The organism is Streptomyces sp. NPDC059994 (genome assembly GCF_042737755.1).
GTDB lineage: Bacteria > Actinomycetota > Actinomycetes > Streptomycetales > Streptomycetaceae > Streptomyces.
Genome location: NZ_JBHWUR010000057.1, coordinates 1 through 47,553, shown reverse-complemented (window position 1 = coordinate 47,553; position 47,553 = coordinate 1). Strand labels below are relative to the sequence as shown.

Here is a 47,553-nt window from a genome sequence, read left to right as displayed (position 1 = left end):
TTGAGACTTCGAACGCCTCCCTCAACGGCGCGGGAGCCCTGTGCGTTGCGCGACCGCCTGCATCACCCGATCAGTGGGCACACTGAAAACGCTCAGTGGGCCGAGAGCGCATCAATACGCGGTTCCCTGAATTCCTCGACCAACGCGGACCAAACCGTTGGGTATCGGTCGGGACGGTGAGTCGCTTGAGCCTGCGGTGGCGCTGAGGACAGATATGGCGGCGGCATGCGGCTCGATGCACCTCCCTGCAAGGCGTGGGCAGGTCCAGCAGGGCCGAGGACGGTACTGGCCATCGGTCGTCTCCGCTATCGGTCGCCTACGGGAGGGAACATCGTACGTGGCTCGCCGTTGCACTGTCAGGCGGATGACGGCCAACAACCGCTCGGGGAAGGGACTTTGACCGGCGCGCGGCGTCGACCTCGCCACTCCTCCTGCTCACCAGCCGTGGGCAGCGAGCGACCAGCCCGCCGACCGCACGCGCGCCGCGAGCGTGCATGCACCCCGTCTGCGAGGTCACCTCATCGGCGTTTCGACCGCCGGAACGCCGGCGATCACGACTGCACCGTAGTCAGGGCTCCGGCTCGGGGGTTCCGGCTCGGGGGTTCCGGCTCGGGGGTTCCGGCTCGGGGGTTCCGGCTCGCGGCTGCCCCTCAATGACCCAACGGCCGGCACAGACAAGGGCCCCGGCCTCCATACGGAGACCGGGGCCCTTGTTCATCGAGCGCTGGGCAGGCCTTGCACCTACATCTCCCCACAGGAAGTGGGGCGCCTTTCCTTGGACCACCAACGCCGGGCCCGCAACCGCTGATCGCGACCGCAAGCTCAAGATCCACTATACCGCACCCGGGCGGCGTACCGCACCCGCGCGGCCCGTGGAACGCGTGATCTGAGTACGCGTACTCACAAGCCCCCGTTCCCCTCCTTGTAGCCTGGCGGCGGCGGAAGACCGGAGTGACGTACGAAACAGGTGGGACCAAAGGGGGAACGGGTGGGTTCGTTCGCTGAGGAGTGGGCTCAGCTCAAGGGTGGTCCCGCGGGCGGGGGCGGGATGCGGCTGGCCGGCACGGGCGACAGCGGTGGCGGCGGCAAGGGAGACGTGCAGTCCAGCAAAGCCGCCTGGACGGCGGCGGGCAGTGCCGTCGGCGGACTGGGCGGCGACGTCAAGAAGGCGCTGACCGCCCTTGAGACGGGCCAGCAGGGGCTGGGCACCGGCGGCGGAGTGGAGAGCGCGGCGGCGCAGTCCGAGGTCTACCAGAGCTGGAAGACGTACCTGGACAAGCTGTCCGGACGGTGCACCGCACTCCAGGGCAACCTGGAGCGGGCGGGCAACGACCTGCTCCTGACCGACGACAACATCAGGGGACTCTTCGTGGAGCTGGGGAAGCAGTACCAGGACACCCCGGCCGTCGGTGGCGAGGGAAAGTGACCTGAGCCATGGACATCGAGGCGCTGAAGACGCTCAAGCTGCACGAGTTCGAGGAAGCCGCGGCCGGATACCGCTCGTCCAGCGACATGGCGAGCTCGGCGAAGGACGCGCTGGAGCAGCGGATCACCGTGCAGATGCAGAAGGTGCTCAAGGGAGAGACGGCCGACGCCGCGGTCGGCCAACTGCGGGAGGTGACCAAGGACTTCCATTACGTCCAGGTCGAGTGCGGCCTGATCGCGACGGCCCTGAAGGCGTTCGCCGCGGACCTGCGACCGGCGCAGGACAAGCTGAAGCGGGCGCTGTCGGAGGCGGCCGAGCACAAGTTCACGGTGGGCGCGGACGGCGCGGTGGCGTATCCGGCGGCTGGTGAGAACCCGGGCGGTTCCCCGCCGGGACCCGGTAGCGCGAGTTACGTCTCGGACAAGGGCGCCCAGGGGCTTCAGGAACAGGCGGCCCGCTTCAACCCGAATCCGAACTACGCGATCGCCCAGGGCATCGCCAACCGCATCGCGGAGGCCCTCAAGGAGGCCACGGACGCGGACCAGAAGTGGGCGCCGCAACTGCGCAAGCTCAAGGCGGACGACGACCTGGTCGTCTCCGACGGGGACTGGGCGGACGTCGCGAAGGACACGGAGGGTGTGCGCGGGGCGGCCCGGCACTACCTGGACTCCCTGCCGCAGCCCCCGAAGGACGGCAGCCCGAAGGCCAACGCGGACTGGTGGAAGGGCCTGGACCCCGACCAGCAGGCCGCCTGGACCGCGCTGCGTCCCGATACGGTCGGTGGCCTCGACGGCCTCCCGGCCACGGCCCGGGACGAGGCCAACCGCATGGTCCTCGACGAACGGCGGGGCCAGTACCGGACGGAGCTGAACGGCATCCCCAAGCCGCCCGCCAACGAATGGACGTGGATAACCGCCGGTACGTTCCCCTCCAAGGTGCACACCGACGAGTGGATGGAGTGGGACAAGAAGTACGGGGACCGGTACCGGCACCTGGAGTCGTCCCTCAAGGGCATGAGCGCCATCCAGACCCGGTTCGACCAGACCAGCAAGGACGGGCTGCCCGAGGCGTATCTGCTCGGCTTCAGCCCCGAGGGCCACGGCCGGGCCATCCTGGCCAACGGCAACCCGGACACCGCTCAGCACCAGGCCGTGTACGTGCCCGGCACCACGTCGAACCTGAGCGGCTTCGGGGGCAGCATCGACCGGACGACCGAGCTGTGGCGCCAGACCCAGCAGGCGGCGCCGGGCGCCGACGTATCGACCATCGCCTGGCTCGGTTACGACGCCCCTCAGGACATCGTCAAAGACGCCCCGTTCGAGCACTACGCCTATGACGGTGCGCCCGCCTACCGGAAGTTCATGGACGGTCTCGACGCTTCGTACAGTGGTTCCGGTGAGCCGCACCGCACGGCCATCGGGCACTCCTACGGCACCACCCTGATCGGGGCGGCGGCCGAGACGGGCGACCTCAACGCGGATGACGTGATCTTCGCGGGGAGCCCGGGGGTCAAGGTCGGCTCGGCCGGCGAGATGGACGTCCCGAAGGGGCACGTGTGGAACGAGGAAGCGGACGGCGACAAGGTCCCGGACATCGGCCGCTGGGGCCACGGCGGCAGCCAGTGGAAGATGGGCGGCGGCGTGTTCCTCATCCCCAGCGACGAGGCCTTCGGCGCGAACCAGATGAACACGCGTCCCGAGGGCAGCGGCCCCTCGGCGACGGCGGGATCGCACGGCCACAGTGAGTACTGGAACAGAGACACGACAGCCCTGAAGAACCAGGCGCAGGTCGTGGTAGGCCAGTACGGCAACGTCACCGCTCCCCGGTGACGCGCCTCGTCCAGGCCGCACCGGCACCAGCACCAGCACCAGCACTCGCACCCACCGAACCGTCAGCGACCCTCCCGACCCCACCACCAAGGACCCGCATGCTCCGCGCACCGCTCCCCGCCGCTCGTCGGCGCCGCCCGGGCAGCGCCCTGTTTCCCCTCGTACTGACCGGCCTTCTTCTGAGTGGATGTGGCATGAGCGACGACGACACCTCGAAGATTCCCCTCGCGGGCACAGCCAGCACCGATGACGCGGTCGCCGCCGTGAAAGCGGTCTCCAGCCAGATCTACGAATTCACCGGGGTACCCGGCAAAGCCTCGGAGCCCGGGCCCGGTGTGAAGGCATGCCCGGGCAGGGACCCGGAGAAGTACTTCCAGGTCTATCACCCGTGGAACTTCGCGCCGACGTCCGGTGCCGACAACGACGTCGCCATGCGGCACCTCAAGGAGAAGCTCAGCACGGGCGGTTGGGTGCTCAAGGATGAGTACCGCGACAACAGCCCGAACAAGAACCTCAATCTCGTCGCCGACAACGACGCCAAGAAGATGAGCGTCTGGATCGTTGCGTACAACAAGAACGCCACCCCCAGCATCGGCATCGACGTCACCTCGGGCTGCTACCGGGCCCCCGACGGCCAGACGATCAACCACTCCTAGCAGCGGCTTCCCTGGGAGGCCCGGCGGCGCCACGGGCTACGCGCCGGGCCGGGGGGCCGGCCGCCCGGCCGCCGATCGCAATGGTGCCTCCGGGCCGGGCCGGGCCGGCGGACAGCGGCGCTAGCCCTCGGTCGCGTTCGTGACCATGCGGTGGGCCGCGAGCAGGGTGAGGTCGGGTACGGCCTTGCGGAGGGCTTTCACTCGGGCAACGTGACCGCTTCGGGAATCGAGGCCGGCGTCGGCCAGAATGTCTCGGACCCATTGGCCGAGAAGGTCGTCATCGGTTCGCCCGCAGTGCGCCTCGACGAGTGCGACAGCCCGTTCCAGCCCGGCTTGCTCGCCGGGTGCCGCCTCGGACAGGGCTGCTCGTACGGCCTGGAGGATGTCGGGACCGTCCCGAAGAACGAGTACGGATGTCTTTTCGGACGGCATGACTTCTCCTCGGGGGATGGCGGCGTCGGGTGGTACGACGACGGGCGCGCGCCGTCAGCGGCGGCGCGTAAGACGGCTCGCGGTGAAGCTCCCCGTCATCCCCGCGTGGGCGTGCAGCGACCTCACCTCACTGCGTACCCGGGTGGCCTCCAGGCGCGCCTGCCGCTCGATCAGCAAACCCTCCGCGTACTCGGCCGGGCCACTGCGCCCCCGCCGGGCCACCATGACCACCAGCCCCACGACAACGACGCCCAGTCCCACGAACAAACCCGCCAACGCGCCCATCGCTCCCCCGTCCCCCCGGTCCCCGATCAAGAAGCCCAACCCTACGCAAGATCCTTGCCCAGGAACATGCTCGGCTCTCACCGCGACGGGCGGAACAGTGTGCAGGCACTTGGCGTCCCCGGCCCGCGCGGCCCGGTGATCAACGGGGCGTCGTCGGACCGGCGCGCCTCCAGCCGGTCCAGCGCCACGTCGAAACGCTCCCTCGTTCAACAGGGCGGTTATCACGGCGTGATGGGTGCGTCCTGCGTTCGACCGCCGACCGGTCGGCATCGCGCCCGGATACGAAACGCCCCGAGCGGGGCCCCGTTGGAGCGACCGAGAGCGACCGAGAGCGACCGAGCATCCTGAATCACCGCACCCCGCGTCCGGGGCCGCACCAGGCATTGCCCCCGCGGCTACACCTCGATGTACGCGACGACCACCACGGTGCGCAGCGCGGTCAGGTAGTACAGGATCCGAACCGCTTCGATCTCGTCCGCGTACTGGCGCAGCTCGGGCCGGGAGGCGTTGCCGGGGATCGGGTCGCCGCTCTCGGGGTTGACGGAGAGGGCGACCAAGGCGCGGTCCAGGGCGTGGATCTCACGCTCGGTGGTGAGCTCTTCGAGCTGCTTGGCCGCGGAGTCGCTGAACGCGACCCGGGCGCGCCGGGGGGCGTGGCCGGATGCCATCAGGCGACGGCCGGGCGCTGGGCGACGAGGCGGTCGAGGTGCTGCTCGCGCAGTTCCTCCCAGGGGGTGCACTCCTCCGCCGACGGCAGGCCGTGGGTGGCGATGTCCTCCAGGACGCCGGCGAGCCGGTCGGCGTTCTCACGGGTCCTGGCAGCGTAGGCGCGGACCGCGTCGGCGGCCGCGGGCTCCAGCTGCTGCCGCGCGGCGGCGGGGGCCGACTGTTCGCTCATCGGGGGCTCCTGGGCAGTCATTCGGCGTACCCCTTCACGGTATCGCCGGGACCGGCCCACCGGACCCCATGCGGACGAACCAGACCCGACCCCGCCGCCGCCCAACTCCCCGACGGTGTTCCCTCCCACGCGATCGCCGCTGTGAACTGACGCCCTGCGCCTCCCCGGTCACAGCGACGGACACGCCAGCATGGCACATGGCCGGAAAGCGCCCCCCTACTCCCGGCTTACGCGTTCGCGAGCGCCACCAGTTCGAAGGCCGTCTTGCCGTCGAGGGACTCGCGGATGATGTCCGCGTGCCCGCTGTGCCGGCCGATCTCCTCGATCAGGTGCAGCAGCATCCAGCGCATCGAGACCCGGCCCTCCTTGGGGAACCACGGCGCGTCCGGCAGCGGGAAGGTGTCGTTCAGGGACGGCACGGAGTGGACGAACTCCTCGGTCTCCTTGGCGACCGCGTCCCAGAACGCCAGCGTCTGCGGCACCGTCTCGTCGCCGACCAGCACAAAGCTCTCGTGCCACGTCGACTCCTCGCGCTGCTTCTCGTTCGGCCGCTGCTGGGCCAGCCGCAGCCAGCTCAGCTCGCACTCCGCCACGTGCTTGAGCAGCCCGGACAACGAGAGCTCGCTGGCGCTGGGGCGGCCGGCGGCCTGCTCCTCGGTGAGGCCGAGCAGCGCACGCCGCAGCCCGCCGCGCTGGGCCTCGATGAACGCCAGGAGCGCGCCGCGCTCGTCGCCGTGTGCCTCTGCGGGTACGTGAGTGACCATGATGTCCGCCCTCTGATCCGGTCCGGGAGGCCCTGCGCCTCCCTGCCTTCCGACGACACCCAAGTTACGCAGTATCTAGGTCAGATCGTGTCCTCCATGCAGAGCGGAAAGTGAACTCGCGCAGCAGCGGGATCGCTGTCCCGAGAACCGCAGGACATTTGCCAGGGGCAGGGGCAGGGGCAGCGGCAGGGGCAGGGGCAGGGGCCGCTAGGCCTGCGCCGTGGGGCGTACGACCATGTCGCCCACGTCCACACTCGCCGGCTGCTCGACCGCGAACGCGATGGCCCGCGCGATGGCCTCCGGCGGGATCGCGATCTCGCCCATGCTGTCGAGGATCCGGGCCTTCATCTCCGGCGCCATGGGGTCCGTGAACTCCGTACGCGTCACCCCCGGGGACACCACGGTCACACGCACGGTGGCGCCCGCTTCCTGGCGCAGGCCCTCGGAGAGGGTGCGTACGGCGTTCTTGGTCGCGGCGTACACCCCTTGCAGCGGTACGACCCGGAGCCCGGCCGTGGAGACGGTGTTGACGAAGTGTCCGAAGCCCTGGCGGCGGAAGACGGGCAGGGCTGCCGCGATCCCGTACAGGACGCCCTTGAAGTTGACGTCGATCATCTCTTCCCAGTCCTCGACGCGCAGGTCGTCGATGGGCGAGATCAGGCCGACCCCGGCGTTGCTGACGAGGACGTCGAGCCTGCCGTAACGGGTGCGGGCCAGGTCGACCAGGGCGGTCAGGTCCGCGCGGCGCTTCACGTCCGTACGGGCCCAGACGGCCTGGCCGCCGGCCTTCTCGATACGGGCGGCCAGCGCCTCCAGGCGGTCCGGGCGGCGGGCGCCGAGGACGACCTTCGCGCCGCGCTCGGCGAGCAGCAGGGCCGTGGCCTCGCCGATCCCGCTGCTGGCACCGGTGATCGCGACGACCTTGCCCGCGATCCCCTCGATGCCGTCTATGCCCTCGATCTGCGACACGGGTGATCCTTCCAGGGCGGGGGGAGAGGACGGCGGCGCGTGGCATACCGTAGAAACGGAGGCACCGCCGGTTACCCGGCCTGGCATCACCGTAAGTGGAGGCGCCTCCACTTAGCAAGCGACAGAATCCAGGAGACCGAGCCGCCCATGACACCGGAACGGGATACGCAGGCCCCGCAGCGCCCCCTGCGGGCCGACGCGCAGCGCAACCGGGACAGGATCCTGGCCGCCGCCGTGCGCGTGTTCACCGAGGAGGGGCTGAACGCCCACTTCGAGCGCATCGCGAAAGAGGCGGGCGTGGGCACCGGCACGCTGTACCGCAACTTCCCGACCCGGGAAGCCCTGATCGAGGCGGCGTACCGCAACGAGGTGGCCCGGCTGTGCGACGCCGTCCCCGAACTGCTGGCGGCCGCGCCCCCGCGCGAGGCACTGCGTACGTGGATGGGCCGCTTCGTCGACTACGCCACCGCCAAGCTCGGCATGGCCGACGCCCTGCGCGCCGTCGTCGCCTCGGGAAGCGACCCGTACGGGCGCAGCCGCGACATGATCCAGGACGCCCTCACCACGCTCATGGAGGCGGGTACCGCAGCCGGCGCCTTCCGCTCCGACATCCGGCCCGGCGACATGTTCGCCGCGCTCGCCGGGATCGCCCTCACCTCTGCGGCCCCGGACCAGCGCGAGCAGGCCGAACGGCTCCTGGACCTCACCCTGGACGGCCTGACCCGCTTTCCGCCCCCGTCAGGGTGAGCCGGTCGTCCCGTCGGACGGCCCGTCGCTCGGCCCGTCGTCCCTCTCGGCCGCCGCGCGCCGGTACCCCGCGTTGATCCGCTGCGCCTCCTCCAGCTGGTCTTCCAGGATGACGATGCGGCAGGCGGCCTCGACGGGGGTGCCCTGGTCGACGAGTTCGCGGGCGCGGGCGGCGATGCGGAGCTGGTAGCGGGAGTAGCGGCGGTGGCCGCCCTCCGAGCGGAGGGGGGTGATCAGGCGCGCCTCCCCCAGGGCCCGCAGGAAGGCGGGGGTGGTGCCGAGCATTTCGGCGGCCCGGCCCATGGTGTAGGCCGGGTAGTCGTCGTCGTCCAGACGGTCGCCGAGCGGATTTTCTGCTGTCACTGTCACCTCGTCGTGCGGCATGTAGCTGTGGGCTCGGTGAATTCAACAGCATCGGCCGGGCCCACTGTCACACCGGGACACGCATAAGGGCCCTGCCGACGCGCGTCGGCAGGGCCCTTATGCGTATCTCGGTGCGTTACGCGGGGGTGGACGCGCCCAGCAGCGCCGACGCCGTCTGGAGCGGCGTCAGCTCGCGGGCGGGCATCGCCTCGGGGAGAGCGCGGCACGTGAAACCGAGGAGGGTCATGGCGCGGGTGACCTCCTGGGCGGTGAAGTCGCGGCGGTCCTGGCGCGTGACGACCTCGCCGACCTGCTTGACGGGGTAGCGGCGGCGGCCGATGAGCACGGACTCGCCTTCGACGGGCTGGGGCTTGACGCCCTTCATCGAGGCCTCCACCCCGCTCTTGGTGAGGTCGAACGGGAAACGGGCGATGACGCAACGCATGGTGCCTCCAGAAAGGAAAAGGAGAGGAGTGGGGAGAAGGAGCTCGTTCGGGCCCGGGCCGTTTCCGGCTCGGCCCCTGCCTCCGTTTAGGCCGCCGCCTCCGCGCCGGGCCTGCGCTGCCCCGCCCCCGTACCGCGTACGCCGCGCTCCTGGCCCGTACGGCCTCGGCGGCCGCGGGACGAGGCCGTCGCGCTGCGGCGCGGGCGCTCCGCCACCGGGGCGGTGATCGTGACCGGGATGCCCGAGGGGGCCTGGGCGCCGGTGATGCGGGTCAGCTCCGCGTCCCCGGAGCGCACCTGGGTGGTCTGGGGAACGATCCCGGCCGTCACCATCAGGCGGCTCATGTCGCGGCGCTGGTTGGGGGTCACCAGGGTCACGACGCTGCCGGAGGCACCTGCGCGGGCGGTGCGGCCGCCGCGGTGCAGGTAGTCCTTGTGGTCGGAGGGCGGGTCGACGTTGACGACCAGGTCGAGGTCGTCGACGTGGATGCCGCGGGCCGCGACGTTGGTGGCCACCAGCACCGTCACATGGCCGGTCTTGAACCGGGCCAGGGTCCGGGTGCGCTGGGGCTGGGACTTGCCGCCGTGCAGCGCGGCCGCCCGTACGCCGCTGCTGAGCAGGTGCTCGGTCAGCCGGTCGACGGCGTGCTTGGTGTCCAGGAACATCAGCACCCGGCCGTCGCGGGCGGCGATCTCGGTGGTCGCCTGGTGCTTGTCGGCGCCGTGGACGTGGAGCACGTGGTGCTCCATCGTGGTGACCGCACCCGCCGACGGGTCGACGGAGTGGACCACCGGGTCCGTGAGGTAGCGGCGGACCAGCAGGTCCACGTTGCGGTCCAGGGTGGCCGAGAACAGCATCCGCTGGCCCTCGGGGCGCACCTGGTCCAGGAGCGCGGTCACCTGGGGCATGAAGCCCATGTCGGCCATCTGGTCGGCCTCGTCCAGGACGGTGATGCCGACCTGGTTCAGCCGGCAGTCGCCGCGCTCGATGAGGTCCTTGAGACGTCCGGGCGTCGCCACGACGACCTCGGCGCCCGAGCGCAGCGCCCCGGCCTGCTTGCCGATCGACATCCCGCCGACGACCGTGGCCAGGCGCAGCTTCAGCGACCGGGCGTACGGGGTGAGCGCGTCGGTGACCTGCTGCGCGAGCTCGCGGGTCGGGACGAGCACCAGCGCCAGCGGCTGGCGGGGCTCGGCGCGCTGTCCTGCCGTACGGGCCAGCAGCGCGAGGCCGAAGGCGAGGGTCTTGCCCGAGCCGGTGCGGCCCCGGCCGAGTACGTCACGGCCCGCGAGCGAGTTCGGCAGCGTGGCCGCCTGGATCGGGAACGGCACGGTGACGCCCTGGGAGCCGAGCGCCGCCAGGAGCGGGCGGGGCAGGGCCAGGTCGGCGAAGGCCTCGACGGCCGGGAGTGCGGGGGTGAGCGTCACCGGGGGCGCGAACTCGCCCTGCGGGGCGGAGGGGCGGCGGCCGTAGCCGGAGCGCGGGCCGCTGCGCGTCGGGGAGTGCGTACCGGTGCGTGCGCGGGTGAAACGGTCGTTCGTGCGTGTGCTGCGGTTCAAGAGGAACCTTCCTTGATGCTGCTTGCTTCGGCACGTATCAAGGAATTCCCGGGGAACACGGGTGGCACGGGGAATCGCAAGAACGAGCCAATCAGATGCGTGATGCGCGGGAGCGGACCGGGCCGGGAGGCGTTTCTCGCGGCGCGGCGCTGAAATACGGGCCGGACCGGGGCCCGGAGACAAAACGAGCTGGGGCCCGCACCCCAAGGTGCGGGCCCCAGCTACGACGGACGCGTGTGCGTCTGCGTCAAGATCAGGCGGGAACGATGTTCTCGGCCGTCGGGCCCTTCTGGCCCTGCGCGATGTCGAACGTCACCTTCTGGCCTTCCTGAAGCTCACGGAAGCCCTGGGCGGCGATGTTGGAGTAGTGGGCGAACACGTCCGGGCCGCCACCCTCCTGCTCGATGAAGCCGAAGCCCTTTTCCGCGTTGAACCACTTCACGGTGCCAGCAGCCATGTCAATCTCCTTCGGGGCATTTCCCGGAACCCGCACTGTGCGGACTCCGCGTCACTGCGATGATTACCCCGCCCGGAGAAAAACCGGGACATACAAAAATGCTCCCACCTTGCCCTGGAGTGCAGGACGGCGGCGAGGGCACTTGAAGTTTTCGGGAACCACAACTGCAACTGAGATCGACAGTAGCACGGCATACCGGGACCCGCACGGCTGAATAATTCGCTTCCGCCCGTCGCACAAGAAATTCTGAGCGCGCTTCTCGCCAAATTCTTCTACGGCGGGAACAGATTTTTATTCACTCGCCGAACGAGGTTTTTCGCCGCCCACGGCCCCGACAGCCCCGCCCCGGTGCGGTCAGCGCAGCACACCCTCCAGGAAGTCGCTGCCGAGGCGGGCGACCACGGTCAGGTCCAGCTGGTGGTGTACGTAACGGCCGCGCCGGCGGGTCGTGATCAGGCCGGCCTTCTTCAGGGCCGCGATGTGCCGGGAGACCTCGGGCGCGCTGATGTCGTGGGCGGCCGCGAGCTCGGTCGTGGTGTACGCGGAGCGGGCCAGGTAGCGGCACATCCGGATGCGCATCGGGTGGGCCAGGGCCTCCATGCGCAGCTCCAGCAGGTCCAGGGAGCCGGGTCCTGGCACGTGGGGCGCGGCGGCCGGGTAGTGGATCACCGGGCGCCAGCGCGGCGCGTGCAGCACCCACAGGTGGGGCCAGCCCAGCGAGGACGGGACGAAGGTGACGCCGGGTCCCACGGCCGGGTCGAGCGCCTGCGTACGGCCGCTGCTCAGTTTGTCCACGCTGATACGGGACCCGTCGTCCGCCAGCGTGAGGGCGGGCGAGACCTCGGCCAGCGCCTCGGCCAGGCCCTTGTGGCGCAGCACCTGCGTCTTGTGCCGGGCGTCGGCGGCGAGCTCGACGCGTACGCGCTGCCAGACGTCGTCGAAGAACGCCTCGGCGCAGTCCTCGAAGAGGCGGCGCGTCCAGGCCCGCAGGGCGGGCGGGTCCTCCAGGAGGCGGGTGGCGAAGTCGAGTTGCCGGGGTCCCCGGGCGGCGGCGCGTTCCAGGGCGTGGGCGCGGGCCTTGGCGTCGCCGAGCGGGGAGGGGCCGCCGCGGCCGTAGTTGCTGGTGCAGGAGATCTCCAGGGCGGCGTCGACGAACACGTCGTCGTCGAGCCGGTCGAGCATGTCCAGGTCCTCGGCGAGGGTGGCGCCCGGGCGGCCGTGCGAGTCGGGCAGCGCGGCGAACGGCAGCGAGATGTCGGAGAACGAGGACGTCCACAGGAAGTTCGCCTCGCACAACCGGTCCGCGAGGTCGGGCTTGAGGGCGGCGTTCGTCGCGGTCGTCCACCCGTGAAGCCCCGGGTGGTGCCCCGGCTCGGCCAGGGCGTGCAGCGCGGCGCACAGCTCGGCCAGCGGCGCGGGGCTGAACACGAGGCGCTCGGGCGGCAGTCCGGCGATGTCGATGATCACGCTCATGGGGTTATGGTGCCGGACTCTGCGCAGGTGGGGAGCGTAATTTGACGGTTCTCGTCAATCGTCCGTCCGCCCCCGACCGCGGGGGCCGCGGGCCGCCGCGTGGCGTACGAGGGCGGCCGCCGCCCGCCGGGTGCCGCCGTGACCGAAGCGGTCGGTGAGCGCCCGGGCACGGCCCGGGGCGGGGCCGAGGCCGGCGGTGGACTTGGCGATACGGGCGGTGAGCAGTTCGCGCAGGGCGGGGGTGGCCGAGGTCCGGCGGACGGCGGCGCCGACGGCGGCCAGGAAGTCCGGGGTGGGTGCGGCGCTGTCGATGGCCTGGCCGAGGTCCGCCCAGTCCAGGTGGGCGTCGCAGTAGCCGTGGGCGGCGAGTTGGCGGGCCTGGGCGGGGTGGGTCTCGTTGACGGAGGGCAGCCACAGCGTGGGGACGCCGGTGGCGGCGGCGTCGTAGATGTGGCCCAGGCCCGGGGTCATACAGGCGTACGCGGCGCTGCCCATGAGGTCGAGCACGTCGGCGTGGTCGTACGTGCCCACGGCCGGATCGGCCAGCTCGGCGGCGACGCGGCGGCTCGCGGTGGCGACGACGGGCCGCGCGACCGGTTGCGCGGCCCGGACGGCCTCCAGCATCAGGCGCGCGTACGCGACGGCGTCGGACGTCTGCCAGTAGGGGTTGTGCAGTCCCCCGAGGTTGACCAGGACGTGCCGCCCGGGGCGCCAGGCGCGGCGTGGCGGGATGAGCGGCGGGACGACGAGGGCGCGCGAGCGCAGCGCGGGATCCGCCGCGAGCCTCTCACGTACGCCGAAGAAGTCCTGGGCGAGGTACAGCCCGGTGTCGTGGGCCACGGCGGGGATCTCGGGCCAGAACCAGGTGAGCGCGTCGTAGACGGCCACGTCGAGTCCGGCGCGGCGGGCGAGGGCGGCGGCGGGGAAGTCCATCGCGGTGACGAACAGGTCGTAGTGGGGCGCCCGTTGACGTAATCGGGCCAGCCGTTCGCCCTCGGACAGGTCCGTCCAGTCGTGGATCGCGCGGTAGGGCGGGGTGCGCTGGAGGTCGAGGGTGTGCCCCTCGCCGACGTAGTCGGGTACGCAGCCGAGCAGGGCCAGCTCCTCGGCGAGAACGGCGGCCGCCGCGGCCGGGCCGAAGCCGAAGGCCTGGGCGTTGAGCAGCAGACGGGGGCCGGGGGCGGGGAGGCGGTCGGCCATGTCGGCTGCTCCGGAGGGGAGTTGGGGGGCGGAGCCGGTGGGGTGCGGCGCGGGGCGCCCTGGCGGACGATACCTCGGATCGCTACGATGAGTCACGTTCCGTGACGCAGGGGCGTATCGCGCAGCACTTGCGCAGCACGCAACCCGTCCATGCCGTCTGCCACTTCCCCCTTGGAGCGCAAGCGCTATGGACCCGCTGGAGACGGAGACGGAGACGGAATCCGAAACGGAGACGGGGATGGGGGCGGGGACGGGGGCGGGGACGGGGACGGAAACCGAGCCCTGGACCCGGCCCGAGGTCGGCGCGCTCGCCGTGCCGGGGGCGACCCTGCACTACGAAGTACGCGGCGCCGGGCCCCTGTTGCTGCTCCTCGGCGGCGGCAACTCCGACGCCGCCGTCTTCGAACGGCTCGGCGCCGTGCTCGCGGCGGACCACCGCGTGGTGACCGTCGACCCGAGGGGCAACTCCCGCAGTACGCTCGACGGCCCGCCCGTCGACCAGCGCATCGAGGTGCACGCCGACGACGCGTACCGCCTGCTTGAACGGCTGTCGCCGGGCGGCGGGCCGGTGCGGGTGTTCGGCAGCTGCTCGGGCGGGCTGACCGCGCTCGAACTCGCCCGGCGCCACCCGGAGCGGATCGCCGCGCTGGTGGTGCACGAGCCGCCCGCGTTCGGGCTGCTGCCGGACGCGGCGGAGCGGCTCGCGTTCATCGACGGCGTGTACGGGACGTTCCGCCGGGAAGGCACCGCGGCGGCCATGGCCGAGTTCAGCGCGCTCTTCGGCGGCCGCCCGGCCCCGGAGCTGCCGGAGGCGCACGACAACACGGCGTTATTCCTGGCCCACATGCTGCGCCCGTCGACCCGCTTCCTCCCCGACGTCGCCGCCCTCGCCCCGCTGGCGGGCCGTATCGCCGTCGCCGGGGGCCGCGACTCCCGCACCCAGACCGTGCACCGCCCGGCGGAGGTCCTGGCCGAACGGCTCGGGCGGCGGCTCCTGGAGTTCCCCGGCGGGCATGTCGGCTACGTGAGGTGGCCGGAGGAGTTCGCGGGGGTGCTGCGCGGGGCGCTGGCCGGGGTGTGGGAAAGGGGCGGCGCGCCATCGGGCCGCCCGCTCACCCGTCCCGGCGGCCGCGCCGCCGAGGGTGGGTGAGCGGGGGACACGCGCGGTGGCGTCAGCCGACGCGCATCCAGTGCTGGTCGCTGTGGCCGTTGCAGTCCCAGATGACGACCGGCGCATCATCGCCGCTGCCACCCTTGTACTGAGCGAGGCACTTGTTGCCGTCGCCGTTGGCCCGGGCGGCGTGGTTGCGGATCGCGGAGTACCGCGGGTCGCTGGAGATGGTGTCGAAGTACCACAGCTGGTCCGGGTTCCCGTTGCAGTCCCAGCCGACGACGCTCGTGCCGTTCCCGGTCGCGCCCTCCCACGTACCGAGACACTGGCCGTAGCCGTTCTTGATCTCGTAGTAGTCCCCGCCGCTGTCGCTGCCCTTGTAGTCGGCGCGGTACCACTGCTGGTCGGGGTTGTGGTTGCAGGTCCACATGATCGCGAGGTTCTGGTACTCCTTGGCCATGTCGATGGCCAGGCAGTGGTTCCCGTTCTCGTTGACGAACTCGTTCGTCGGCGAGGCCGAGGCCGTCGCCGAGGACGACAGCGTCATCCCGGCGGCCATGGCGAGGGCTGATGCCGTCATCAGGGCTGTCTTGAGCAATTTCATGGGTCCCCCGTTGTCGAGTGGGTGGGATGCGGGTCGTCTGCGACCCGGGGGAATCGTCACAGCCGCCTCCAACAGGCTGCTAACAGCGCTCCAACGCGGTCGCGGGCACGCGGTTGGTACTGGCCCTGCGGCGGTGCGTCGAGGGGCTCGCGTGGAGGCCAGGCCTCGGCCGCCCCTCGCCGGACCAGCCGGGTCGTTCGTCTCGACGCCTTCAGGGGCCCGTTGAAGGAGAGTCGGACAGAGGGGTCGTCCGAGGGCTCGGAAGGTCCGGCCAGTCTTGCGCCAGGTGTCGGCGTTGAGCGTCCGCTCACGCATTCAGGGCATGTACCGGCCTGTTCGGCTGCACCCAGACTTGCTACCTGATCCAGGTTCCGGCGGCGCTTCCCTGCCGAACTCAAGGCATGGTCGGCTGGCCGTCCCGCAGAAACCGCGGTCGTCCTGTGACGATGGCAGCAATGGCGGCATCGAACCTGCGGCTCAGCCTGTCCCGAAGCCAAACGCCGGCCCGGCACGGGTGTACGAAGGCCAGCTCGGACAGTTCCTCGTCCTGGGGGTTTACGGCGGCGACCTGGTCGTGGTCGAGGGTTCCGCCGTCGAAGATGAACGCGATCTGGTCGTCCCAGGGGCCGTGGGGCGGTACCCGGTCGACGACGAGCAGCCCCTGGAGGGGAAGGTCGAGGCCGAGTTCCTCCCTGAGTTCGCGGCGGGCCGCGTCGTCGGGGGCTTCGTTGTCTTCGGCCATGCCGCCGGGGAGGTCCCAGCCGGGTTTGCAGGTGGGCTTGACCAGGAGGATGTCGCCATCGGCGTTACGAAGGATGACGTCGGCGGCGACGCGTTTGCGGGCCTGGGTGGCGTTGCCTTCGGCGAGGTAGGCATTCCAGGCTTCGGGGTCGGCGGGGGTGGGCCTCATCGTGCGGTGCCTTCCCTGGGCGTCGGGACGATGTCGGCGAGCAACAGCATTCCGGCCCGTCGTACGTCGGCGGCCTGCACGTCGACAACTGGGACAAGCTGCCATACCCGACGAAGCACACCGGCCGCCGGCGGCTCTGCCTCGACCTCGGCCCCGGCACCCGCTACCTGCTCCTCGGCGACCTGGACATCCGCACCATCTGCAAAGCCCTCCACCCCGACGACTTCGACCTGCGATACCCGCACACAGACGACTTGCGCCACTACGTCGACGACGGACACCTCGTCCTCTGCTTCCGGCTCCGCCTGGACCCGGGGGAGGGCTACATCGCTCCCACCGAACTCTCCCCGCACGACGGCTCCACGCAAGATCAACGGACCCCGTCCAACTCCGCATTCTGGCTCGGCAACTGGCCCCGAGGCGTCCTGCCCTCGCTGGTCCAGGGCCTATCACATCGGCGGCGACTCCGCCGCGGGGTGCCCCTTGATGACCGAGGGCGGCGAGGAGGCCGCGGAATCCTCGACGGGGGCCGCCGCTTCACACCCGGCTTCGCCACCGCCGGTCAGCTGAGCGCACGGCGCAGCGCCTGGACCACGTCCACCTGCGGGAACACCCGGGGAATCTCCTCGGCCGCTTGCTCGATGAGCAGTTCCAGCACGCCGGGCGCTGCGCTGTGCATCACCTCGTACAGGTACGCATCGAGGGCAGCTGGGCTGTCCGGCAGCGTCAGCTCCACCGTGAACGGGGTGCCGTCGGTCTTGTACCGGCCCGGCGGCAGCCCCACCTTGTGCGGGTGCACGCACACCGGGACGCCGACCGCTGTGTACCGGTGGCCATCGACGGGACTGAACGGCGCCTCCGCGCAGGGCGCTCGATCACGTCGAACTCGCCGAGCGGGTAGCGACGTGAGGGGCAGATGCCACATGACGGGTGCTCGCCACCGGTGACGAAAGCGTCAGCCATGCGCGGCAGCGTAGCGCCCTCCCCGTATACGGAACGGTCAACCTGAACAGTGAGGCCCCCACTCCCCACCCAAGATCACAAGTCCCAGGAACTCAACCGCACTCCGCGCCGACTACTGGAACCGGGCGGCAGAGGTCCGCCCGCGTACCAAGTGGACCTGGAGAGTTTCGATGCGTTCTCGCGTGTGGTGGCCTACGACGGCCGTGGTGCTCGGCCTCCTCGCGGCGGGGTGCGGCGACGGGGACGGGGACAAGGGCGCCGACAAGGACAAGGCGGCCGCCGCCGGGGCCTCCGTCTCCGGCTCCGGTTACCCCGTCGGCGTCACCGACTGCATGGGCGCCAAGACCACCTTCGCCGCCGCCCCGAAGAAGATCGTCACCAGTAACGCGGCGGGACTTGAGCTGCTGCTCCGCCTCGGCGCCGGGGACAAGGTGACCGGCACCGGCTTCCCGCCCGGCAAGGGCACCCTGCCCGCCGAGCTCGACGCGCAGGCGCAGAAGGTCAAGGTCCTCGGCAAGATGGTCATCCCGAAGGAGAAGCTCCTCGGGTCCGGCGCCGATCTGTACATCGACACCTTCGCCTCGATGGGCGGCATGGGTGGGGGCATGGGAGATACCCCCACCGACGCCGAGTACAAGGCCGCCGGGATCAAGCACATCTATCTGAAGTCCACCGCCTGCGCGTCCAACCGCAAGAGCCCGGTGACCGACCTCTCCGCCGTCGAGGACGACATCACCTCCCTCGGCGCCGTCACGGGTACGTCCGCCAAGGCGAAGGAGCTCGTCTCGGGGATGAAGAAGACCGTCGATGCCGTGCAGTCTGTCGTGGGATCAACCCCGCAGGGCTCTCGGCCCACCTACTTCTTCTTCGACTACGACGCCGGCACCAAGCAGCCCTCCGTCGTCTGCAACCGGCAGGTCGCCCACGCGGTGATCACCCTCGCGGGCGCCCGCAACGCCTTCGCCGACTGCGACGGCGACTTCAAGCAGGTCGGCTGGGAAGACGTCATCGCCAAGAACCCGGACTGGATCCAGCTCGGCGTACGCGACCGGGGCAGCGAGTCCGCCAACAAGGCGGCGTTCGACGAGGCGCAGAAGTGGCTCCAGGACAACGCCGCCACCAAGGGCCTGAAGGCCGTCAAGGAAGGCCACTTCGTACGCATCGGCTCCGAGCGGACCACCATCGCGGGTGTCAGCAACGCCGACACCGTCCGGGAGATCGCCAAGACGCTCCATCCCGGCAAGGTCGGCTGAGTCGTGGTCTCCCTGGTGTCCGCGCGTAAGAACGACCCCCCGCACTCGCGCACCCGTACACTCTCCGCCCCCGCCCTCGCCGCCGTCCTCTCCCTCGCCCTCCTCGCGGCCCTCACCGCCGCCGTGTCCTGGGGCTCGACCTCCATCCCGCCCGGCGAGGTGTGGGGCGTGGTGTGGCGCAGGCTGTCCGGCGACGCGCCCCGGCCGGGCACCGACGACCTGATCGTGTGGCAGCTGCGGGTGCCGCGCGCGCTGCTCGCCGCGTTCGTCGGCGCGGGGCTCGGCGTCGTCGGTACGGCGGTCCAGGCCCTCGTACGCAATCCGCTCGCCGACCCGTACCTCCTCGGCATCTCCAACGGCGCCTCGCTCGGCGCGGTCGCCGCCATCGTGCTGGGGGCGGGGGCGGGCGGGGCGCTCGGGCTCGGGCTTTCGGGCGCGGCGTTCGCGGGCGCGCTCGTGACGTTCGCGCTGGTGTGGGCCGTGGCCCGGCGCGGCGGCGGGTTCGCGCCGCTCAGGCTCGTCCTGGCCGGGGTGGCCATCGGGCAGTTCCTGTCCGGCTTCACCAGCTACCTCGTGCTGCAAGCCGGGGACGAACAGCAGACCCGCAGCGTGCTGTTCTGGCTCATGGGGAGTCTGAGCGGGGCGACCTGGCCGCTGCTCGCCGTGCCCGCGATCGCCGTTCCCCTCGCGCTGCTGGTGCTCCAGGCCCGCGCCCGGGGCCTGAACGCGCTGCTGATGGGCGACGAGACGGCGGCCGGGCTCGGCATCGACGTCGTACGGCTGCGACGCGAACTGTTCCTGGTCACCAGTGTGCTGACCGGCGTCCTGGTGGCCGTCTCGGGGGCCATCGCCTTCGTCGGGCTGATGGTCCCGCACGTGTGCCGACTGCTCGTCGGCGGCGACCACCGGCGGCTGCTGCCGCTGTCGGCGCTGCTCGGCGCGCTGCTCCTGGTGGTCGTGGACACCGTGTGCCGTACGGCCATGGACGCGCAGGAGCTGCCCGTCGGCGTCGTCACCTCACTGATCGGCGCTCCGGCGCTGCTGTATCTGCTGGACCGGCGGCTGGGGAGTGAGAGTTGAGTACGGGTACGAGTACGGGTACGGGTACGGGTGGGGAGCCTCAGCTGAGGATCGACATCGAGGATCTGCACGTCGCCTATGGCGGCCGTACCGTCGTCTCCGGCGCGCATCTGCTCGCCGCCGAGGGCGAGATCACCGGCCTGGTCGGGCCGAACGGCAGCGGCAAGTCGACGCTGCTGCGGACCGTCTACCGGCATCTGAAGCCGTCCGCCGGGCGGGTGCTCCTGTCCGGCACCGATCTGCGCGAGCTGAGCCCCGTGCAGGCGGCCCGGCACATCGCCGCGCTGCCGCAGGAGCGCGGCGGCGACTTCGAGCTGAGCGTGCGCGAGGTCGTCGCCATGGGACGCACCCCGTACAAGCGGGCCTTCGCCGCAGAGGACACCACCGACGCGGACATCGTCGCGCGCGCCCTCGCCGACGTCGGCATGGACGGCCACGCGGGCCGCCGCTTCACCGAGCTGTCCGGCGGCGAGCGCCAGCGCGTGCTGCTTGCCCGCGCCTTCGCCCAGCAGCCGGACGTCCTGGTCCTGGACGAGCCGACCAACCACCTCGACGTACGCCACCAGGTCGAGCTCCTCGCGTTGCTGCGGGCCCAGGGGCGTACCACCCTCGTCTCGCTCCACGACCTCAACGCCGCCGCCTCGGTCTGCGACCGGCTGCACGTGCTGCACGCGGGGCGCGTCGTCGCCTCCGGCGCGCCCCGCGAGGTGCTGACGCCCGCGCTGATGGCCGAGGTGTTCGGGGTGCGCGCGGCCGTGGTGGACCATCCGCTGACCGGCGACCCGCTGATCGCCTTCGACCACCGGACCCCGGCGGACGTGGACGTGGACGTGGACGCGGACGTAGACGCGGACGTGGACGCGGACGTGGACGCGGACGTAGAGGTGGAGGTGACGGTATGAGCAGCACACCCGATACCCAGGACCGCTGGTCCCTCGTCGCCGTCGCCGGCCTGCTCTCCTTCGTCGCGATGCTCGACATGAACATCGTCAACGTGGCCCTCGCGGACATCTCCAGTGGCCTCGACGTGTCCGCCGCCACCGCCCAGTGGGCGGTTCTCGGCTACCAACTCCCCGTCGTCGCCCTGCTGTTGCCCGTCGGCCGCTGGCTCGACAGTGTCGGACCGCGCCCCGCCCTGCTGACCGCGACCTCCGGGTTCGCGGTGTGCAGCGCGCTCGCCGCACTCTCGCCGTGGGCGGCCTGGCTGATCGCCGCCCGGGTCGGGCAGGGGGCGTTCGGGGCGGTGCTGTTCGTACTGATGCCCGTGCTCGCGATGCGGTCGGTACGGCCCGAGCTGCGCGCGCGGGCGATGAGCGTGCCCGCGACGCTGGGCCCGCTCGGCGCGGTGACCGGGCCCGCGCTCGGCGGGCTGCTCCTGGACCATCTGGGCTGGCGGGCGGTGTTCCTCGTCAAGATCCCCGTCTGCGTACTGGCGCTGGCCGTCGCGTACAAGGCGATGCCGAAGGACGGGCGTCTGCACCGGCCCGACCGGCGCTCGGCCGCCGACGCGCTGCTCGTCGGCACGGGAGTCACCGTCCTCCTGCTCACCCTGACCCTGGCCGCCTCGCACGGCTCGTGGTGGCTGGCGGGCGCGCTCGCCGCCGTACCGCCCCTGTGGTGGTGGCTGCGCGGGCCCGGCGGGCGGCCGGTGACCGGCGCGCTGCGGGCCTCGGGGCTGTACCGGGCGCACGGCGCGGTCCTGGCCCTCGCGGCCGGATTCGCCGCCATGCACTACGTGGTCGCCCTGCACCTCCAGCGCGACGACGGCTTCAGCGCCACCTCCACCGGGCTCACCGTGCTCGCCTTCCCGCTGGGCATGGGCCTCGCCGGACCGCTCGGCGGACGCCTCGCCGACAAGTACGGCGCCCGGCCCGTCGCCACCGCGGGCGCCCTGCTCACCGCCGCCGGTCTGCTGCTGCTCGTCCCGCTGGGCGACAACTGGTCCGCGCCGGACGTGGCCTGGCGCCTCGCGCTCGCGGGCCTCGGCATGGGCCTGAACGGCGGTCCCACGCAGGCGCTGGTCATGGGCGCCGCCGTGCCCGAGCGGGCCGCCACCGTCGGCTCGGCCGTGCAGCTCGCCCGCAGCCTCGGCTTCACCCTCGGCCCGGCCCTGGCCACCGCCGCGTGGGGGCTTGCCGGGGACGGCGAGGGCGTGCGGGCCGGGCTCGCGCTCGCCGCCGTCGCCGCCTGCCTCGCCGTGCCCCTGCTGGCCGTGCCCGTCCGGCTCCCCCTGAAGGCGCAGAGCACCGACCCGGTGCCCGCCGCCCAACCCCAACCCTGACCCTGACCCTGACCCTGGAGCTTGCCCCATGTGCGGAATCACCGGCTGGGTGTCCTTCCGTCCTGACGCCCGAGATTCCCGAGACGCTCGCGACACCCGCGACGCCCGCGACCGGGCCCGCGTCATCGAGGCCATGACCGCGGCGCTCACCCCGCGCGGCCCCGACGCGGGCGGCGTCTGGCTCGACGAGCACGCCGCGATCGGCCACCGGCGTCTGTCCGTCATCGACCTGGCGGGCGGCGTCCAGCCGATGCCCGACCGGCCCGACGCCCCCACCGCCGTCCTCTCCTACAGCGGCGAGGTCTACAACCACCACCAACTGCGCGCGCGACTAAGTCAGTTGGGGCACACCTTCCACACCCGCAGCGACACCGAGGTGGTGCTGCGCGCCTACGCCCAGTGGGGCGAGTCGCTGGCCGACCACCTGGACGGCATGTTCGCCTTCGCCGTCTGGGACGCGCGCGAGCAGCGCCTGCTCCTCGTCCGCGACCGGCTCGGCGTCAAACCCCTGTTCTGGGCCGCCGTCGACGGCGGCCTGGCCTTCGCCTCCGAACCCAAGTCGCTCTTCTCCCACCCGGAGATACACCCCCGGGTGGACGCCGACGGCCTGCGCGAGGCGTACAGCCTGCTCTTCAACACCGGCCCCACGGTGTGGTCGGGCGTACGGGAGGTCGAGCCCGGCGGCCTCCTCGTCCTCGACCGGGGCGGTATCCGCGAGCGCCGCTACTGGCAGCTGGAAGCCGGGGTGCACGGCGACGACCGGGACACCGCCGTCGACCGCGTCCACCACCTGGTGAGCGGGGCCGCGCGCGCCCAGCTGGAGGCCGACGTCCCGCTGTGCAGCCTGCTGTCCGGCGGCATCGACTCCACCGTCCTGACCGCCCTGCTCGCCGACGAACTGCGGCTGCGCGAGGGCCCGGACGCCCGTATCCGCTCGTATGCCGTCGACTACAGCGACCAGGCCGAGCAGTTCACCGGCGATGTGCTGCGCACCGGCCACGACACCCCGTACGCCATCGAGGCGGGCGCCCACATCGGCACCGACCACAGCACGGTCGTCCTCGACCCGCGCACCCTGCTCGACCCCGAGCACCGCACGGCGGTCGTGGTCGCCCGCGACTCGCCCATCGGCGTCGGCGACATGGACACCTCGCTGTATCTCCTCTTCGGGGAGATACGCCGCCACTCCACCGTCGCCCTGTCGGGGGAGGCCGCCGACGAGGTGTTCGGCGGCTACCCCTGGTTCCACAACCCCAAGGCGCTCGCCGCCGACACCTTCCCCTGGCTCCTGGTCACCGGCGACGAGGCCGCGATGCCGCTCAACCCGGACCTCGGCCTGCGCATCGGGGAGTTCCGCGACGATACGTATCGCGCCGCGCTGGCGGCCGTACCGCACGCCGACGGCGAGAGCCCCGAGGAGCACCGCCAGCGCGAGATGCAGCACCTGTCGCTGACCCGCTGGCTTCGCCAGCTCCTGCACCGCAAGGACCGGCTCAGCATGGCGCAGGGCCTGGAGGTGCGGGTGCCCTACTGCGACCACCGCCTCGTCGAGTACGCCTTCGCCACCCCGTGGGCGCTGAAGAGTTTCGACGGCCGCGAGAAGAGCCTGCTGCGCGCGGCGGGCGCGGGCCTCGCCCCGGAGTCGGTGCTGTGGCGGCCCAAGAACCACTATCCGGCCACCCACCACCCCGACTACAACCGCGGGCTGCAGAACATGGCCCGCGACGCGCTGAACGCGTACGGCGGCCGGGTCCGCGACCTCGCCGACGAGACCCGGATCAAACCGTGCCTCGACACCCCGCCCGAGCAGTTGCAGTGGGGCCACCGCCTCCGCCTCGAACGCGTCGTCGACCTCGCCCTGTGGCTGGAGCACCACCAGCCCGAACTCGCCCTCTGAGGAGCGCCTTTCATGACCATCCAGGAACCGCTGCCGGTCGCTGAGGCCGGTGGGGATGTCGCCGAGCCCGTCGTCCCGCTCATGGGCTGCCCGTACAAGAGCAACCCGTACCCTCTGTACGAGCAGATGCGCGAGGAGGGCCCGATCCACCGGGTCCTGTTCCCCAGCGGGGTGAACGCCTGGCTCGTCACCGGGTACGAGGCCGCCCACTCCGCCCTCAACGACGAGCGCCTGGGCAAGCACCACGACCGGGGCAACGACCGCTGGCGGGCCCGCGCCTCGATCATGCCCGAGCCGCAGCACTCCCAGCTCCAGGTCCACCTCCTCCACCAGGACCCGCCCCGCCACACCCGGATGCGGCGCTTCGTGACGGACGCGTTCACCCCGCGCCGCGTCGACGCGCTGCGGCCCCGCTTCCAGGAGCTGGCCGACGCCCTCGTCGACGCCCTGCCCCAGGCGGGCCCCGCCGACCTCGTCGCGGGCTTCGCCGCCCACTTCCCCTTCCAGGTCCTCGCGGAGACCATCGGCCTCCCGGCGCCGCTGGCCGCCCGATTCGACCGCGACTGGGGCAAGGTCGTCCAGCCGGTCGGCCCCACCGACCCGGGGCGGCCGATGTACGAGGCGCGGCTGCACGGCCTCCAGAGCTACATAGCCGAGGTCGTCGCCCACAAGCGCGAGCACACGGACGACGACCTGCTCAGCCGCCTGGTGGTGGCCCGCGACGAGGGCGAACTGACCCGCGAGGAGCTCGACTCCATGATCTTCCAGCTCCTCGTCGCGGGCCAGGAGCCGGTCACCAACCAGATCACCACCGCGCTGATCGCCCTGTTGCGCCACCCGGACCAGCTGGCCCGGCTGCGCGACGACCCGGCACTGCTGCCCCGCGCGGTCGAGGAACTCCTGCGCTACGACAGCGCCTTCGAGCTCACCACCTGGCGCTTCCTCGCCGAGGACAGCGATCTGCACGGCACGGTCGTACCCGCCGGGGACTCGGTGATCGTCTCCCTGTGCGCCGCCAACCGCGACCCGCGCCGCTTCGAGGACCCCGACGCGCTCGTCCTGGACCGCTCCCCCAACCCCCACCTCGCGTTCGGCCACGGCATCCACTTCTGCCCCGGTGCCGCGCTGGCCCGGGCCGAACTCCAGATCGCCCTGGGCACGGTGCTGACGCGGCTGCCGGGATTGCGGCTCGCCGTCGCGGACGAGGACCTGGATTGGATCCAGGCGGTGCTGGGGCGGGGGACGGCGCGGTTGCCGGTGGCGTACGACGGCCGCGTCTGACAGCTGACATCTGATCCCCCGGAGTCGCCGGGGGATCCACCTCACCCGTACCACGGCGCCCGGCACGAGGCCGAGGCGCCATGTCCACGTGCCCGTGCAACCACCCTCTTGGAGAAACCCCATGCCGCTGACGACCGCGCCGGACCCCGTCTCCACGAGCCTGAGCGCCGCGATCCTGAATCTCCTGCTGCCACACCACCGCACGACGGACCACCCCGAAACCCCTACCGACGCGAAGGCCTTCCCCCACCAACTACGCCAAATATCTGCCTACGTACGGGCCAACGCCCCCATCGTCTTCACCCTCCCCGGCTTCCCCTGCAAGTCCCCCAACCCGGCCAAGGCCCTCGGTCACCTCCCCGACCAGGGCGAACGCCTCTCACTCCGCTTCCTCGACTCCCTGTGCAGAGACATCGGCCGGATATACCCACCGGGCGCCCGTATCGTCATCTGCTCCGACGGCCATGTCTTCGGGGACCTCGTCCACGTCCCCGACGACCACATCGACGCGTACGCCGACGAACTGCGTACGCTGATCGCCGCGTCGGGCCTGGACCGGCTCTCCGTCTTCGACCTGCGCGACGTACTCGGCGATTTGTCGCACACCGCCAAACGCACCCACGTCCACGACCGCTACGCCCCGAGCGTGGAGGCCCTGCGCGCCGAGGTCCGTACGGACGAGCAGAGCCTCGCCCTGTACCGGGGCATCACCCGCTTCCTGGTGGAGGACACGGCCGGTTTCACCGGAACGCGGTCCGCGCTGCAACGGGAGTGCCGTATACGGGCGTACGGCGTCATCCAGCGCAGCCGCGCCTGGGGCGACCTGATCGCCGACCACCACGCCCGGGCCGTACGCCTGTCCATCCACCCGCAGCCGGTCGGGGCCCCCAAGTTCGGCATCCGCCTCCTGGACGCGCCCGACGCCTGGACGACCCCGTGGCACTCGGCGGCGCTGCGGCGCGCGGACGGCACGTGGACCCTGATGCCGAGCACGGCGGCGGCCCGGCTCGGCCACCTGGTCCACCGGGACGGCCGGCCGAGCCACTTCGAGCAGAGCGACGCGAGCGACGCGTCCCTGGTCGCGGTCACGGGCTGAGAGGCCGGCCCGGCCGGGCGACCCGCCCTGGGAACGGATTGCCCCGGATCCGTGTCTAGCTCCCTGACACTGGACATCCGGATACCCGGACACCTCGGCAGAGAGTCTTCACGGTTCATGGGCCTGACAAGTACCACCGTTCTGCTGCTGGCCGTGATCTGCACGGTGCTGCTGTTCGCCGCGACGATCTGGCTGTGGCCGTTCCTGGCGCGGCGGGGCTGGGTGCCGGTCGTGGGCCGGGTGGGTCTGGTTCTGGCGATCCAGGTGCTGCTGTTCTCGTCGGTGGGACTGGCGGCGAACAGGACGTTCCTCTTCTACGGGTCGTGGGCGGACCTGTTCGGAGCGCAGACCGGTGTGGGGGTGCTTGGCACGCAGGCCATCGGCAACCCGGGTGTGAAGCTCGTGGGCAAGGAGGAGGTCCCCGTTCCGGGGTCCGGGACGCCCCACCTCAGCGGCGAGGTGCAGAAGATCTCGGTGCAGGGTGAGCGGTCGCGGATCGTCAGCCCGGCGTACGTGTATCTGCCGCCGGAGTACTTCCAGAAGGAGTACGCGCACAAGAAGTTCCCCGCCGCCGTCGTGCTCACCGGCTTCCCCGGCACCGCCGAGAACCTGCTCAAGGGGCTGCGCTACCCCAAGACGGCGTGGATGCAGGTCAAGCTGAAGAAGATGCAGCCGATGATCCTGGTGATGATGCGGCCGACGGTGGCGCCGCCGCGCAACACCCAGTGCGTCGACATCCCCGGCGGCCCGCAGACGGAGACGTTCTTCGCCAAGGACCTGCCGAAGGCGATCTCGGGTACCCTCCGGGTGGGCACCGCCTCCCGTAACTGGGGCTTCGTCGGCGACTCCACCGGCGGCTACTGCGCCCTGAAGCTCGCCCTCCAGCACCCCGAGGCGTACGCCGCCGGGGTGGGCCTGTCCGCCGACTACAACGCGGAGGTGGACCGCGACTCCGGCGACCTCTTCCACGGCGACAAGTACGAGCAGAAGCGCGCCAACCTGCTGTGGAGCCTGGACCACCTGCCGCAGGGCAACTCGTCGTTCCTGGTCACGACGTCGAAGCACGGCGAGACCAACTACCGGGCGACGCAGCAGTTCATCGCGAAGGTGCGCAGCCCCGCGCACGTCTCGTCGATCACCCTGGACACGGGCGGCCACAACTTCAACACGTGGCGGCGGGAGATTCCGCCGGCGCTGGGGTGGCTGGGCGGACGGCTGCGGGCGGGGTGAGGGGTTGAGGGTTCAGGGCCTGGGGCCTGGGGCCTGGGGCCTGGGGCCTGCGTTAGCGCGCCGAAGCCGGACGCCAGCGCGGCTGCTGATCCGCCGGTGGATTACGCGACCTTCTCCGCCAGGAAGTCCTCCCAGGTCCGCGTCCCCACGACGGCGCCCTTCGTGAGGGAGAGGTTGTCGCCCGCCCGGTAGGCACGGCCCGCCTTGCCCGGCACCCGCACGGGCATCATCAGCCGGTGCTTGCCGCGCGCCTGGAGGTACGTACGGTTGAGGTCCCCCATCCCGTACACCTTCGGCCCGGCGAGATCGGCCACCAGCCCGGCGGGCTCGCCCAGCACCAACTCCACCAGCCGCGCGGCCACTTCCCGAGAGTCGACCGGCTGAAAACGAATGCCGCCCGGTACCGGAACCACCGGCATCTTGGCCATCTTCTCCGCCATGGTGAGCACCAGGTCGTGGAACTGGGCCGCCCGCAGCGTCGTCCACGCGATCCCGGACTCCTCGATGGCCCGCTCGGCGCCGAGCTTGGCCTGGAAGTAGCCGAGGGGGACGGTGTCGGCGCCGATGACGGAGATGTAGACGATGTGCTTGACCCCGGCGCGGGAAGCGGCCGCGACGAGGTTGCGGGTGGCCCGGTCGTCCCCCTTGGGCCCGCCGGCAAGGTGGAGGACGGTCTCGGCCCCGTCCACGGCGGCATCGATCCCCTCACCCTTGAGCAGGTCGCACCCCACGTACTCAACACCGTCGTCGCCGCCGCTCGGACGGGGATTCCGGCTGAGCACGCGTACGGTACGCCCGGCCTCCCGCAGGAGGGGAACGACGTGGTTGCCGAGGGTGCCGGTGCCGCCGGTGACCAGGATGGGCTTCGCCATGACTCTTGCTCCAGAACTCGCCTTCGTGCCCCGCCGCTCCGGCGAGGAGAGCCGCGCTTCTCGGTGGCTCCGCTTCTGTGAAACGCGGGGGCGGGGGAACGTGACACGATCACGAGAAATTTTTCCGGGACGTGGTCCGGGCGGACGTGGGCGAGCTGCTGCGGCCCAAGGCGGGCCAACCGCCAACGGCTCCGCTTCGCTGCTCGGCTATCACGGCGTGATAACCGGAAGCGCCTCCAGCGGGCGGGTTCGAGGTGCGAACACCAGGCCGGCTACCGGGACTTCACTGCGGGAGACCCGGCTGAAGCCTCGCTCCACTCCCCCGACCCTGCTCTGTGACGCTCTGCGGTCGCGGACACCGGCCCTCCACCATCCCGTGCGCCACGCCTGTTTGAGCGGCCCGCCTCGTACAGGGAGTGCGCCGTCGCCCGCACAGGCGACGCCCCTCTGCTTGCGGGCGGAGGGGCGCTTTCGTCGCGCAAGGAGAGGGCGCGTTGTCTGCTGCGGGGAACTCTTACGCTGGCAGAGCCTCGATCGCGGCCTGCCACGGGTACGCGTCGAGGTCGCCGTGCCGGGGTCGGTGCGGGAGGAAGCCCCCCTCCCCGAGCAGCACGGTCACACCCGCATCGCGCAGTACGTCGATGTGTCGCGCGATCGCGGGATGCGCACCTTGGGCGCTGTTCCAGTGCGGCAGCGCGACGATCGGCAAGCCGAGACCGATGCCCTCGGTGATGAGCCCGAGCGCGAGGGTGTCGCTGACAGCAGTGGCCCACTTGGCGAGGGTGTTGGAGGTCAGCGGCGCGACGAGGAGCGCGTCCGGCGGCGGCAGCACGTCGTCCTGCGAGGGCAGCTTGTACTGGTGGCGCACGGGGTGTCCGGTGAGTGCTTCGAGGGCTTCCGATCGTTCGGGGGCCTGCGGGCGTGGGCCGGCGGGTTCGCCGAAGGTGTGCGGCAGCCGTGCGGCGTGCGGCGGCCCATGCGGTGGTCGACGGTGTGGCGGATGACCCGGCTCGGCCGTCCACCGGTCATCTAGTGCTGTGACCGGGACGGTTCACCGGGTTGCATGGCTTGGGGCGTGTATGAGTAGTGTCTGTTGGATGGACAGCACGATGCATCTGCCGACGGAAGAAGATCTGGAGCTGGTCGAGTTCGCCCAGCGCGTTGTTGAGGCCAACGGTGACGGTGAGGTGCACACCGTCGGGGCAGCCGTGCGAGACGCACAGGGTCGGATGTTCGGTGGCATCAACCTTTATCACTTCACGGGCGGACCTTGCGCGGAGTTGGTGGCGCTCGGGCATGCGCGCGCTGCGGGAGCACGTGACCTGGCGGCGATTGTTGCCGTCGGTGACACGGGGCGCGGCGTGCTTGCGCCGTGTGGTCGGGACCGGCAGGTCCTGCTGGACTACCACCCAGGTATCCGCGTCCTTGTGCCGGTAGCTGGCGGCATTCGCAATGTCGCGATCACCGACCTTCTGCCTCATGCTTACGTCTGGGGGGAGCAGTCCGCGGGGTCCGACAGCGCGCTGCGCTCGGCCGCGATGCAGTCCCTGCATTTCCATCGCACCTATCTCGATGCTGTACGCACTGGGCGGAAGACGACCACGGTGCGGTTCCGAGACCCAGTGGAGACGGGCCCGGTGAACATGGTGTTCGAGTTGGATGACGAGGTAGTGCTGCCCGGTGTGGTCACTCAGATCACTTCCAAGGGCGTTGCCGAGTTGACCGAAGCGGACGCTGTCGCCGACGGGTTTCGCGATCTTGCCGAGCTGCAAGACCGGCTGCGGTTCCACTACCCCGACATCAAGTCGACCGATGACGCCACCATCGTTCACTTCCGTCTGACGAGTTGACTGCATCCGCCATCGAGCGAACGAGGCGATCAGCCTTGGTCATGCCGCTCCTTGCAGGGGGCGTCCTCCCCAGCGGATGCCTTTCTCGCTGCGGATGCGGGCGCGCTCCTTGCGTTGGGCGGCCGGGACATCGGGGTGGCGGCCGTTGGCGTTGCGCCAGCGCGGATAGGCGTGCAGCTCGCGGGTCTGGACGGTGTGGTTGGGATGGTTGGAGTTCGCCAGGGTACGGGTCGCGTCCGGCGCGATCTGCCGGTGACCTCGGGCTTTGCCCGCCACGCGATGCGGCGGGCGATCTCCCCGTGGGACAGGCCCGTCGCCGCGATCCACAGCTCCAGGTGCGGGTTGCCGGATCTGCTGGCCATCGCTGCCTCATTCCCCGCCCGCATATACGGAGCGTGGCATTTCCGCCACGGTTCGCGACCCCTACGGTACTGGTCAGGGCACCTGTCGGGCACCGATGCTGTGCAGGCGGCAGCCGTCCGGCTGACCGCTTTCGGTACAGGGGAAGGGATTTCGCATGGCGACGCTTGCACCCGAGGCTCCGTGGGCGATGCGGCTGGTCACCGACCGGCTGCCGGTCGGCTGCCGGTCGGCTGCCGGTCGGCCCGCCGTCGTACGCGGCGGTGACGCTCGACCCGGGCTCGCAGACCGCCCGCTACACCGACACCGCCGGCCAGGTGGTTCAGATGGGCAAGCACGGCACGTCGAAGACGACCGGCACCGCGTCGGTGTCCGGAGGCGGCGACGGTCAGAACCCGCAGCCCCACACCCAGGACGACAACACCACCGACTACGAGTCGGACTGACCGATGGCCTCCACCGTCCTGGTCGTCACCGCGCTGGAAGACTTCACCGCGGACAAGGTCATCGCCGCGCTGAACGAGCGTGAGGTGCCCGCCGTACGCGTCGACCCCGCCGATATCGGAACCGCCCTGACTCTCGCGGCCCGCATCGGACAGGACAGCCCCACCTGGGGCGGACGGCTGCGCACAGCGAGCCGGGAGGTGGAGCTGGGGGAGGTGGCGGCGGTCTACTACCGCCGCCCCACCCCCTACGCCGCCCGGTATCAGCATCTGCCCCCGCAGCAGCGGGACTTCGCCGCCGCCGAGGCCAGGCACGGGCTCGGCGGCATCCTGAACAACCTGCACGGCGCGACGTACGTCAACCACCCCGCCGCGGTCACCCGGCCGACTTCAAGCCTGCCCAGCTCCAACGCTTCACCGAACTCGGGCTTCGGATTCCGCCGACCCTGGTCACCAACGGCGCCGAGGCGGCCCGCAAGTTCGCCGCCGAGCACGGCCCCATCATCTACAAGGCGTTCCGCGGCCTGCCCCGGGCGATGACGGTCACACCGGGGCGATCTGGGCCCAACGCGTCGACCCCGGCACCTTCGACGACACCCTCTCCGTGACCGCGCACCTGTTCCAGGCCGAGATCCCCAAGACCGGCGACGTGCGCGTCACCGTGGTCGGCGAGAAGGTGTTCGCCCAGCAGGTCGCTGCCCCGGACGGCGCGCTGGACTGGCGCCGCGGCAACTGGGACGACCTGATCCACGCCCCCATCGCCGTCCCGGCCCCCATCTAGGGCCTGTGTGATGTCGTGATCATTCGGCGGTCTTCAGCAGGTCGTCGACCCAGATCATTGCGGCGCGGAGGTGAAGGCCGGCGAGGTAGCTGTCCGGGGTCTTGTCATAGCGGGTGGCGATGCCTCGCCAGGCCTTCAGCTTGTTGATCAGGCGTTCGACCGTGTTCCGCTCCTTGTAGAGGTCGGTGTCGTGGCTCACGGGTCGGCCGCCCCGTGCGCCCTTCTTCTTACGGTTGGCGGCCTGGTCCCGCTTTTCCGGGATGACTGCCTTGATACCGCGTCTGCGCAGGTAGGAGCGGTTGCCGCAGGACGAGTAGGCCTTATCCGCGGCAACCGCGCCGGGCGTCGTGCGGGGACGGCCGACAGGCAGGCGGACTCTCACCCTCGCGAGCACGGGGATGAACTGCGGGCTGTCCCCGGCCTGCCCGGCGGTCAGGACCAATGCGAGCGGACGGCACCTGCGGTCCGCGGCGAGATGAATCTTGCTGGTGAGGCCACCCCGGGACCGGCCGAGCAGGGCTTCCCTCAGGCGGAGCTTCCGTCTGCGTCGGATGCGCCGGCGCTCGGCGTGTCCGTTCTGTTCCTCCGGGCCGCCCCTTTTTGCCGGGCCGCTTCCTGCTCCTGCACGGCTTCCTCCAAGGCCTCCATGAGGTGCTTGCTGACGCGCATTCCTGCGGCGTCGTGGTGGGCACGGACCGTTGTGGAGTCCACGCTGACCAGCGACAAGTCCGTTTTTCCCGCGCGGGCACCCTCGGTGATCAGGCCTTCCAGCAGGGCGGTGAAGACACCGGCGTCCCGCCAGACCCGAAAGCGTCCGTAGACGGTGGCCCAGGCACCGAACTCGGCAGGCATCTCCCGCCACTGACCACTGGACCGGAACCGCCAGATCACACCCTCGAACTGCTCCCGCAACCGCTCCGGGTACGGGCCGTACCTACCGATCGGCAGGTACGGCTCGATGAACTTCCACTGAGCATTGGTGAGTTGCCTGCGCGTCACGGCCACAGTCATACCGGGTTCCACCCCACGAAGAGGGTAGAACCCAGGAACTGATCACGACATCACACAGGCCCTAGGGCGGCCATGCAGGCGCCTCTCCTGACGCCGGGGTCGACGACCTCCCTGCGGAAGTTGTGTGGAGTAGCGTGCGACCGGTGACGGACGTGACGCTCCACGACAAGGTCCTCCTCGACGCCCTCCCGGCCTTGACCGCTGCCTTCGGTATCGGAGAGGTTCTCGAACACCGGTTTCTCGCCGAAGGGTCGATGAATCGCAACTGGCGCATCGACACAGGTCAGAGAAGCTATGCCGTCAGGCAGATCACCGACGTGCCGGTGGCCAAGGTGCGCCGCAATCTCGGGGTGCTGCCTCACCTGGCCGCCGACGGCCTGCCCGTCCCCGTCGCGCTCACTACGACGGACGGTGCGACCGTGGTGGAGATCGACGGACACAGCTACTGCCTGCTGCCGTGGGTGGACGGCACACACATCCAGGGAACCGGCCTCACGCTCGCCCAGGCCCGTGACCTCGGTGCTCTGCTGGCACGGCTCCATCAGAGCCTGGAGCGCCATGCGCCGTCCGAGGTGCCCGAGCAGGACCGGATCGTGAAGGTCACCGGTGCCGATGTGGCCAGGGAGCGGGCCGACCGGCTCCTAGGGTTGATCCCTGACGAGGGCGGTGATGCGTTCGACCGGGCCGCGGCTGAAGCGTTGGTGGAGCGCAAGGCGGTGCTTGCCGCGCACACCGACCAGCAGCCGTCGGTGCGGATGGCTGCTGGGCGCCACGGCTGGACGCACGGCGATTTCCAGTACCGCAATCTCCTGCGTTCCGGTGACGAGGTGACCGCCATCCTCGACTGGGACCGGCTCGCGGTCCGTCCTTATGCCGAGGAGGTCGCACGGACGGCGCAGGTGCAGTTCGGGGTGGACGGCCGGTTCGACCTCGACCGCGTCGCTGCTTTCGTCGCCGGCTACCGGTCGTACATCCCTCTGGTGGAGGGCGAGCTGGCCGACGGTGTCGAGCGGCTGTGGTGGAAGCGGATGACCGACTTCTGGCAGTTGGAGTTCCACTACGACCGGGGCGACACCAGCTGTGACGACCTGTTCCTCGCCGATGAGGAGCTGTTGCGCTGGTGGACCGGTCACCGGGCAGAGGTGCAGACGGCGTTCCGGGCGGCGTAGGACAGCCTCACAGCAGGAGGCCGGTGGCGGCGGGTTCGGGCAGGCACGGGCGGACCATTGGCAGGGCTCTTTCCCGGGCTCTGCCACCCAGGGCCGCCCAGTCGCAGGTTTCGATGGCCTTGGCCCAGGCGTCGGCGTCATCGTGGGGCAGCACCAGTCCGCCGCCGTCGACGGCTTCGGGGATGCCGCCCCGGTCGGAGCCGAGGGTGGCCAGCCCGTGGAGTCCGGCCTCGGTGATCACACGGGGGAAGGCGTCCTCGACCAGCGAGGGCGCCAGAAGGAGGTGGTGCGTCGCGTACAGGCTTCCCATGTCGTAGGTGCGCGGTACGTAGGTGACGTTCGGGTACTGGCTGAATTCGTCGGCGGTCACGACGCGGCCTCCAGTCGGTAGAACCGCTCCGCGTACCGGGCTGCGTCGGGCGTGGCATCCAGGAGATCGGCGGCGACGGTCCAGGCGTGCCGCAGGGGCCTGTACATCTTGCGGGCCGGGTGCACCAGTCGTGATCCAGGCCGAGTTGAAGGCTCTGGCCCATGCGCCGGAGGCAGGTGCCGCGCCGCACCAAAGGCGCTTGGGGCCACGCGACCTGGGCCGATGGTCCGAAGCGCCGCCCGAAGCGTTTCCTTACGCCCACTGCTCGGACAGTGGAGTGAGTGATCCTGTCAATGAGCCAGGGCCAGCCGTCTGTCAACGCCTGGCCGAGGAAAAGAACGTCTGGCTGTGCACCGTACGTCCGGACGGCTCCGCCCACGTCACGCCCGTCTGGTTCGTCCACCAAAGCTCCCAGTGGTGGATCGGTTCAGATCACAGCTCCGTCAAGGTCAGAAACATCCACAAGGAGCCGCGTGTGTCCCTTGCTTTGGAGGACGGCCGGTTCCGGCGGCAAGAACAGCCCGGGCCAAGCCGGAGCACGAGACCCGCGCGGCCATCACTCGCAGCATGGACAAGAGACCGTCACCATCGCCCACGAGCACATCGACGTCGAGTAGCGCGCACCATCACGCCGCGAACCCCACATTCGTCACGTACTCGTACTGCCCCCACTGCGACCCCAGGTCCTCGATGACGTCCGTCCACGCCCCATCCAGCGCCGCCTCGTCCGCCGCCGCCCACGCCTCGACGATGCGGTCCCAGCGGCGTACGTTCAGGGCGCGGTACTCCACCACCCGCTGGCGCGGGCGCGGGACCTGGGACTGGTTGAGGGGGTGGAGCTCCACCCGCGTGCCGCCCGCCGAGTTGAGGCGGCGCAGCAGATGGCGGGCCACGTTGTGGCGGCGGACCGTCCAGTACGCCGCGTCGATCCGGTCCAGGTTCGCCCGCGACGGGTTACGCCTGCCCTCCAGCCACGCCTTCACCGTACGGTCGGTGACCGTGAGCCCCGCCTCCCGCGCCGCCGCCCACGCGTGCGGCGTACGCGTCAGGTAGTGCAGCCGCGCCATCAGGCCTCGCTTGACGGTGACCGGCGTCGCGATGCCGCCCGCCAGCCCGTCCAGGACCCGGGACACGGCCTCGCTGCCCTTGATGCCGCGCGCCCCGTACTTGCCGAACTCATGGCTCTGCTCCGGCACTTCAGCCCTCCTCGCCCTCAGAAACCTCAGAAACCTCGGCAACCTCGGCAACCTCGGCAACCTCGGCAACAGCGCCAGCGGTATACGTGTCCTTGACCTTGACCTCCGTCACGCCCCGGCCCTCCGCGAACACCCCGCGCCAGTCGCCGATCACATGGAGCTCGTCGGTGCCCATCGCCCGTACGACCGCCAGGCCCTCGTCGTGTGCCTTGTACGCCTTCATCCAGAGGTTGGCGAACGCCTGGGAGCGGATGATGTGCATCCAGTCCGGACGGTACAGCTCGCGGTTGTAGTTCGACTCCCCCATCGTGGAGACGAACTTGGAGTACATCGCCTTCACGTACTCCAGCGTCACCTCGTCCCCGTCCGCGATCGCCGCGTCACGGGCGTCCTTCAGTGCGATACGGAACTTCTCCAGGAGGTTCTCCGTCGCCCCGGACGTGAACGACTCGTGGATCTCGGGCGGCTCGCACAGCCCGTACTTCGGTCCCGACAAACGTTGCAGCAGGCGCAGGGTCGGCTCGGTCACCCACAGCGGGCCGGGCTCGTCGCGGTTGCCGATCGGGTTCGGCAGTACATCCTCGTGCTCCCACGCGGGCGGCGTGATCAGGTGTACGCCCGCCCGGCGCCGGTCGTGCGCGAACCCGGTGGAGTGCTCCAACTGCCCGAGCGGGAGGTGGGTCTTCAGGGCCGACAGGTACGCGCCGTTGATATCGAGCGCCGTCACCTCGTGCTCACCCGGCGGCAGCTCGCGCCGCGTCCACTTGGGGCGCGCCTCCCAGATCTGGTCGGCGCCCTTGGCCGTCTGCTTGCGCAGCACGTCCGGGATCCAGGGGTGGGCGATGATGTCGTAACGCGCGCCCTTGCGCGACTCGTCCAGCAGCCGCATCGCATCCGGGATCGCCCGCTTGACCAGCGCGGCGGTGGCCGCCTCGATGTCACCGTGATGCTCTGCGAGGGCCCCGCGCACAGCCTGGGTGACGAGGTCGGAGGGCTCGGGGCGGGGGGGCTGGAAGGCCCGGCGGGTGGGGGGTTTGGGGGACTCGGTCGGAGCGGTGGCGGACTTGGCGGGCCTCGATGACTCGGTCGGAGCAGTGGCGGACTTGGCGGCCCTCGATGACGCCGTACGGGCCGGAGCCGCCGGGACCGGGGCCTCTGGGACCGGGGCCTCTGGGACCGGGGCCTCTGGGACCGAAGCCGCCGGGCCCGAAGCCGCCGGGACCGAAGCCGCCTGGCCCGAAGCCGCCTGGCCCGTCTCCTCGCACTCCGCCGGATCCAGATGCTGCGCGAACCCCGCCACCCGCTGCCGGGCCGGACGTCCGCACAGCACGCACGGCTCGGGCGCGCCGAGCAACTCGACGTCGTCCCCGACCTCATCCACCACCGCGGACTCAGGTTCAGGTACAGAGTCAGGTTCAGGTACAAACTCCGGCTCCGGCTCCGGCGCCGGTTCCGGCTCCGGTTCCGGCTCCGCTTCGGGCTCCGCCTCCGGCTCGAACTCCTCCAGCCGCTCCCGCAACCCCTCCAGCAGATACGCGTACCGCGTACGCAGCTCGCCGGACGGGTCGCGGCCCGTCTCCCAGCCGGTGACCGTCGACGGGCTCACCCCGAGCGCGCGGGCGACCTGCGCCTTCGAGAGGCGGGCGGCCTCGCGCAGCCGCAGACGCTGCTCGGGCGCCGGGAGCGCGGCCTCGGGCCCGACCGAGGCGAGCAGCGAGTCGATCGCGTCGAAGTCGCTCACCGCCCCGCCACCCCGTCCTTCCCGTTCCCGCTTCCGCTTCCGCTTCCGCTCCCGTTCCCGCTCCCGCTCGCGCTGACCTTCACCTTCATCTTCATCTTCACTTCGAGCAGCGCCTCGCACGCCCGGGTCGGACCGGCCAGCAGGTCCAGGGGGCCGATCCCGTAATGCGCGGCCAGCACGTCGCAGTCGCGCAGGCTCCACGCGGTGGTGCCCGCCTGACGCCGCGACACCTGGGTCTGCGTCAGGCCCAGCACCACGGCCAGCTCCCGCTGCGACTCACTCGTCGCCTGCATCAGCGCCGCCACGGTCAAGCGCAGCGACTCCTCCAACCCCAGTCCCATACGCCCCACCCTACCAAGGGTCGATGCGATTTCCGCATGAAATGGCGGCAGGTCGCATAGGGGCCAACCGGGACTAACCCAGTCGTTCGGCGAGGAAGTCCTCCCAAGTGCGCTCGCCCAGCATGACGGTGCCGTCCAAGGAGAGGTTCTCGCCCGCCCGGTACGCGCGCCCCGCCTTGCCCGGCATCGGCACCGGGACCAACAGGCGGCGCGTGCCGCGGGCCTGGAGGTACGTACGGATCAGGTCCCCCATCCCGTACACCTTCGGCCCCGCCAGGTCGGGCGCCTGCCCGGACGGCTCGCCCAGGACCAGCTCGACCAGCCGGTCCGCCACGTCGCGCGAGTCGACCGGCTGGAAGCACAAGCCCGCCGGAACGGGCACGACCGGCAGCTTGGCCATCTTCTGGGCCATCAGCAGGATCAGGTCGTAGAACTGGGCCGCGCGCAGCCCCGACCACGGAATGCCGGACGCCCTCACCGCCTGCTCGGACGCCAGCTTCGTCCCGAACCAGCCCAGCGGGACGCGGTCCGCGCCGATTACGGAGATGTAGACGAGGTGGCGCACCCCGGCGTCGGAGGAGGCCCGTACGAGGTTGCGGGTGGCCTCGTCGTCGCCCTTGGGGCCGCCCGCCAGGTGCAGGACGACGTCGGCACCGTCGACCGCGATCCCGAGCCCCTCGGGCCGCAGCAGGTCGGCGGCGACGTACTCGACCCCGCCGACGTCCTCGCGACCGTGGCGGCTGAGCACGCGTACGTGGTGGCCCGCGCCCAGCAGGAGCGGGACGACGTGGCCGCCGAGCGTACCCGTGCCACCGGTGACCAGGATCGTTGACGCCATCGCTGCTGCTCCTCACCTCGTTTCGTAGAAGATGAGCAGGTTCCCGATGTTCTACTTCGGTGACACACCGCGCGTGAGGAATGTGACCGGAGGAATGGGGCCGATGGACGAGCACATAACGCAGACGCAGACGCAGACGCAGATGCAGACGCAGACGCAGACACCGGCGCAGACACAGACACTGACCGACCGTTTCGAGGAGGACAGGACCCATCTGCGGTCGGTGGCCTACCGGATGCTCGGCTCGCTCAGCGAGGCCGAGGACGCCCTGCAGGACGCCTGGCTGCGCGCGAGCCGCGCCGGCATCAGCGACGTCGAGAACCTCGGCGGGTGGCTGACGACGGTCGTGGCGCGGGTGTGCCTGAACATGCTCCGCACCCGCCGCACCCGCGGCGAGGACCCGCTGGACGAGGTGACCCCCGACGCCGAAACGGGCCCCGACCAGGAGGAGGGGCGGCCCGACCCCGAGCAGGAAGCGGTCATGGCCGACTCGGTCGGGCACGCGCTGCTCGTCGTACTCGACACGCTCTCCCCGGCGGAACGGCTCGCGTTCGTACTGCACGACATGTTCGCCGTACCGTTCGACCAGATCGCCCCGATGATCGAGCGGACCCCGGCCACCGCCCGCCAGATGGCCAGCCGGGCCCGCCGCCGGGTCAAGGGCGGCACCACCGCGCCCGACCCCGACCTGTCCCGCCGCCGCCAGGTCGCCGAGGCCTTCCTGGCCGCCACGCGCGAGGGGAACTTCGAAGCCCTGGTCACCCTCCTCCACCCCGACGTGGTCCTGCGCGCCGACAAGGCGGTCGTCCCCTCCCCCGAGCCCATCTTCCTCGGCGGCGCGGTCACCGTCGCCCAGGCCGCGATGGCCGCGATCGGCCGCGCCCGCTTCACCGGCGTGGCCCTGATCAACGGAACCGCCGGCCTCACCATGGCCCCGTACGGCCGCCTGCGCGTGGCACTCCGCTTCACCTTCGCCGACGACACGATCACCGAGATCGACGTCATCGCGGAACCGGCCCGCCTGAGCGAACTGGAGATCGCGGTCGCGGACGCCTGACGGCGGACCACCACAGGTCGGCCCGGCTCGGCCCGGCCCGGCTCGGCCCGGCGAACCCGGGCCGGGCCGACCTGCGCCAACCCACCGACTACGCTCACCGATCATGCACTTTTCAGCCGACGCCATCCTCTTCGACAGCGACGAGACGCTCGTCTCCAGCATGCGCTCGGTGGTGCGGGCGTGGACCGGGTGGGCCGCGGCGTACGGCATGACCCTTGAGGACGTCGCCCGGGTCGAGGTGCACGGGCGGCCCGCCGCCGCGATCGTGGCCGAGCTGCTGCCCGCCGCGCAGGTCGCCGAGGCCGTGGCCCGGCTGGAGGACGCCGAGGTCGCGGACGCGGTCGGGGGTGGCGTCGTGGCCGTCCCGGGCGCGCCCGAACTCCTCGCCGCGCTCCCGCCGGACCGCTGGGCCGTGGTGACGTCCGGCACCCGGCGCGTGGCCGAGGCGCGTCTCGCCCACGTCGGCATCCACCCCGCGCACCTGGTCACCGTCGACGACATCACCCACCACAAGCCCCACCCCGAACCGTTCCTGCTGGCCGCCGAACGGCTGGGCGTCGCCCCGGCCCGCTGCGTGGTCGTCGAGGACGCCCCCGCCGGTCTGACCTCGGGCCGGGCCGCCGGTATGAAGACGGTCGCCCTCACCAGGACCCACCAGGCCCATGAACTCGACGCGGACGCGACCGTCGCGGACCTGACCGCCATATCCGTACGGGTCACGGCCACCGGCCTGGAGATCACCGTCGGCTGACCGCAAGACCGCCACACGCCCGGCGGATACGTGAAAGGCAGGGCCTTGCGCGCCCATCGCGCGGGCGTGCCTTCTTCGTGCCTATTGCGTTGTACGGGCATGAATGTATGTCGAGTTCTCAGCACTGCCTTGGCAGGGTCGGCGTTGGTGGCTGCAATGGCACCTTCTGCTCAGGCGTTTGACCTCGGCCGGACCATCGGCAGCGCCGCGCAGACGGCCTCCGTCGCCGGGCAGCGGGCGAAGCCCGTGGCCGAAGGGATTGCCGGGCCCAATCTGAACAAGCGGGTCAAGGCCGTCGGGGATGCCGTGAAGGCCGGTACTGACGCCGCCAAGGCCAGGCACAACCAGGTCAGTTGAGTTCGCGGGCAGTTTCAGGGGGAGCACCGTCTCCCCTTGCCCCATCTTTCCGCCCTCGGGGATCGCCCGGGGGCGGACTTCCATTTGTGCGACTTTAATGGCGGGTGGAACATTGTCCGTTGGTACGGGTAGTGCGAGTAGTACGGGTAGTTCAGGCGGTGCGGGTAGTTCAGGCGGTGCGGGTAGTTCAGGCGGTACGGATCACGTGAATCGCATGGACGGTGTCGAATTCGATCTCGCCGATCCACGGTTCTGGACACTGCCCCGCGAACGCCGCCTCGAAGCCTTCGCCCTGCTGCGGCAGTCGGACCGGCCCGCCTACTTCGTCGAGCGGGCCGGATCCGGGCGGCGGCGGCCCGAGCGCGGGTTCTACGCGCTGGTGCGGCACGCCGACGTCGTCGAGGCCAGCCGGCTGCCCGAGGTGTTCGCCAGCGCCCCGGGAGCCACCGCGCCCGAGCCGCCGCGCTGGGTGCGGGGGGTGTTCGGGGACTCCATGGTCAACCTGGACGGGCCGCGCCACGCCCAGCTGCGGCGCGTCGTCTCGCGCGCCTTCACCCCCCGCGTCCTCGCCGACGCCGAGAGCGGGATCCGGGACCTCGCCGCCCGTATCGTCGACGACCTCGTGGCCACCGGGGCCGACGAATTCGTCTCCGCCGCGGCCTCGCGCATGGCCTTCGAGGTCATCTGCGACATGCTCGGCGTGCCCGAGCCGGGCCGGGTGGAGATCGCCCGCCAGGTCGACCGGGCCTCCGAGAACGCCGGGGTCGCCCGTACGCTGCGGGCCCGCATCCGGGTGCCCGGGCGCGGGCTGCGCGCGCTGGGCCGGATGCAGCTCACCGTCGCCGCGCTCGGGCGCGAGCGGCGCCGGCGGCCCACCGGGGACCTCATCTCCGCCCTGGTCAGCGCCGACGTCGACGGGCAGGCCCTCAGCACCCGCCAGCTGGGCTCCTTCTTCTCGCTGCTCATGGTCGCCGGCGTCGAGACCACCCGTAACGCCATCGCGCACGCGCTCGCCCTGCTCACCGACCACCCCGAGCAGCGCGAACTGCTCACCTCCGACTTCGAGCGGTACGCCGACGGCGCCGTGGACGAGATCGTCCGCGTCTCCACACCCATCATTCAATTCCGGCGGCATGTGATCCGTCCTCACACTCTGGGCGGGCAGGCCTTTGTGCCCGGGGACCGGGTCATGCTGCTGTACGCCTCCGCCAACCGCGACGAGGCCGTGTTCGACCGCCCGGACGTCTTCGACATCACCCGGCGGCCCAATCCCCATCTGGGGTACGGGGGCGGCGGGCCCCATTACTGCCTGGGCGCCCATCTCGCCCGCGTCGAGATCAAAGCCCTGTTGCGCGAACTGCTGAGCCGCCCGCTCGCCCTGCGCGCCGTGGGCGTGCCGGAGCTGGGGCATTCCAATTTCGACAACCGCGTACGCGCGCAGCGGTGTGCGTTTGCCTCGAAGTGAGACCAGGTGAGGCCGCGCCCATAAACCCCTGGACCCGTGGACCTGTGGACCCGTAGGCCCGTAGGCCCGTAGGCCCGTAGGCCCGAACAGATCATCCGATTTGCGCTAGACGGGTTGCCGCGCACACCCTCCCGTACGGACACGCCCACGGATACGGCCCTTCCCGCGATGCTCGGAGTATTCCTATGACCATCTGGTCTTTCTCCCCGCATTCCCGTCGAAGGGTTTGTTCGGCATGCACAACATCTCTGGTTCTGTCGCACGGGCCGCCCTGGTGGCAGGCCTCGTCACCACGCTGGGTACGGCGTACAGCGCGGCCGCGGCCAGTGGCGATCCCGTCGGGGACCGTTCCTCCACGCCACCGGGCACGACATCGGCACCGTTCGCCGTCCAGGCCGATCCCCAGGCCGATCGTCAAGCCGCTCCCCAGGCCGATCGTCAAGCCGCTCCGCAAGCCGCTCCCCAGGCCGATCGCCAAGCCGATCGTCAAGCCGACCCCCAGGCCGCTCCTCCAGCCGACCCCCAGGCCGAGCCTCAAGCCGATCGTCAAGCCGCTCCCCAAGCCGAGCCTCAAGCCGACCCCCAGGCCGCTCCCCAGGCCGAGCCTCAAGCCGACCCCCAGGCCGCTCCCCAGGCCGAGCCTCAAGCCGACCCCCAGGCCGACACCCAGGCCGCTCCTCAAGCCGATCCCCAGGCCGACCCCCAAACCGACACCCAGGCCGCTCCTCAAGCCGCTCCTCAAGCCGACCCCCAGGCCGACACCCAAACCGACACCCAGGCCGCTCCTCAAGCCGACCCTCAGGCCGACACCCAAGCCGACTCCCAGGCCGGCAGCGGCGCTGACTCCGCATCAGGCCCGCGCGACGACCACGACGGTTACGGCCGCGACGACCACGACGGCCGCGACGCTTACGGCCGCGACGACCACGACAGCCACGACGCTTACGGCCGCGACGACCACGACAGCCACGACGCTTACGGCCGCGACGACCACGACAGCCACGACGCTTACGGCCGCGACGACCACGACAGCCGCGACCCTTACGGCCGCGACGACCACGACAGCCGCGACCACGACCGCCCCGGCTACGGGCACGAGTACGGGCACGACAACGGCACCGGTGGCGACTACGGCCATGAGCACGACGGCGACACCCCCCGCCCGCACCCCTCCCACCCCAAGCCGTCACCCACGCCGACCAAGCACCCCCACCCCACTCCCACTCCCACCGACAGCGAGCCGACCCACCCGGGGACTCCCACCCACACCACCCCGCCCGGCCACACCACCCCTCCGGGTGACAACGAGCCGCCGCACCAGGGCAGCACGCCACCGCAGCTGGCGGAAACCGGCAGCGACAGCCTGCCGCTCTTCCTCGGCGCGGTCGGCGGGACGCTGCTGATCACCGGTGGAGGCGTACTGGCGCTGAGCCGGCGCGTGGCCCGTCACCAGCAGACGCAGTAAACCTCCGTTACTTCTGCACGCCGGGCGCGTTTAGCCATGGCAACTGCGGCTTCGCGGTGGCCGTCGGGGGCCCTGAAGCGTTGGAACAAACAGGGAGAACTTGATGTCTCGTATCGCGAGACCGTCGCCGTCCTCGCCGGAACGGGTGCGGTGGCGCTGAGCGGTACCGGCATGGCCACGGCCGACGCTGGGGCGCGCGGTGAAGCGTCGCACTCCCCGGGTGTGCTGTCCGGCAACCTCATCCAGGTCCCGGTCCAGGTCCCGGTCCACGTGCCGGTCAACGTGTGCGGCAACACCATCAACGTGGTCGGCCTGCTGAACCCGGTGTTCGGCAACCACTGCGAGAACGAGAGCGGCCACCACGGAGGCTACGAGCACGGAGGCTACGGGCACGGGGGCTACGAGCACGGGGGCTACGAGCACTGAGCTCGTCCCTCGACGGCGGTTCACTCACGTACGGCCCCCGGGTCTTCCCGGGGGCCGTACGTGAGTGCGCCGAGCGGTCAGTCCGCGTACTTGTAGATCTTGCGGTGGTCCAGGAGCTCCGCCGGGGTGGTGTTCCACGGGGGCATCCGCTCCTTTAGGGCGGCGACGCGGCCGTGCTGGGGGTCGTCGGAGCCGGGTGGCCGGTCGGGCCGGTAGCCCGACTTGGGGTGGCGGGTCTGCCAGCGGGACCAGATGAGGTCGACGAAGGCGTGGTGGAGCCAGAAGACCGGGTCGTTGACGGCGCCGCCGCCGATCATGGTGCCGCCGATCCAGCGGTGGACGCGGTTGTGGGTGCGCAGCTTGTCGGTGCCCGCGCCGTCCGTCCAGCCCTCCATCTTGTTGCGGAAGCCGGTCGGGCTCAGGGAGTTCCAGGGCACGACGTCGTAGACGGAGTCGGCGAGCGCGCGGTCGAGGTCGTCGCGCGGCGGCAGGTCGAGGTGGTTGCCGCGGCCGAGGGCGTTGCCGAGGGCGTTGCCGAGGTCGCGGGTGAGGAAGGGGTCCTCGGTCACGGAGGTCTCGATCTTCCAGTGGCCGTGCCGGTAGGCGAAGGGCCCGGTCATCACCTGGAGGTCCTCGCTGCGCCCGCTGCCGCCCATGAAGTCCTCGGCCCACAGCGACGACGAAGGCGAGGTGTCCCGGGTCCAGTCCCAGTACGGGACGGTGACGCGGGGGTTGACCGCCCGCAGCTCGCGTTCGAAGTCGAGCAGGAAGCGGCGGTGCCAGGGCAGGAAGGAGGGCGCCATGTGGGCGACGCGCAGCCCCTGGTCCCCGTCGCCGACGAAGTACTCGATGTGGGTGCGGACGAACCGGTCGTACTTGCCCCGGCGCTTGAGCTCCAGGACGGCGTTGACGAAGGCCTGCTTCTCGGCCTTCGTGAGGTTCTTCTGGTTCTTGCGGATGTACACCATGCGGGTTGTCTCACCTGGCCTGTCGGGTGCGGGGCGTCACATGCCGTGGACCGGGGTGGCGGCCAGACGCGCGGGGCCCAGCACATCGACCGCCGCGCGGACGGCCTCCAGCGGCGTCGCGTACGAGGTGTAGTGGTCCATCGAGCTGATGTACGTGCCGTCGGCGCGGCGCATCAGGTGCAGATGGCGCCCGTCGATGAGCGCCTCGAACCCCGCGCCGGCCGCGCTGTTGCCACCCGGACCCGGGCGCGGGATCGCCGCGAGGGTGCCCGGCGGGCAGTCGGGGACCCGGCCCATCGCCGCTGCCGCCGCCTGCGCGTGCATGTCGGCGAGGACCGTGCGGCCCTGGATGCGGCGGCCCCGGTAGTTCTCGTCGAACGCGGTGGGCAGGCCGGCGCGGACGGCGGACGCCTCGCCCCCGGTGTCGCGCCGGCGCTCGGCCGGGTCGGCCTCGGCGCCGGGGGCGGGGGCGGCGTTGATACGGGCGAGGGTGCCGCCGGTGAAGCTGACGACCGTCAGGGTGAACAGGCCACGCAGCACTCCGCGCCGGGTGGAGGCGGGGGCCGTCCACCGGGGGCGGCCGGGCCACAGTGCGCCGGGGCGCGGCAGGCGAAGGCGCTTGAGGCCGGGGCGCCGCCGCGGCAACGGGTCTTCGGTGATCACACGGGTCTCCGTTCTGTCCCGGGGCTGATCACTTACAGCCCGGGGCTGATCATGCACAAGGGGGCATTCGGGACAACGAGACCGCCCCGAAACCGTTCCGGCCGTGATTGATCACTCGGTGTCGGGCCGGCGGTGGCCGTGACCTTCCCAGCGGCCGGTCGTTGGTGCGGGTAGGGCAGAGGAGAATGAACGCCTGCCGGGGTCCCGGAGGCCTACGCGCTTCCGGGGCCTTGGTTTGCCCCCGCCCTTTGCGCCCCCCGATCCTTGCGCTTCTCGCCTCTTCGCGCGGTCGGCTTCTGACGGGTCGACAGCCCGCACCACTCGCATGCAGTAGTTGCGCTCTCGCTCAGCGCGACAAGTGGGATTTGTCAGATTAGCGTCCTTGATGTCCGCGTTCACCACATCAGGAGATATTGAGAATGACGCTTCGTCAGATAGCTGTAGCCGCCGCCCTGTCCGCCGTGGCGATCCTTCCGGTCGCCGGCGCCGCCCAGGCAGCGCCCCAGACGGCCCGTACCCCGGCATCGGCGGCACTTTCGTGCGGGTACGGCGAGAAATGCAAGGACAAGGACAAGGACCACCGGGAACACGGCCGCTACGACAACAACGGTCGTCACGACAACCATGGTGGCTGCGGCCACGACGGTCGTGACAACCACGAGGGCCGTGACAACCACGACGGTCGTGACAACCACGAGGACCGCCACGACCACCGCGGCGGAGGCCTTCCCGGCCTGCTGTTCGGGGTGCTCTAGTTCCCACCTGGTCTGCACATGAGAACGGCGTGTGCCACGGACGACGAAGTCCGCGGCACACGCCGTTTCCGTACGCCCTGAGGCTCGGCGGGGGCTACTTGCGCAGGCGGCGGACCGGGAGGACGCAGTGGCCGCGCTGGTGAGCGTCTCCTCCTCGCCCACGAACGCCCGCAGCAGCTCCTCGGTGACCGGCCTGCCGGAACCGCCTCGGGCCAGGCGCGGGTGGCGAAGATGAAGTGCGCGGCATCCTCGGCCTGCGCGGCCGCCATCCACTCCGGGGGCGTGGCGCACTGGACCTTGAGCTGAGGCATCGTCAGAGACACCTGGCCGTCCTCCAGAAGGAGCGTCACCGGCGTCGTCGCCCCGTGGTCGGCGTCGTGGACGGTCCCGGCCGGCATGCCGATCTCGTCGAGCAGCTCCCGGACGGCCGCCTGGGCGCCCTCGGGGCCGCCTTCGCCGTACCCAGCGAGTACGCCATGAGGAAGGCCACGTCGCGGTCCTCTCCGGGGTGCGGGCCGCTCCAAGCGAGCAGGGCGAGGGTGCCCAACTGGGCGGTCCTGGAAGGGCGTACGTCACTGGAAGCTGCGGTCATACCGGAACTCTAGTGACATCGGGGAGAACCAGGACCAAAGGCCACTCGTTAGGGTGAATCGGATTACCGGCCCGCCCCGCCCCGGGCGTACGCGCCGCCTGTCGCGCCCGTCCCCTGCCCCGTCACGCTGTCCCCGGTCCGGACCCGCCACCCGGGCACCGGGACCTGGCGAATTTCCCGTCCCGGGATTTCCGAAACACGTCGGACCCCCGGCCCGGTACCACCGCAATCCCGATCCCCATACCCCCGTAAAGAAATTCTCCGCTATTTATCAGTGGCCGACCGGAAGGCCGCCGAGACGTCCCGCCGGGGCAATGCCATTGGTCTTGTTCAGACCGCCCGTGGCCTGCCCGACCGTGCGGAACAGGGAGTCGCTCTTGCTCGGGTCGAGGGCCTGCGTCTCGGCGATCGTCGGCGTGGGGTCGGCGAGCGCCCGGCTCGCCAGCGCCTCCAGCCCGCCGTTGAGGCTGGTGGGGGGCATGCCGGTGGCGCCGAAGCCACTCGCCGCGAACGCCGGGGTCGCGGCGGCCCCCACCACTGCCAGGGAACCGGCAACGATCGCGGCAACCTTCATCGGCTTCATCATCATTCCTTCCGGAGGCGACATTTCGTCGCGGTCTACGGTTCGCTGTATGCGCTATTCGAAGTGTCATGCGCTTCCTCTTGGCTAACGACCTCCCCGCCCGAGGGAAACCCGGCAGTCGGGAAATTGTTGCCGGACCACTCGTATGAAGTGGGCCGCGCCGATACTCGTACGAAACGAATCTTCCTATCAGCATCCAGGCAGCTGTATCCCGGCAGCCGTACAGCGCGAGGCGCCGGGGCCCCACCGGGCCGGCCCCGCGCCCCGGGGGGGGGGGTAAGGGGTGGTTG

52 protein-coding genes and 4 pseudogenes are annotated in these 47,553 nt (G+C 71.0%); 27 read left to right on the top strand and 29 right to left on the bottom strand.

Annotation, left to right across the window (positions count from 1 at the left end; genetic code table 11):
• Positions 1–988: 988 nt before the first annotated feature.
• From ACFWA7_RS25320 to ACFWA7_RS25310, 3 genes are all read left to right on the top strand, one after another.
• Positions 989–1,426, top strand: coding sequence for a hypothetical protein (locus tag ACFWA7_RS25320; RefSeq protein WP_385825353.1), 438 nt, complete (start codon positions 989–991; stop codon positions 1,424–1,426).
• 8 nt (positions 1,427–1,434) lie between these two features.
• On the top strand, positions 1,435–3,255 hold the full coding sequence (locus ACFWA7_RS25315; protein ID WP_385541105.1) for an alpha/beta hydrolase: 1,821 nt from the start codon (positions 1,435–1,437) through the stop codon (positions 3,253–3,255).
• A gap of 194 nt (positions 3,256–3,449) precedes the next feature.
• A complete protein-coding gene (locus ACFWA7_RS25310) occupies positions 3,450–3,911 on the top strand; it encodes a hypothetical protein (protein ID WP_385541103.1) in 462 nt (153 codons plus the stop codon).
• Between the two features lie 120 nt (positions 3,912–4,031).
• On the opposite strand, the gene ACFWA7_RS25305 is transcribed toward ACFWA7_RS25310, so the two are convergent.
• The 6 genes from ACFWA7_RS25305 to ACFWA7_RS25280 all read right to left on the bottom strand — a co-directional run bounded on the left by ACFWA7_RS25305 (position 4,032) and on the right by ACFWA7_RS25280 (position 7,232).
• Positions 4,032–4,343: a hypothetical protein gene (locus ACFWA7_RS25305; RefSeq protein ID WP_385541102.1), complete on the bottom strand. Its 312-nt coding sequence runs from the start codon at positions 4,341–4,343 to the stop codon at positions 4,032–4,034.
• A gap of 54 nt (positions 4,344–4,397) precedes the next feature.
• Positions 4,398–4,604, bottom strand: coding sequence for a hypothetical protein (locus ACFWA7_RS25300; RefSeq protein ID WP_385541100.1), 207 nt, complete (start codon positions 4,602–4,604; stop codon positions 4,398–4,400).
• A gap of 419 nt (positions 4,605–5,023) precedes the next feature.
• Complete coding sequence (locus tag ACFWA7_RS25295; protein WP_385541098.1) at positions 5,024–5,296, bottom strand: hypothetical protein; 273 nt, start codon at positions 5,294–5,296, stop codon at positions 5,024–5,026.
• Positions 5,296–5,526, bottom strand: a complete 231-nt coding sequence (locus tag ACFWA7_RS25290; RefSeq protein WP_385541096.1) for a hypothetical protein — start codon at positions 5,524–5,526, stop codon at positions 5,296–5,298. Before ACFWA7_RS25290 ends, ACFWA7_RS25295 begins: the two co-directional genes overlap by 1 nt.
• Before the next feature lie 227 nt (positions 5,527–5,753).
• Entirely contained in the window at positions 5,754–6,290 is a 537-nt protein-coding gene (locus ACFWA7_RS25285; protein ID WP_385541094.1) for a DinB family protein, read from the bottom strand.
• 207 nt (positions 6,291–6,497) lie between these two features.
• Positions 6,498–7,232 (bottom strand): SDR family oxidoreductase, encoded by a 735-nt coding sequence (locus ACFWA7_RS25280; protein WP_385541115.1) that lies wholly within the window; start codon positions 7,230–7,232, stop codon positions 6,498–6,500.
• Positions 7,233–7,406: 174 nt separating this feature from the next.
• Here ACFWA7_RS25280 and ACFWA7_RS25275 point away from each other — a divergent pair, with 174 nt between their 5' ends.
• Positions 7,407–8,006 (top strand): TetR/AcrR family transcriptional regulator, encoded by a 600-nt coding sequence (locus ACFWA7_RS25275; RefSeq protein WP_385541092.1) that lies wholly within the window; start codon positions 7,407–7,409, stop codon positions 8,004–8,006.
• On the opposite strand, the gene ACFWA7_RS25270 is transcribed toward ACFWA7_RS25275, so the two are convergent.
• The 6 genes from ACFWA7_RS25270 to ACFWA7_RS25245 all read right to left on the bottom strand — a co-directional run bounded on the left by ACFWA7_RS25270 (position 7,998) and on the right by ACFWA7_RS25245 (position 13,503).
• Entirely contained in the window at positions 7,998–8,369 is a 372-nt protein-coding gene (locus ACFWA7_RS25270) for a MerR family transcriptional regulator (RefSeq protein WP_385541090.1), read from the bottom strand. The genes ACFWA7_RS25275 and ACFWA7_RS25270 overlap by 9 nt on opposite strands.
• 136 nt (positions 8,370–8,505) lie before the next feature.
• Entirely contained in the window at positions 8,506–8,814 is a 309-nt protein-coding gene (locus ACFWA7_RS25265) for an SCO5918 family protein (RefSeq protein ID WP_385541089.1), read from the bottom strand.
• An 86-nt stretch (positions 8,815–8,900) separates the two neighbouring features.
• Positions 8,901–10,373 (bottom strand): DEAD/DEAH box helicase, encoded by a 1,473-nt coding sequence (locus ACFWA7_RS25260; protein WP_385541087.1) that lies wholly within the window; start codon positions 10,371–10,373, stop codon positions 8,901–8,903.
• A 253-nt stretch (positions 10,374–10,626) separates the two neighbouring features.
• Positions 10,627–10,830, bottom strand: a complete 204-nt coding sequence (locus tag ACFWA7_RS25255) for a cold-shock protein (protein ID WP_190093980.1) — start codon at positions 10,828–10,830, stop codon at positions 10,627–10,629.
• Positions 10,831–11,184: 354 nt separating this feature from the next.
• Entirely contained in the window at positions 11,185–12,303 is a 1,119-nt protein-coding gene (locus tag ACFWA7_RS25250; RefSeq protein ID WP_385541085.1) for a DUF5937 family protein, read from the bottom strand.
• A gap of 54 nt (positions 12,304–12,357) precedes the next feature.
• The gene (locus ACFWA7_RS25245) at positions 12,358–13,503 is read right to left on the bottom strand and encodes a hypothetical protein (protein WP_385825351.1); all 1,146 of its coding nucleotides are present in this window, start codon (positions 13,501–13,503) and stop codon (positions 12,358–12,360) included.
• A 187-nt stretch (positions 13,504–13,690) separates the two neighbouring features.
• Here ACFWA7_RS25245 and ACFWA7_RS25240 point away from each other — a divergent pair, with 187 nt between their 5' ends.
• Entirely contained in the window at positions 13,691–14,653 is a 963-nt protein-coding gene (locus tag ACFWA7_RS25240; protein WP_385825349.1) for an alpha/beta fold hydrolase, read from the top strand.
• Between the two features lie 22 nt (positions 14,654–14,675).
• On the opposite strand, the gene ACFWA7_RS25235 is transcribed toward ACFWA7_RS25240, so the two are convergent.
• The 4 genes from ACFWA7_RS25235 to ACFWA7_RS25220 form a co-directional block, all read right to left on the bottom strand.
• On the bottom strand, positions 14,676–15,194 hold the full coding sequence (locus tag ACFWA7_RS25235; RefSeq protein ID WP_385825347.1) for an RICIN domain-containing protein: 519 nt from the start codon (positions 15,192–15,194) through the stop codon (positions 14,676–14,678).
• 418 nt (positions 15,195–15,612) lie between these two features.
• The gene (locus ACFWA7_RS25230) at positions 15,613–16,128 is read right to left on the bottom strand and encodes an NUDIX domain-containing protein (protein ID WP_385825345.1); all 516 of its coding nucleotides are present in this window, start codon (positions 16,126–16,128) and stop codon (positions 15,613–15,615) included.
• Positions 16,125–16,481, bottom strand: coding sequence for a hypothetical protein (locus tag ACFWA7_RS25225; RefSeq protein ID WP_385825342.1), 357 nt, complete (start codon positions 16,479–16,481; stop codon positions 16,125–16,127). Before ACFWA7_RS25225 ends, ACFWA7_RS25230 begins: the two co-directional genes overlap by 4 nt.
• 209 nt (positions 16,482–16,690) lie before the next feature.
• Positions 16,691–16,927 (bottom strand): hypothetical protein, encoded by a 237-nt coding sequence (locus ACFWA7_RS25220; RefSeq protein WP_385825340.1) that lies wholly within the window; start codon positions 16,925–16,927, stop codon positions 16,691–16,693.
• A 334-nt stretch (positions 16,928–17,261) separates the two neighbouring features.
• Between ACFWA7_RS25220 and ACFWA7_RS25215 the strand changes: the two genes are divergently transcribed.
• The 8 genes from ACFWA7_RS25215 to ACFWA7_RS25180 all read left to right on the top strand — a co-directional run bounded on the left by ACFWA7_RS25215 (position 17,262) and on the right by ACFWA7_RS25180 (position 27,209).
• On the top strand, positions 17,262–18,344 hold the full coding sequence (locus ACFWA7_RS25215) for an ABC transporter substrate-binding protein (protein WP_385825338.1): 1,083 nt from the start codon (positions 17,262–17,264) through the stop codon (positions 18,342–18,344).
• Between the two features lie 15 nt (positions 18,345–18,359).
• A complete protein-coding gene (locus ACFWA7_RS25210) occupies positions 18,360–19,424 on the top strand; it encodes a FecCD family ABC transporter permease (RefSeq protein ID WP_385825359.1) in 1,065 nt (354 codons plus the stop codon).
• A 44-nt stretch (positions 19,425–19,468) separates the two neighbouring features.
• Positions 19,469–20,326, top strand: coding sequence for an ABC transporter ATP-binding protein (locus ACFWA7_RS25205; protein WP_385825357.1), 858 nt, complete (start codon positions 19,469–19,471; stop codon positions 20,324–20,326).
• On the top strand, positions 20,323–21,705 hold the full coding sequence (locus ACFWA7_RS25200; RefSeq protein ID WP_385541070.1) for an MFS transporter: 1,383 nt from the start codon (positions 20,323–20,325) through the stop codon (positions 21,703–21,705). The genes ACFWA7_RS25205 and ACFWA7_RS25200 overlap by 4 nt, the downstream gene beginning before the upstream one ends.
• Positions 21,706–21,733: 28 nt before the next feature.
• A complete protein-coding gene (gene asnB, locus ACFWA7_RS25195) occupies positions 21,734–23,602 on the top strand; it encodes an asparagine synthase (glutamine-hydrolyzing) (protein ID WP_385825336.1) in 1,869 nt (622 codons plus the stop codon).
• A 12-nt stretch (positions 23,603–23,614) separates the two neighbouring features.
• On the top strand, positions 23,615–24,883 hold the full coding sequence (locus ACFWA7_RS25190; protein ID WP_385825334.1) for a cytochrome P450: 1,269 nt from the start codon (positions 23,615–23,617) through the stop codon (positions 24,881–24,883).
• Positions 24,884–25,004: 121 nt separating this feature from the next.
• Positions 25,005–25,979, top strand: a complete 975-nt coding sequence (locus ACFWA7_RS25185) for an L-tyrosine/L-tryptophan isonitrile synthase family protein (RefSeq protein ID WP_385825332.1) — start codon at positions 25,005–25,007, stop codon at positions 25,977–25,979.
• Between the two features lie 117 nt (positions 25,980–26,096).
• Positions 26,097–27,209: an alpha/beta hydrolase gene (locus ACFWA7_RS25180; protein ID WP_385825330.1), complete on the top strand. Its 1,113-nt coding sequence runs from the start codon at positions 26,097–26,099 to the stop codon at positions 27,207–27,209.
• 101 nt (positions 27,210–27,310) lie between these two features.
• Here ACFWA7_RS25180 and ACFWA7_RS25175 read toward each other — a convergent pair whose 3' ends face one another.
• Both ACFWA7_RS25175 and ACFWA7_RS25170 read right to left on the bottom strand, forming a co-directional pair.
• Positions 27,311–28,081 carry an SDR family oxidoreductase gene (locus ACFWA7_RS25175; RefSeq protein ID WP_385541058.1) on the bottom strand — a complete coding sequence of 257 codons (771 nt, stop codon included), beginning with the start codon at positions 28,079–28,081 and terminating at the stop codon, positions 27,311–27,313.
• Between the two features lie 514 nt (positions 28,082–28,595).
• Positions 28,596–28,949, bottom strand: coding sequence for a flavoprotein (locus ACFWA7_RS25170; RefSeq protein WP_385825328.1), 354 nt, complete (start codon positions 28,947–28,949; stop codon positions 28,596–28,598).
• Positions 28,950–28,991: 42 nt separating this feature from the next.
• On the opposite strand from ACFWA7_RS25170, the pseudogene ACFWA7_RS25165 reads away from it, so the two are divergent.
• Both ACFWA7_RS25165 and ACFWA7_RS25160 read left to right on the top strand, forming a co-directional pair.
• Positions 28,992–29,114 (top strand): annotated as a pseudogene (locus tag ACFWA7_RS25165) (glycosyltransferase family 2 protein); the annotation flags it as partial.
• Positions 29,115–29,178: 64 nt separating this feature from the next.
• A complete protein-coding gene (locus ACFWA7_RS25160) occupies positions 29,179–29,931 on the top strand; it encodes an ASCH domain-containing protein (RefSeq protein WP_385825326.1) in 753 nt (250 codons plus the stop codon).
• A gap of 39 nt (positions 29,932–29,970) precedes the next feature.
• On the opposite strand, the pseudogene ACFWA7_RS25155 reads toward ACFWA7_RS25160, so the two are convergent.
• Positions 29,971–30,156: pseudogene (locus tag ACFWA7_RS25155) on the bottom strand (IS630 family transposase); the annotation flags it as partial.
• A 398-nt stretch (positions 30,157–30,554) separates the two neighbouring features.
• Here ACFWA7_RS25155 and ACFWA7_RS25150 point away from each other — a divergent pair.
• The 3 genes from ACFWA7_RS25150 to ACFWA7_RS25140 all read left to right on the top strand — a co-directional run bounded on the left by ACFWA7_RS25150 (position 30,555) and on the right by ACFWA7_RS25140 (position 31,515).
• Positions 30,555–30,737, top strand: coding sequence for a putative ATP-grasp-modified RiPP (locus ACFWA7_RS25150; protein WP_385825324.1), 183 nt, complete (start codon positions 30,555–30,557; stop codon positions 30,735–30,737).
• 3 nt (positions 30,738–30,740) lie between these two features.
• Positions 30,741–31,274, top strand: coding sequence for an MvdC/MvdD family ATP grasp protein (locus ACFWA7_RS25145; RefSeq protein ID WP_385825322.1), 534 nt, complete (start codon positions 30,741–30,743; stop codon positions 31,272–31,274).
• Between the two features lie 64 nt (positions 31,275–31,338).
• Entirely contained in the window at positions 31,339–31,515 is a 177-nt protein-coding gene (locus ACFWA7_RS25140) for a hypothetical protein (RefSeq protein WP_385541048.1), read from the top strand.
• 19 nt (positions 31,516–31,534) lie between these two features.
• Here the strand turns inward: ACFWA7_RS25140 and ACFWA7_RS25135 are convergent.
• A pseudogene (locus ACFWA7_RS25135) lies at positions 31,535–32,514 on the bottom strand (IS5 family transposase).
• A 155-nt stretch (positions 32,515–32,669) separates the two neighbouring features.
• Between ACFWA7_RS25135 and ACFWA7_RS25130 the strand changes: the two are divergent.
• Positions 32,670–33,695: a phosphotransferase gene (locus tag ACFWA7_RS25130; RefSeq protein WP_385825320.1), complete on the top strand. Its 1,026-nt coding sequence runs from the start codon at positions 32,670–32,672 to the stop codon at positions 33,693–33,695.
• Between the two features lie 7 nt (positions 33,696–33,702).
• Here the strand turns inward: ACFWA7_RS25130 and ACFWA7_RS25125 are convergent, their stop codons facing one another.
• Positions 33,703–34,065 (bottom strand): glycosyltransferase family 4 protein, encoded by a 363-nt coding sequence (locus ACFWA7_RS25125; RefSeq protein ID WP_385825318.1) that lies wholly within the window; start codon positions 34,063–34,065, stop codon positions 33,703–33,705.
• A gap of 130 nt (positions 34,066–34,195) precedes the next feature.
• On the opposite strand from ACFWA7_RS25125, the gene ACFWA7_RS25120 reads away from it, so the two are divergent.
• Entirely contained in the window at positions 34,196–34,759 is a 564-nt protein-coding gene (locus ACFWA7_RS25120; RefSeq protein ID WP_385825316.1) for a pyridoxamine 5'-phosphate oxidase family protein, read from the top strand.
• Here the strand turns inward: ACFWA7_RS25120 and ACFWA7_RS25115 are convergent.
• From ACFWA7_RS25115 to ACFWA7_RS25100, 4 genes are all read right to left on the bottom strand, one after another.
• Positions 34,692–35,261, bottom strand: a complete 570-nt coding sequence (locus ACFWA7_RS25115; protein WP_385541040.1) for a transcriptional regulator — start codon at positions 35,259–35,261, stop codon at positions 34,692–34,694. The genes ACFWA7_RS25120 and ACFWA7_RS25115 overlap by 68 nt on opposite strands.
• A gap of 1 nt (position 35,262) precedes the next feature.
• Positions 35,263–37,002, bottom strand: coding sequence for a helix-turn-helix domain-containing protein (locus tag ACFWA7_RS25110; RefSeq protein ID WP_385825313.1), 1,740 nt, complete (start codon positions 37,000–37,002; stop codon positions 35,263–35,265).
• Entirely contained in the window at positions 36,999–37,343 is a 345-nt protein-coding gene (locus tag ACFWA7_RS25105) for an XRE family transcriptional regulator (RefSeq protein ID WP_385825311.1), read from the bottom strand. Before ACFWA7_RS25105 ends, ACFWA7_RS25110 begins: the two co-directional genes overlap by 4 nt.
• 73 nt (positions 37,344–37,416) lie before the next feature.
• On the bottom strand, positions 37,417–38,181 hold the full coding sequence (locus ACFWA7_RS25100) for an SDR family oxidoreductase (RefSeq protein WP_385825309.1): 765 nt from the start codon (positions 38,179–38,181) through the stop codon (positions 37,417–37,419).
• 142 nt (positions 38,182–38,323) lie between these two features.
• Between ACFWA7_RS25100 and ACFWA7_RS25095 the strand changes: the two genes are divergently transcribed.
• The 6 genes from ACFWA7_RS25095 to ACFWA7_RS25070 all read left to right on the top strand — a co-directional run bounded on the left by ACFWA7_RS25095 (position 38,324) and on the right by ACFWA7_RS25070 (position 43,702).
• On the top strand, positions 38,324–39,238 hold the full coding sequence (locus ACFWA7_RS25095) for a sigma-70 family RNA polymerase sigma factor (protein ID WP_385825355.1): 915 nt from the start codon (positions 38,324–38,326) through the stop codon (positions 39,236–39,238).
• A gap of 103 nt (positions 39,239–39,341) precedes the next feature.
• On the top strand, positions 39,342–39,989 hold the full coding sequence (locus tag ACFWA7_RS25090; protein ID WP_385541032.1) for an HAD-IA family hydrolase: 648 nt from the start codon (positions 39,342–39,344) through the stop codon (positions 39,987–39,989).
• A gap of 156 nt (positions 39,990–40,145) precedes the next feature.
• Positions 40,146–40,346: a hypothetical protein gene (locus tag ACFWA7_RS25085; protein ID WP_385825307.1), complete on the top strand. Its 201-nt coding sequence runs from the start codon at positions 40,146–40,148 to the stop codon at positions 40,344–40,346.
• Positions 40,347–40,560: 214 nt separating this feature from the next.
• Positions 40,561–41,811, top strand: a complete 1,251-nt coding sequence (locus ACFWA7_RS25080) for a cytochrome P450 (RefSeq protein WP_385541028.1) — start codon at positions 40,561–40,563, stop codon at positions 41,809–41,811.
• Positions 41,812–42,046: 235 nt separating this feature from the next.
• On the top strand, positions 42,047–43,276 hold the full coding sequence (locus ACFWA7_RS25075) for a hypothetical protein (protein ID WP_385825305.1): 1,230 nt from the start codon (positions 42,047–42,049) through the stop codon (positions 43,274–43,276).
• A 36-nt stretch (positions 43,277–43,312) separates the two neighbouring features.
• Entirely contained in the window at positions 43,313–43,702 is a 390-nt protein-coding gene (locus ACFWA7_RS25070; RefSeq protein ID WP_385825303.1) for a chaplin, read from the top strand.
• Positions 43,703–43,779: 77 nt separating this feature from the next.
• Here ACFWA7_RS25070 and ACFWA7_RS25065 read toward each other — a convergent pair whose 3' ends face one another.
• Entirely contained in the window at positions 43,780–44,670 is an 891-nt protein-coding gene (locus tag ACFWA7_RS25065; RefSeq protein ID WP_385825301.1) for a tyrosinase family protein, read from the bottom strand.
• Positions 44,671–44,706: 36 nt separating this feature from the next.
• Positions 44,707–45,333 (bottom strand): tyrosinase family oxidase copper chaperone, encoded by a 627-nt coding sequence (locus ACFWA7_RS25060; RefSeq protein WP_385825299.1) that lies wholly within the window; start codon positions 45,331–45,333, stop codon positions 44,707–44,709.
• 419 nt (positions 45,334–45,752) lie between these two features.
• Here ACFWA7_RS25060 and ACFWA7_RS25055 point away from each other — a divergent pair, with 419 nt between their 5' ends.
• Positions 45,753–46,088: a hypothetical protein gene (locus ACFWA7_RS25055; RefSeq protein WP_385541022.1), complete on the top strand. Its 336-nt coding sequence runs from the start codon at positions 45,753–45,755 to the stop codon at positions 46,086–46,088.
• On the opposite strand, the pseudogene ACFWA7_RS25050 reads toward ACFWA7_RS25055, so the two are convergent.
• Together ACFWA7_RS25050 and ACFWA7_RS25045 are read right to left on the bottom strand one after the other, a co-directional pair.
• A pseudogene (locus ACFWA7_RS25050) lies at positions 46,085–46,680 on the bottom strand (DUF5949 family protein). The gene ACFWA7_RS25055 and the pseudogene ACFWA7_RS25050 overlap by 4 nt on opposite strands.
• Positions 46,681–46,951: 271 nt before the next feature.
• Positions 46,952–47,263 (bottom strand): hypothetical protein, encoded by a 312-nt coding sequence (locus ACFWA7_RS25045; protein WP_385541020.1) that lies wholly within the window; start codon positions 47,261–47,263, stop codon positions 46,952–46,954.
• Positions 47,264–47,553 lie beyond the last annotated feature (290 nt).

Bases quoted from the DNA above. Each gene is read 5' to 3' on its own strand.
- ACFWA7_RS25080 (WP_385541028.1), top strand. From the start codon at position 40,561: ATGGACGGTGTCGAATTCGATCTCGCCGATCCACGGTTCTGGACACTG.
- asnB (WP_385825336.1), top strand. From the start codon at position 21,734: ATGTGCGGAATCACCGGCTGGGTGTCCTTCCGTCCTGACGCCCGAGAT.
- ACFWA7_RS25235 (WP_385825347.1), bottom strand. From the start codon at position 15,194: ATGACGGCATCAGCCCTCGCCATGGCCGCCGGGATGACGCTGTCGTCC.
- ACFWA7_RS25200 (WP_385541070.1), top strand. From the start codon at position 20,323: ATGAGCAGCACACCCGATACCCAGGACCGCTGGTCCCTCGTCGCCGTC.
- ACFWA7_RS25315 (WP_385541105.1), top strand. From the start codon at position 1,435: ATGGACATCGAGGCGCTGAAGACGCTCAAGCTGCACGAGTTCGAGGAA.
- ACFWA7_RS25245 (WP_385825351.1), bottom strand. From the start codon at position 13,503: ATGGCCGACCGCCTCCCCGCCCCCGGCCCCCGTCTGCTGCTCAACGCC.
- ACFWA7_RS25275 (WP_385541092.1), top strand. From the start codon at position 7,407: ATGACACCGGAACGGGATACGCAGGCCCCGCAGCGCCCCCTGCGGGCC.
- ACFWA7_RS25145 (WP_385825322.1), top strand. From the start codon at position 30,741: ATGGCCTCCACCGTCCTGGTCGTCACCGCGCTGGAAGACTTCACCGCG.
- ACFWA7_RS25240 (WP_385825349.1), top strand. From the start codon at position 13,691: ATGGACCCGCTGGAGACGGAGACGGAGACGGAATCCGAAACGGAGACG.
- ACFWA7_RS25100 (WP_385825309.1), bottom strand. From the start codon at position 38,181: ATGGCGTCAACGATCCTGGTCACCGGTGGCACGGGTACGCTCGGCGGC.
- ACFWA7_RS25285 (WP_385541094.1), bottom strand. From the start codon at position 6,290: ATGGTCACTCACGTACCCGCAGAGGCACACGGCGACGAGCGCGGCGCG.
- ACFWA7_RS25230 (WP_385825345.1), bottom strand. From the start codon at position 16,128: ATGAGGCCCACCCCCGCCGACCCCGAAGCCTGGAATGCCTACCTCGCC.
- ACFWA7_RS25295 (WP_385541098.1), bottom strand. From the start codon at position 5,296: ATGGCATCCGGCCACGCCCCCCGGCGCGCCCGGGTCGCGTTCAGCGAC.
- ACFWA7_RS25175 (WP_385541058.1), bottom strand. From the start codon at position 28,081: ATGGCGAAGCCCATCCTGGTCACCGGCGGCACCGGCACCCTCGGCAAC.
- ACFWA7_RS25070 (WP_385825303.1), top strand. From the start codon at position 43,313: ATGGCAACTGCGGCTTCGCGGTGGCCGTCGGGGGCCCTGAAGCGTTGG.
- ACFWA7_RS25105 (WP_385825311.1), bottom strand. From the start codon at position 37,343: ATGGGACTGGGGTTGGAGGAGTCGCTGCGCTTGACCGTGGCGGCGCTG.
- ACFWA7_RS25215 (WP_385825338.1), top strand. From the start codon at position 17,262: ATGCGTTCTCGCGTGTGGTGGCCTACGACGGCCGTGGTGCTCGGCCTC.
- ACFWA7_RS25085 (WP_385825307.1), top strand. From the start codon at position 40,146: ATGGCACCTTCTGCTCAGGCGTTTGACCTCGGCCGGACCATCGGCAGC.
- ACFWA7_RS25090 (WP_385541032.1), top strand. From the start codon at position 39,342: ATGCACTTTTCAGCCGACGCCATCCTCTTCGACAGCGACGAGACGCTC.
- ACFWA7_RS25095 (WP_385825355.1), top strand. From the start codon at position 38,324: ATGCAGACGCAGACGCAGACACCGGCGCAGACACAGACACTGACCGAC.
- ACFWA7_RS25160 (WP_385825326.1), top strand. From the start codon at position 29,179: ATGGACAGCACGATGCATCTGCCGACGGAAGAAGATCTGGAGCTGGTC.
- ACFWA7_RS25305 (WP_385541102.1), bottom strand. From the start codon at position 4,343: ATGCCGTCCGAAAAGACATCCGTACTCGTTCTTCGGGACGGTCCCGAC.
- ACFWA7_RS25185 (WP_385825332.1), top strand. From the start codon at position 25,005: ATGCCGCTGACGACCGCGCCGGACCCCGTCTCCACGAGCCTGAGCGCC.
- ACFWA7_RS25310 (WP_385541103.1), top strand. From the start codon at position 3,450: ATGAGCGACGACGACACCTCGAAGATTCCCCTCGCGGGCACAGCCAGC.
- ACFWA7_RS25265 (WP_385541089.1), bottom strand. From the start codon at position 8,814: ATGCGTTGCGTCATCGCCCGTTTCCCGTTCGACCTCACCAAGAGCGGG.
- ACFWA7_RS25180 (WP_385825330.1), top strand. From the start codon at position 26,097: ATGGGCCTGACAAGTACCACCGTTCTGCTGCTGGCCGTGATCTGCACG.
- ACFWA7_RS25190 (WP_385825334.1), top strand. From the start codon at position 23,615: ATGACCATCCAGGAACCGCTGCCGGTCGCTGAGGCCGGTGGGGATGTC.
- ACFWA7_RS25255 (WP_190093980.1), bottom strand. From the start codon at position 10,830: ATGGCTGCTGGCACCGTGAAGTGGTTCAACGCGGAAAAGGGCTTCGGC.
- ACFWA7_RS25055 (WP_385541022.1), top strand. From the start codon at position 45,753: ATGACGCTTCGTCAGATAGCTGTAGCCGCCGCCCTGTCCGCCGTGGCG.
- ACFWA7_RS25045 (WP_385541020.1), bottom strand. From the start codon at position 47,263: ATGAAGCCGATGAAGGTTGCCGCGATCGTTGCCGGTTCCCTGGCAGTG.
- ACFWA7_RS25075 (WP_385825305.1), top strand. From the start codon at position 42,047: ATGCACAACATCTCTGGTTCTGTCGCACGGGCCGCCCTGGTGGCAGGC.
- ACFWA7_RS25290 (WP_385541096.1), bottom strand. From the start codon at position 5,526: ATGAGCGAACAGTCGGCCCCCGCCGCCGCGCGGCAGCAGCTGGAGCCC.
- ACFWA7_RS25065 (WP_385825301.1), bottom strand. From the start codon at position 44,670: ATGGTGTACATCCGCAAGAACCAGAAGAACCTCACGAAGGCCGAGAAG.
- ACFWA7_RS25250 (WP_385541085.1), bottom strand. From the start codon at position 12,303: ATGAGCGTGATCATCGACATCGCCGGACTGCCGCCCGAGCGCCTCGTG.